The sequence below is a fragment of the Micromonospora sp. NPDC049044 genome (genome assembly GCF_040649215.1).
In the GTDB taxonomy this organism is placed as follows: Bacteria; Actinomycetota; Actinomycetes; order Mycobacteriales; family Micromonosporaceae; genus Micromonospora.
Genome location: NZ_JBEZFA010000006.1, coordinates 57,672 through 114,102, shown reverse-complemented (window position 1 = coordinate 114,102; position 56,431 = coordinate 57,672). Strand labels below are relative to the sequence as shown.

The window sequence follows — 56,431 nt, the reverse complement described above, 5'->3', positions numbered from 1 at the left end:
GAGGTGATCATGCAGGGCTTCCTGCGGCGGCGGGTTCCGTTGCTGCTGCGCCGGCTGGTCACCCTGTTGCCCGCTCTGGCCGTGCTCGCCATCGGCCTCGACCCCACCCGGGCGCTGGTGCTCTCCCAGGTCATCCTCAGTTTCGGCATCCCGTTCGCGCTGATCCCGGTGGTCGCCTTCACCCGGCGCCGCGACCTGATGGGCAACCTGGTCAACCACCCGCTCACCACCGTCGCCGCGTCCCTGGTAGCCGTCCTGGTGGTCGCGCTCAACGCGTTCCTGCTCTGGCAGGTCACCGCTGGCTGAGCCGGTTGAGCCGGCTTGCGCGTGTGTCGGTCAGCCAGGGGTGCCCGGCGGCAGCGGATGGGTCAGGTTCGGCGACCCTCGTCGCGGGTGGGGATCTCCTGGCGCTGTTCGAGGGCGTCGGCCGGATTGGCGTCGGCCGGCAGCGACGTCACCTCCTCGAGGGCGCCCGCCGGGAGGGCGCCCTGCTCGGCCAGGTCCGCCTCGGACGCTTCGGGGTCGACGTCACCCGACACCCGGTCCGGCGGCCCGTAGTCGACGGCGTTCTGCCGTTGCTCGTGGGCGTCCGCCTCCGGGGGAGGAAACGTGTCGCCCTGATCATCCCGATACGTGCTCATCGGAGCCTCCTGCCCGGCGGGTGTCGACATGCTGCCTACCCGCCAGCACCGCCGTCACGCCCTGAAGTTCTGGCGGCCAGTCCCAGCCCCAGCAGCGCACACACCGCGCCGACCAGGAAGAGCAGCGAGGCGGCCGGCTGGCCGAGCCACTCCCAGTACGGGTGCCAGGCCGGGTGTGACTCGCCGCGCTGGTGGCGCAGCAGCGACGGGACGGCCAGCAGCACCGGCAGCCACCACAGCACCACTGCCACGCCCAACAGGACGCTCACCGCGCTGCCGACTTGTCGTCCCGCGGTGCGGCGACTGGCCCAGCCGAAGACACACCACCCGGCCACCGCGCCCAACAGCGTGCCGAGTGCCCCGGCGGGGACCACCAGCGGCGGTGGCGCGCGTTGCAACTCGACCGCCAGATAGGTGGCGTCGACAGCGGTCTGCGCCGAGATCGAGGCGTTCAGGATGGTGTCGCCCCGTCGAGCGACAAGCGTGGTGTGGGTGATCGCGAGCGGGGTGGCGCAGGTCTTGTCCCCGCAGCTCATGCCCTCGGTCACCCGCGGGTCGTACACCCGCCAGCCGGCACCGGTCAGGCGGTCCCGGGCCACCGCGACGATCTGCTCGGCGGGCACCGGTGGCGCGCCGAGGGCGGCGGCGCCGGTGGCGCTCTCCTGGTATTCACCGCCGTCGCCGAGCACCAGGGTCTTCACGGTGCCCAGTCGCAGCGCGTGCCCGTAGACGACGAAGAGCGCGGGCGGCGTCTCGATCTCGCCGAGGTCGTGGCCGGGGAAGGCCATGGTCAGAATGCTGCTGGCCTCGGCCCGGTCGGGCTGCGCTCGGGAGGTCTCCCAGGCGGCCCGGCTCGCCAACGCGCCGGTGAAGAGACCGCAGACGATCGCGGCGAGCGGCACCCAGGCGACGGCCGTGCCCCTGCTCGGACGGCCCAGGCGGCGGAGCAGCCGCCGTCCGAACGGGCGGGCCGCCGAGGTGCTGGTTCCGGGCATGATCACCCTTCCCGATCGACAACGAGGCGCAGCGACAGTACATCGACCAGAGGGGTGGACGCGTCGCGGCGACTACCACCGTCGGTGGGCCGGATCGGCCAGGATGGGCAGGTGGCCGGGGCGCGGCCGCGACGAGGAGGATGGGCGATGCGGGTACGCGGGCGGTTGACCTGGGGGCGGCGCGCCGGCGCGGGTGCGGCGCTGGCGGCGCTGCTCGCCGGCTCGATGGCGCCGGCCGTCGCGCTGACGCCGGCAGGGGCGGCGGCTGCGACGGCGGCGGCCGGGACGCCGGTGTGCCAGGTGCGCGACGACCGGCTGCGCGAGATCTCCGGCATGGTCGCCACCGACGACGGGTACGTGGTCATCAACGACGGTGCCGACGACGAGGCCCGCCGTCGGATCTTCTTCCTCGACAAGCGCTGCGCGGTGGTCCGGGCGGTGGCCTTCCCGTCCCGCCCCCGCGACACCGAGGATCTGGCCATCGGTCGCGACGGCACCGTCTGGGTCGCCGACATCGGCGACAACGACCACTCCCGGCCGACCATCGCCGTCTGGCGGCTCGCCCCCGGCGCGGACGAGCCGGTGCTGTACCGGATGACCTACCCGGACCGCCCGCACGACGCGGAGGCGTTGCTGCTCGACGCGTCCGATCGGCCGCTTGTCATCACCAAGGGCGGCAGCGGCACCGTCTTCGTCTACGCCCCAACCGCCGCGCTGCGGCCGGGGGCGACGACGCCGCTGGCCTCGGTCGGCCAGGTGACAGTGCCGACGACAAGCACCAGCAACCCGTTCTCATTCCTCGGCCGCGGCGTGATCACCGGGGCGGCGAGCGCCCCGGACGGGCGTCGGGTCGTGCTGCGCAGCTACGCCGACGCCTTCGAGTACGACGTGCCCGACGGCGATGTGGTCCGCGCGCTGACCACCGGCACCGCGCGGATCACCCCGCTGCCGGACGAGCCCCAGGGTGAGTCGGTCACCTACAGTCGCGACGGGCGGTCGCTGCTCACCGTCTCCGAATCCGCCGACCAGCCGGCGGGCACCTGGCCGACCATCCTGCGCTACCCGGTCACCGACGCACCGACCACCGCCGGGCGCCCGACGGGCGCCGCCGCCTCGGCGTTGCCCACCCTCGTCGGTCCGATCGCCGAGGAAACCACCGGACTGGACGGCCGGACCTGGCTGCTGGTGGCCGGCGCCGGCACCCTGGTGGCGCTGCTCGGCCTGGCCGGCGTGCTGCGCTGGCGGCACACGGCACGTCGCTGAACGGACGCGGCAGGTGCGGCAGGATGGTGGGATGTCCGTGCTGTCCACGTTGCGTCACCCGATCATCGCGGCCCCGATGGCGGGTGCTCCGTCCACGCCGGCGCTCGTGGCAGCCGTCTCCGCCGCCGGTGGACTGGGCTTCCTGGCCGCCGGGATGATCGACGCCGAGCGGTTGGCCGCCGACGTCGCGGAGGTTCGCAGCCGCACCGACCGGCCGTTCGGCGTCAACGTCTTCCTGCCCGACCCCGGCGACGTCGACGCCGCCGCCGTTCGGGCGTACGCCGAGCGGCTCGCCCCGCAGGCCGCCGAGCGCGGGGTGAGCCTGGGCGAGCCGGTCGGCGGCGACGACGCGTACCCGGAGAAGATGGCAGCGCTGCTCGCGGACCCGGTCCCGGTGGTGTCCTTCGTGTTCGGGCTGCCGGACCGGGCGGCGGTGCGCGCCCTGCGTGAGCGGGGCACCGAGGTGTGGGCCACCGTCACCCGCCCGGACGCGGCGACGGCCGCCGCCGACCTGGGGTGGACGCGGTGGTGGTGCAGGGCACCGAGGCCGGGGGGCATCGCGGTGGGCTGCCGGACGACGACGACTACGCGCTGTTGCCCCTGCTGCGGCTGGCCGCCTCCCGCTGCGACAGGCCCCTGGTGGCCGCCGGGGGCATCGTCGACGGTCCCGCGCTGGCCGCCGTGCTGGCTGCCGGTGCCGCCGCCGGGCAGCTCGGCACGGCCTTCCTGCGCTGCCCGGAGGCGGGCAGTTCGCCGATGCACCGGGCGGCGGTGGCCGGGGACGCGCCGACCGCGCTGACCCGGGCGTACACCGGGAGGCGGGCCCGGGGCGTGGCAAACGACTTCCTGCGCCAGCACGACGCGTCGGCGCCTACCGGTTATCCCCAGGTGCTGCACCTGACCCGTCCGCTGCTGGCCGCCGCCCGGCGCGACGGTGACGCGTCGGTCGCGAACCTGTGGGCGGGGCAGGCGCACCCCCTCGCGCGGGAGCTGCCGGCAGCCGAGGTGGTCACCGAGGTCAGTGCCGGTGCCCGAGCCGCCCTGGCGGCGGCGGCCGTCGAGTGGTCGGCACGCTGGGACTGACCGGTGGCCTCGACGGGACGGCCGACCGGGAAACCCGTAGAGTCTCGCCGTGATCGAGATCGGTGCGCAGGTCGACGTGTCCCACCCGCCCGACCGGGTCTGGCTCGCACTCACCGATCGGCAGCTGCTCGGACGGTGGTTCGCCGAGGCCGACATGGTCGAGGGCGTAGCGGACCGACTGCTGCTGCACACTGCCGAACTGCCCGGCTTCGAGGCGGACGTCGAGGTCGAGGTGACCGAGCGGCAGGAGGCGGCACTGCTCGTGCTGGCCTGCGATGAGGCCGGCCGGCTCAGTGAACTCACCTGCGCGGTCACGGCCACCAGCCAGGGCTGCCGGCTGGAGGTGCGGGAGGTCACGACGCACGGCGCGTGGTCCGCCGACCAGCACGATCCCCGTGAGCAGCAGCTGCGGCAGGCACTCACCGTACGACTGCCGGCCATTCTCGACTGGCTCGCGTTCCAGCAGGTAGACCTGCACCGCGGCGACGCGGCGATGACCACCGAGCTGCCGCTTGTCGCGCTGGGCGCGTCCGGCCGCCGCCGCCGTCGGCGTCGCACCCTCGCCGCCCTGATCGCCGGGGCCGCGCTGCTGGCGGGGACGGCGGCCTGGATAACCATGCCGCCCGAGTCGACGCCCACCGCCGCACCTGCGTCGACAGACGCGCCCTCGCCGTCCGGCACGGCCGGGCGGGCCGCCGCGACCCCGACGGCGACCCCGCCGGCGCGACCCTCGCGGAGCGCCACCGCGTCGGCGACCTCCCGGCCGAGCCGGACCCCGTCGGCGAAGCCGTCGAGTCCGCTCGCGTCCACTCCGCTACCACCCCCGCCGCCGGCGCCGATGGTGGCCCGCTACCAGACCGGGACCAGCCGACTGTTCGGCTACACGGGCGTGGTCGTTGTCGACAACCCCAGCGGCGTACCGGTTGCGGACTGGGCCGTGGTGGTCACTCTCGGCGACGGCACCACGGTCGACGATGTCGAGGGCGCGAACTGGCGACAGGACGGGCGGTCGATCACCTTCACCGGGGCCGCGGTGGAGCCCGGTGGGTCCCGGACGATCAGCTTCGATGTCCGCGACAGCCGGCCGAAGGCCCGGGAACCGGCGAGCTGCACGATCGGCGGGCAACCCTGCGCGGGCCTCTGACTAGGCTGCCGCCATGGCACTGCTGCACAGGGCGACCCTGCGCCCCACGAAGCTCGACCTGCTGGCGACCTGGCTTCCCGACCGACAGTGGTACGTCGGCTCCGCCGACGTCGAGTTGGTGAGCCGGGGGGCCTACCGCTTCGACGATCCAGCCGGCGAGGTCGGCATCGAGACACTGCTGGTCAGCACCCCCGACGGGCCGGTCCATCAGGTCCCGCTCACCTATCGGGCCGCGCCCCTGGACGGAGCGGACGCCTGGTTGGTGGGCACCACCGAGCATTCGGTGCTCGGCCGACGCTGGGTGTACGACGGCTGCGTCGACCACGTGTACGCCGCGGCGCTCGCCCACGCGGTGCGCACCGGCTCCGGTCAGGCGGAGCAGTACTTCGAGGAGGACGGTAGGCGCGTGGTGCGCGAGCCGATCATGACGATCACCGTCGGCGGTGTCCTGGACGCCGACGCGGGCCCGGTCGGCGCCGTACGCCGGGTGGTCGACGGGGACAGCACGCTGGTCGTCACCGACACCGTCGAACTTGTCGTGGTCCGCCGCCCCGAGGCCGCCGAGGCGGGCGGGGCTGTCCTGAGTGGCAGTTGGCCCGGCCAGCCGGCGAGCGTGCCGCTGGCGTACGTCCGGGCGCGCTGAGCGAGCGGTGGGCGGCCCGATGAGTCGGACCGCCCACCGCGTTCACCACCGCGCCGGAGGCGGGGGCGGTGTCACCGGCGGCCGGTCGTCGCAGGTGATGGTGTTGGGCAGCAGCCACGGTGCGAGCCACCCGCCGTCGTTGCCGCCCAGGTCGGTCACTGTGAACTCCGAACCGGCCGGCGTGAAGTGGAACGAACCGCAGTTGTTGACACCCACCGCGCCCACGTGGCGGGCGTCCACGTTCGCGAACGAGGCGGATCCGGCCGAGCGGGCGCTGACCACCGAGGTGCCGGTGCCGTCGACCCGGATGTCCCGGAACCGTACGTTGGAGATCGAGTAGAGGTCCTTCACCGGCCAGTCGCTGACCAGCATCATCGCGTTGTACGTGCTGTCGAGGTACGCGTCGCCGGTCACCTCGATGGCCGCGTCGATGCTGCGGTCCAGGGCGAAGAACCAGATGGCGCCCAGCCCGATGTTCCAGTTCAACTCGTACGTCCCGGCGCGGGCGGTGCTGTTGTTGGTGATCCGCAGGTGCCCGCTGAAGGGTTCCGCGCCGAAGCGGGCCCCGACGTGGATGCCGCTGCCCTCACGGACCGGGTCGGCGACGAGGTTGTGCGAGACGGTGGTGTCCGTGCCGCCGTAGATGGCGATGCCGTTGGCGAGCGTCGGTGACTGCACGGTGTTGTGGTCGAACGTGTTGCGGGCGTTGGCCGTCTTCTCCGACCACATCGCCAGCCCGTCGTCACCGGTGTTGCGGACGAAGTTGTGCGCCACCAGTGAGTCGGTCACGCCGGTGTGGAAGTTGAGCGCGTCGGCGATCTGGTCGACGACGATGGTGTTGGTGACCCGGACGTTGCGCATCGGCCCGTCGAACCACAGGCCGGCCTTGGTGTGGCGCAGGTAGAGTCCGTCGATAGTGGAGTCGCTCATGGCTCCACCGATCGCGTTCACCTGGTCGGTGTCGATGCGCTCCCGGACGTCTCCCTCGATCGTGAAACCGGAGAGGTGGACGTTGCGGCTGCCCCCGTCGGCGGCGTCGCGACCGTAGAACCCGACGCCGGTGTGCACCGAGCCGTCCGGCGCGGGCGTGGGTAGGGCGACCTCTCGGCCCTTGATGATGGTGTGCCAGCTGCCGGCGCCCTCGATAGTCACGTCGTCGACGACGATGTGCCGGTTGACCTGGTAGGTGCCCGGCGGGAGGTAGACCTTGAGGTGGGCCCGCCGGGCGAAGGTGATGGCCCGGTCCAGCGCGTCGGCGGAGTCCCGTCGGCCGGTGGGGTCGGCGCCGAAGGCGAGCACGTTCGCCGCGAGCAGCCGGACGCGCGGCGGCGCGACACGTTCGGAGTCGAGCAGGTCGATGACGGTCCAGGCGGCGGCGCTGCCGGCTGGCGCGGTCAGCCGGATCCGGTCACCGGCGCGGTAGGTGCGCCCGAGCAGCAGTCGCTGCTCGTCGTAGAAGTGGGTGGGCCGAAACGGCGTGGTGATGCTCGGGTACGGCGTGGTGGCCGCCGGCACGCACTGGCACTCGGTGATCCACCAGTCCGGGTGCAGCAGCCCGGCCGTGGGGTCGTTGGTGAACGGGTACTGGTTGTAGAGCCACGAGTACTGCGAGGTGAGCGTCATGGTGCGCACGTGCTTGCCATTGACGTCCACGCGCAGCGGCGCGGTGATCCCACCGCCCTGCGGTGCGTCCGGGATGCTGTACCGCACGGTGATCCCGTTCGCCGCGTTGGGGAGGACGAACTCCACGTACTCACCGGGGGTGAGCCGGACCGCCCGGCGGCCGGAGGCTTCGGCGGGCAGTGTGTAGGCCGACCGGTCGGGGCCGATGATCTCGCCGGTGGTGCGCGCGTTCTCCGCCTCCTGTTCGACGAAGTCGACGTCGGCGCCGCGCCCGGCGACAAGGGCCGGATCGAGGGCGGCACGGGTGACCACCGGCTGAGTGCCGGCGGGCGCGGCTGGCCCGGCGACGGCCCCGGTGGGCCCGACGACAAGCACGGCCAGGCCGGCCGCGAACGCCACGGCGGTGCCGGCCGGTCGGCCGGGGCGTCCCCGGGCGGGCAGGAGTCTGCGAATCATCGGTGACCCTCCTGGGTGGGTGGTGGTGGAGGTCCGCCCGGCGTTTCCCCCGACGCCCGACATTGATCGTCATGATGCAGCACCGAACAGCGCTCTGCAAGAGAACAATCGAACAGCGAAAATTGGCGACTATAAGATCGCAAGAAATGGACGGTTGACGAGTTGGGGTGTCGCGCCTCGCCTGCGCCCCTACCGCTCGCGGCCCGCGTACCCTGGGCGCGTGGATCAAGAAGACCGGATCGCCCTGTTCCTCGACTACGAGAACCTCGCGTTGGGGGCGCGCGACCACCGTGGTGGCGCGGACTTCGACTTCCGGCCGATCGCTGACGCGCTCGCCGAGCGGGGTCGGGTGGTGGTCCGCCGCGCGTACGCCGACTGGTCCTACTTCGACGAGGACCGCCGCATGCTCACCCGGTCCCACGTCGAGCTGATCGAGATCCCGCAGCGGATGGGCGCGTCCCGGAAGAACGCCGCGGACATCAAGATGGCAGTCGACGCCATCGAGTTGGCCTTCGAGCGCGACTACATCTCCACCTTCGTGATCTGCAGCGGCGACAGCGACTTCACCCCCCTCGTGCACAAGCTTCGCGAGTTGAACAAGCGGGTCATCGGCGTCGGAGTCGAGGGGTCCACCTCGGCGCTGCTGCCGCCGGCCTGCGACGAGTTCCTCTACTACGACCGGTTGGAAGGCGTGGACATCCCGCCCACCCGCGGCCGGCGCGGTCGTCCGACCCGGCAGGCCGGCACCGACCAGCGCCCGTCCGAGCCGGAGCTTGAGCGGGAGCCGGAGCCGGAGGTGGGCCGTCGACCGGCCGGCGAGGAGCCCGAACGGGACGTGGACGCGCTCGCCGTGCTCGTCGCCCAGACGGTGGCCGGGTTGCAGGGCAGCGCCAACGGTGAGGTCACCGCGTCCCGGCTCAAGCGCACCCTGCTGCGCAAGGACCCGACGTTCAGTGAGTCCGACTACGGTTTCCGCACCTTTGGCGAACTGCTGCGGCACCTCGCCGAGCACACGGTGATCGAGTTGGCCGAGGGGCCGGCGAAGGGCGATCCCGAGGTCTCGCTACCCGAGCACGGCGACCGGGAGGTGGCGTTCGGCCTGCTCCGTGGCGTGGTCGCCGAACTCGGCAGCAGCGGTAACCCGGTGGCGCTGTCCGGGTTGAAGAACCAGCTGCGGCGAGCCCGGCCCGACTTCAGCGAGAAGAAGCTCGGCTACCGCAGCTTTCTGCAATTCTGCAAGGCCGCGGCCACCGGCGGCGCTGTCGACCTAAGGTGGAGCCCCGAAGCCGACGACTACCTGCTCACCACCCAGGGCTGAGCGTCCCGCCCCGGCGCCCGGCATCGCACCGACCGCTGCCGAGCTCGGCGTCCCGTTCGGCCCGGCCGTGCGGGTGGTGTTCCCGCCGCCGTTCACGCCCGGTGACATTCAGATCACGGCCGAGGGTGGCTCGCACCTCGGCCCGGCCAGGCAGGACGCGTTGGCGAACACCCTGGCCGGGGTGCACGGCGACACATGAGTGACCCCTGATTGGTCGCTCAGGACGGGGAGGACCTGCCGTTGCGGGTCCTCATCGTCAACGCATAGGCCGAAATGCGCCGGAATTACGGCTATCGCCCCGGTATCCGCCCACCTGCGCCGTACCCCCGGCGCAGAATTTGCTATACGGTCGGCGAATGAAGGTCGAGGAGCATTGGTGGAACGGAGACACGACCCCGCGCGGGCGCCGGGACGTGTATATCCGTACTGACGGGCAGGGTTGGGAGGTCCGCGCCCAGATCGGTGGGGCGTCGGGTCGTGAGCGGGTGCAGCAGTGCCCAAGCCGGGCCTCGGCGGCCATCCTCGCCGATGCGTGGCGCGGCACCCACCCATCCTGGCGCGAGCTGAAGCAGCGCTGATCCGGCACCGGGCCGGGCCGGCAACGCTCCTGGGCTTCCGCCCGGTGCGCTCCCCGGCCGGCCCGGCGCTCGGCTCGCCTCGCGCCCGGCGCTCGGCTCGCCTCGTCAACGACGCGCGGCCCGCGACTCACCGCTTCTGGAGCATTACCGAAGCGACGTCCGCCATCAGCGCCGATACGCAATCAAACTGTGGGCAGTTCAGGCCGTGGTCGGTGGGCCGCCCGGAACACTGGATCTCCTTGATCAGTTGACGTGCGGCGCTGACCACCTCCGTGACCGGTGATCGAGTGGGCATGCGGCCGGTGTTCCCGTTGTCGGGCGGGGTACCCGGAGGTCGGCCGGTCGTGCCCAATGGAGGTCGCTCATGTCGCAAGGTCCCGACGACGAGAATTCGAGGCTCGACGAGGAGGCCCGGGAGGCCGAGCGGCGGCTCGGCGACCTCACCACCTCATCGGACGACGCGCTTACCGACGACGACGCCCGGGCGCCGGACGATGCCCCCTCCGAGCGGGACACGGACAAGTAGATCCACTCGGCTTCGGTGAAATCGGTGTGTCCGGGCAGGTCTGACACCGCGACATCACGGAAACCGAGTCGATCATCGGCGTGTGGCGCGGCGTGGCGGTCCGTCGCCCGCGCTGGTCAGCCGGCCGGGACGGGCAGCACCACACCCTCGGCCGCCGACCGGTGCGCCAGCTCGATCAACTCGACGGTCGCGACCGAGTCGCGGGGGTCCACCGGCATCGGCGTGCCGTCGCGTAGCGCCGCCGCCACCTGCGCGTAGAAGCTCTGGTACGCGCCCGGCTCGGTCGGCACCGGCCGCAGGGCACCATCCACGCCGAGCATGCCGTACCGCTCCGGCGGGACCTCGCCCCAACCCGGCTGGCCCGGTCGGCCTCCGTCGTGCAGCGCCGCCTCCTGCACGTCGAGGCCGTACGTCGTGTAGCCGGCCCGGTCGCCGAGCACCCGCAGCCGGGGGCCGAGCTGAGCGGTCACCGCGCCCATCCACAGGTGCGAGCGCACCCCGTTGGCGTGGGTCAACGCCACGAAGGCGTCGTCGTCGACGGCCGCCCCCGCGCGCCGCCGGTCCACCTCCGCGTAGACCCGGTCGACCCGGCCGAACAGTTGCACCGCCTGGTCGACGAGGTGGGCGCCGAGGTCGAAGAGGGCGCCGCCGGCCTCCTCGGGGCCGGCAAGCTCCCGCCAGCCCGGCTTGATCGTCGGACGGAACCGCTCAAAGCGGGACTCGAAGCGCAGCACCCGCCCCAACTCGCCCTGCTCCACCAACCGGCGGGCGGTCAGGAAGTCGCCATCCCAACGCCGGTTCTGGAAGACCGTCAGGGGCACCCCTCGCTCGGTCGCCTCGTCGATCAGGGCGCGCCCCTCCGCCGCGGTCGGGGTGAGCGGCTTGTCGACCACTACCGGCAGCCCGGCGGCGAGTGCCGCTCGGGCCAGCGGCACGTGCTGCCGGTTCGGCGTCGCCACCACGACCAGGTCCAGCATCCCCGGCGTACGCCACAGCTCGTCGGCGTCGTCGACCAGGCGGGCGTCCGGGAAGTGCTGCCGGGCCTGCTCGCGCCGCTGCGGATCGCGGGTCACGATCGCGTCGAGCCGCAGCCCCGGGGTGGCGGCGATCAACGGTGCGTGGAACACCCGACCGGCCAGCCCGTACCCCAGCAGACCGACCCGCAACGCCTCCGCCATGCCGTACCCCCGTCTCGCCGGCCCGCGCCCCTCAGCGGCGGCGGTACCGTTTGCCGAATCTACGCCCCGACCTCGGCCCCGCCCTGGTCAGCCCGCCGGGTTGCGGCGCAGGTAGGTGAGCACCGCGAGCACCCGACGGTTGGTGTCGTCGCTCGGCGGTAGATCGAGCTTCAGCAGGATGTTGCCGACGTGCTTGCCGACCGCCGCCTCGCTGACGTGCAGTCGGCCGGCGATCGACACGTTCGACCGGCCCTCGGCCAGCAGCGCGAGCACCTCGCGTTCCCGGGCGGAGAGCGCGCCGAGCGGATCGCGCGGGCGGTGCAGCAGCTGCCGCACCACGTCCGGGTCGATGGCGGTGCCGCCGGCGGCGACCCGGCGCAGCGTGTCGACGAACTCGGTGACCTCGGCCACCCGGTCCTTGAGCAGGTAGCCCACCCGCTGACCGTCGCCGCTGTCCAGCAGCGCCGCCGCGTACCCGGTCTGCACGTACTGGCTGAGCACCACCACCGGCAGGTGCTGTCGTCCGGCGCGTAACGCGACGGCCGCCCGGAGCCCGTCGTCGTGGCGGCCCGGCGGCATCCGGATGTCGGTGAGCACCAGGTCCGGTTCGTGCGCGCGGGCCGCGTCCAGCAGCTCGGGCGCGGAGCCGACGGCGGCGCAGACAGTGAACTCGAAGCGGGTCAGCAGCGCGACAAGGCCCTCCCGCAGCAGCACCTCGTCCTCCGCGAGGACCACTCGGGTCATCGACGACACGGCAGTTCCACCCGAACCACTGTAGGCCCGCCGGGCGGGCTGGACAGCAGCAGCCGGCCGTCCACGGCGGCCACCCGGTCGGCGAGACCGGTCAGGCCGGTGCCCCGGGCAGGGTCGGCACCGCCACGACCGTCGTCGGTCACCTCGACGACGAGGTCCCCACCGGCCCGGCCGAGGCGAACCTCGGCGTGCGTCGCCCCGGCGTGCCGGGCCACGTTGCCCAGTGCCTCGGACACCACGAAGTAGGCGGTGGTCTCGACGATCTCCGGCAACTCGCCGTCGAGGTCGGCGTGCACTGTGACACCGATGGTGGCAGCGTCCGCCAGTTCCCTGACGGCACCGGCCAGGCCGAGGTCGGTGAGGCTCTGCGGACGGATGCCGTGCACCAACTGACGCAACATCGCCATCAGGCCCCGGGCCTGGTCGTGCGCCACCGCGAGGGGTCGGGCGGCCGGGGAGTCCTCGGGTACGTCCAACCGCGCCAGACCCAACTGAAGGCTGAGGCTTGTCAGTCGTGGTTGTGCGCCGTCGTGCAGGTCCCGTTCGATCCGGCGCCGTTCCGCCTCGTACGCGCCGACCAGCCGGGTGCGTGACCGGGCGACCTCGCGCAGCGCCGCCGTGTCGACCGGCGAGGCCAGTGCCCACCGGGCCACGACGGCCTGGGCGGCGGCGAGCAGACCAGCCGCGTAGAAGAAGACCGGCAGCAGCAGCACCGCCACGATCGCGTACGGGATGGCCTCGCCGGTGCTCTCGATCGGCCGCCAGACGACAACCGGTTCGGCGGCGTCGGCCAGCCAGGGGCTGGTGATCATCCCGAGATCGAGCAGCACCAGCAGCAGGAAGACCCAGTACGCGACAGGCACGAACCCGCCCAGCCAGAACAGGTACGCGACCTCGCGCCAGGTCGCGGCGCTGCGGTAGCGGGCGAGCAGCCCCGGCCACTGTGACGCGGGCAGCGGGCGGTTGTCGACGAGCCCGAGCCGCCACCGCTCGACGACGGCCACCGGGTAGCTCACCATCGGCGCCAACGCCAGCAGGGTGAGGCTGCCGACCGCCAGGAACAGCAGGAGCGCGACGCTCGGCGGCCGGCCCTGCTGCAGTCCGTTCGCGGCGGCCAGCAGCGGTGCGCCGATGACGAGCAGCCCGACGGCAAGCAGGCCCGCGAGCGGCACGGTGCTGATCAGGTACGCCAGCGCCCGCCACGGCCACGCGGAGATCAGCCAGTCGCGGCGACGCAGCGCCGCGACCAGCCGGGAGGGAAGTTCCGAGGTCATGCCGCTGACGCTAATCGCGCACGAGCGGGCCTCCCAGCCGTCCAGATCCACTTTCCCGGGTAGGCCCAGCACTACCCGGCGCGGTCCTCGCCGATGTCCGCGACCGTCGACAGCGGCCACACGGGCCCGGCCGGCGGGCGACGTACGGCGTACGACCCGGTTGTTAGGATGACCGGACCATGGCGAGTGAACGCAGGGCGACCACGGACCCGGCCCGCAGCCTGGCTATCCTCTGGCGCACCCGGGAACCGGCCAGCCGCAGCGCCGGCCCGGGGCTCAGCGTCGACCGGATCGTCCGGGCCGCTATCGACATCGCCGACACGGAGGGCCTCGACGCGCTGACCATGCGTCGGGTCGGTGAGGCGTTGGGTGTCGGCACCATGTCCGTCTACACCTACGTGCCGGGCAAGGCCGAACTCGTCGCCGTCATGATCGATAGCGCGTACGGCGAGATGCCACACCCCGCCGTCGAGGGGGACTGGCGGGCCCGGCTGGAGCGGGTCGCCCGCGACAATCTCGCGCTCTACCAGCGGCACCCCTGGATGCTCCGGGCCGAGACGACCCGGCCCGTGCTCGGCCCCCACCTGGTGGCCAAGTACGACCGCGAGCTGAGCGCGGTCGCCGACATCGGGCTCACCGACGTCGAGATGGACGCGGTGCTCACCCTCGTCCTCGGGCACGTGAAGAGTTCCGCCCGGGCCGCCTCCGAGGTGGTCGACCTGGAGCGGGAGACCGGCATGACCGACGGCCAGTGGTGGCAGTCGCACGCGCCCTGGCTGGAGACGTTCCTGACGGCCGGGGCCTACCCGACCGCCGCGCGGGTCGGCACCGCGGCCGGCCAGCAGCACGGCGCCGCCTACGGCCCGGAGTACGCCTTCGAGTTCGGCCTGCAACGCGTCCTCGACGGGATCTCGGTGGTGGTCGCCGAACGAGCCACCGCCGGCTAACGCGCCCCGGCCCCGGCGGGACCGGGCAGCCCGCCCGCCGCGTGCCGGGCCAGCCGGGCGAGTGCCCGGGCCGACGGGCTGCCCGGCTCGGCGTGGTAGACGACGAGCGACTGGGTGGTGCCGGCGATCGTGAGCTTCTCGTAGCGCAACTCCAGCTCACCCACCCGGGGATGACGGAACACCCGGACCCCGCCACCGGCGCGGGCGACCACGTCGTGCCGTGCCCACAGCCGCCGGAACCGTTCACTGCCGGCGGACAACTCCTCGACAAGGTCGGTGAGGCGCGGGTCGTCGACGTCGGCGCCCACCTGCGCGCGTAGCCCGGCCACCGCGTTCGCCGCGACCGCCTCCGAAGCCGGGTAGAGCGCCGGCACGTCCGGATCCAGGAAGACAGCGCGCAGCAGGTTCACGCCGACCGCGTAGATCGGCGCCAGTGCGGTCGCCACCGGGTTGGCGAAGAGGACGTCCAGGTGCCGGCCGTGCACGAGGGCGGGTGTCTGCGTCCACGAGCCGACCAACTGACGGATGCCCACCGGTACGCGTTCCGGCCGTCGCGTCGGGCGGCGGGTCGACGCCTGCCCGCCCAACCGGTGCAGGTGCGTCGTGGCCGTCGCGTCCAGCCGCAACGCTCGGGCCAGCGCGTCGAGAACCTGCGTCGACGGGTGCCGGTCGCGCCCCTGCTCCAGCCGCAGGTAGTAGTCGGCGCTGATGCCGGCCAACAGCGCCAACTCCTCGCGCCGCAGGCCCGGCACCCGCCGACGACCGTGCGCGGGCAGCCCGACGTCGCCCGGCCGGATCAGCTCGCGCCGGGCACGCAGGTACTCACCGAGCGGACCGGCCGTGCGCACCAACCCATCGTAGGAGTGGCCACCGGCCGCCCGTCCTGGTCCTGCCACTACCAGGAAAAGCAGGAACCCGGCTAACCCCGGCCGCCCGGGTGAGAGTTTGGGGCGTAAGCGACACCGACAGATGGGACAGAGATGAGCGAGCGAGTCACCACCCCGTTCGGTTTCGCCTCGACGGCCGACGAGGTCCTCGCCGGCGTCGACCTGAGCGGCAGGCGGGCCCTGATCACCGGCGGTGCCGCCGGCATCGGCGTCGAAACCGCCCGCTCGTTGGCCGCCGCCGGCGCCGAGGTCGTGCTCGCGGTACGTCGGGTCAGCGCCGGTGAGCAGGCCGCCGCCGACATCGCGGCCGGCCTCGGCGCGAACCGGGTAAGCGTCCGCGAGCTGGACCTGGCCAACCAGGATTCGGTACGCCGGTTCGTCGCCGGTTGGGACCAGCCGCTGCACATCCTGGTCAACAACGCCGGCATCATGGCGCTGCCCGAGTTGGAGCGCACCGTCGAGGGTTGGGAGATGCAGTTCGCCACGAACTTCATGGGGCACTACGCGTTGACCGTCGGCCTGCACGACGCGCTCGCCGCCGCCGGTGGTGCCCGGGTGGTGTCGGTCAGTTCCAGTGGCAACCTCTTCTCCCCGGTGATCTTCGACGACCTGCACTTCGCGTTCCGGCCGTACGACCCGCTGCTGGCCTACGGCCAGTCCAAGAGCGCCGAGGCCCTGCTCGCCGTCGAGGTGACCCGCCGCTGGTCCGGCGAGGGCATCTACGCCAACGCGCTCAACCCGGGGGCGATCGCCACCGGGCTGCAGAAGCACACCGGCGGGCTGCGTACGCCCAAGGAGCGGCAGAAGACCCCGCAGCAGGGCGCCGCGACCTCGGTACTGCTCGCCGCGTCCCCGCTGTTGGCCGGCGTCGGCGGTCGCTACTTCGAGGACTGCGCCGAGGCTCCGGTCGTCACCGAGCGGCCCGCCGACTACAGCGGGGTGGCGGCGTACGCGATCGATCCGGGCAACGCGCAGCGGCTCTGGGACGTGGCGGCGGACCTGGTCGGGGCCGGCGCCCCGACGTCGGAGCGCACCCGCTGACGGCGTGCGCCGACCGATGGCGTGCGCGCCGCGGCCGGGCCTGGCGGAACCGACCCGAACCCGGCCACCCGGGTGATACGACTGGGACGGCAGGTGACGTCGGGGAAGGGGGGCGATGGCGAACGGGCTCCCCGGGCGGCTGCTCCAGCAGCGGGAGAACCCGCGCCGGACGTCGTTCCTGGAGCTCTTCTTCGACCTGGCCTTCATCTTCGCGCTGACCCGGCTGTCCCGGACGTTGCTGGGCGACCACAGCGTCAACGGTGCCTTCCAGGTGCTGGTCATGCTGGCGGCACTGTGGTGGGTGTGGTTCGTGACCGCCTGGTCGGCGGACTGGTTCGACCCGCGTGCCCCGTTGATCGTCGTACTCCTGCTCTGGGTGATGGTCGGCGGCCTGCTGATGGCCTCCGCCGTGCCCACCGCATTCGACTCGCACGCCGGGTTGCTGCTGATCGTCGTGATCGACGCGATGCCCGCACTGTGGCGTCAGTCCCGCCCGGCAGGCGGGAGCGATGCGCCCGATCCGCTACGGCACGGGTGAGCGCCCGATGCCGGAGCGGGCACCCAGGAACGGCGACCATCCGCGACGCGACGACGTTGTGGAGTTGCGGGTGCACGGCGTGTCGGGGGCCCGACCCTCGGCGGTGCTGCACGAGGCCGGGGCCCGGCAGGTCGCGGGCGACGACAGCGGAGGCTTCCACCGCCGCGCCGGGACCGACGGCACCGACGCGGAAGGGCTGACCCTGGAGGCGTACCGCTGGGGTGACCTGCCCTCGGGCACCGTGGCCCGGACCCTCTCCATGGTCTTCCTGCTGCCGTTCATGCTCAGCAACCTGGCGGTGTGGATGCGGCCGGCCGGTCGCGCCTCGGCCGGGGTCACCATCCTGTGCCGGCTGCTCGCGCTCAACCTCACAGTGGTCTACGTGGTGTCCATCGCCGGGGTCAGCCTCGACCTGCTCGCCTGGCGGTGTCTCGGCGCGGCCCACTGCCGGGCGCCCTTCGACACACTGGCCGGCTTCGACGACCGGCACGTCGGGCTGCGGCTGGCCGTGCTGGCGCTGCTGCCGATCGCCGCTGTCGCGCTCCTGCGGCTGCTCGGGTCCCGCCGGTCCCGCCCGCCGGGCAACCCGCTGTGGGCGGTCGAACCGCTCGTGGAGCGGTTACGGGCGATCCACGTCGCCGCCGCGCTCGCGGTACTCGATCTCGTGTTGCTCACGGCCCGCCGCGCCGGTGGCGCGACGCCCGTGACGACGCTGCTGCTGACGCTCAGCGCGGCGGTCCTGCTGGCGGGCGTCGCCCTGCTCGCCGTGCCGGGGCTGATCGACGGCGCGGCGACCGCGCGGATGGCCACCTGGACCGCCCGCGCGGTGGGCCTGGTGGCGGCCGGTCTGACGGTGGTCACCCTGGTCGTCGTGGCGAGCGACGTGCAGGGCTGGCCGTCGTCGACAGCGCTCCCCGGCTACGCCGCGATCACCGGCGCGGCGCTGCTCGGCCAGATGGTGCTGTTGGTGCTGCTCTGCGGGCTGGTGCTGTGGCACCGTGGTCGGGCGGACGGTCGGTCCGCGCTGCGGCAAGGCCTGGGCGCGACTGTCATAGCGGCCATCGCTGTCGGTCTGTCCGGTGCTCTCGCGAGCGGCCTCGTCTATCAGACCGGGGTGCTGCTCGGCGGCTATCGCGGTGACGGGGAGCCACCGCTGCCGTACCGCTGGACGATCTTGGCGGTGTTCCTGCACGTGGTCGCGGCGGCGCTGGCGTGCGGCGCGTTGACCGCCGGGTCACGGCGGCGCCGAGGCCGTGCTGCGGCGGACATCACCGCCCGCGACTTTCCCGCGCCGCCACCGGCGGCGGCCGGGCGGCTGCGGGAGGTCACGAAGGCGGTGGCCCGGGCCCGGTTCACGGAGTGGCTGGGCCGGCTGGCCACCGTGTACGCCACGCTCGCGGTGATCGGACTGACCACGAGTCTGCTCGGGCAGTTCGGGCGCGAACCGGACGAGGTGGCCTGGCAGGTGTTCGGGCTGCCGGCCGGGTTCGTGGGGATGGCACTCACCGGAGGCACCTCCGTCGTCGCCGTCCTGGTCGTCGTCCTGCTGTCGGGTGGTGTGTTCGCCTACCGGACGGCGTGGTTCCGTCGGCACGTCGGGATCCTGTGGGACCTGGGCACCTTCTGGCCCCGGGCCGCCCACCCGTTCGCACCCCCGAGCTACGCCGACCGCGCCGTGCCGGAGCTGGCCGACCGGATCACCCAACTGGCCGAGCGGCACACGGGGGTGGTGCTGTGCGGGCACAGCCACGGCTCGGCGTTGCTGGCCCTCGCGGTGCTGCGGCTGCCGCCGCGAACCCGTCGACGGGTCGCGCTGATCACCTACGGCTCTCCGCTGGACCGCCTCTACGCCCGGCTCTTTCCGGCGTACCTGAACGACGACGTGCTCCGCGAGGTGGGGGAGCGGGTCGGTTGGCGGTGGCTCAACCTCTGGCGCGACACGGACCCGGTCGGCGGTTGGATCTTCGCCGCCCACCGGCCCGGCGATCCGCCGCCGAACGCCGCCGACCCGGCCGGGCGGGTCGACCGCAGGCTGCGCGACCCACTGGACCTGCTGCCGTCACCGGGGGAGCGTCGGCCGCCACCGCTGCGCGGTCACCATCCGGACGAGTCCGAGCCCGAGTTCCGGGCAGCCCTGCGGGAACTCGCCGCCCGGCTGCGCCTCCCGGGAGACGGATGAGCCGCCGGCGACCTCCGTCACTGGCCCTCGGACAGTCGATCGGACTCCGCGACCACCAGGCGGATCTTGCGCAGGGTGGCGTCGGGGGCGTGCACGGCGGTACGCCACCGGTCGAGGGTGCGGGTCAGCACCCGGACGACGAACTGCAACTGGTTGACCTGCTCGCGTAGCAGCGACAACTCCGAGCGGGCGCTCACCGCCTGACTCTCCAACTCGGTGATCCGCATCTGCAGGGGTTGCACGAGCGTCAGGGCGGCCTCGGTGAGCGTGTCGGCGGCGTCGGCCTTGAACTTGCCCCGCTGCGTCACGACGGTGGCGATGGCGGCCAGGCCGGTCGTCCCGCCGAGCACACCGAGCAGGCTGAGCAGCACCTGCACCCAGTGCGGCGCCTCGGGTGAGGCTGCCAGATTCACGTGACACCTCCCGCCACCGGACGGTGTGTCGTGCACTGGTGGCCGTACGCCAGGCAGCGCAGATCGGAGATGATCATGGCGGCCCGCCAGAACGACCCCAGCGGCACCGCGCTGATCAACGACGCCGCGACGACGCCCTGCTTGCCGGCCACCGCCACCAGCGCCATCGCGTACATGCCGGTGATGGTGCCGAGCACCAGCACGGCCGCGAACTCGATGCCGAGACCGGTGGAGAGTCGACCGGGCCACAGGATGCCCAGCAGCCCGCCCACGCCGACGGCGATCAGGGAGACCTCCCAGCCGAGTTGGATGGGTTCCGGCATGGCCAGTTGGACCGACGGTGGTCGGACATCGAGCGTGAGCAGCAGGATTCCACAGATGGGCGTCGTGATCAGCGCGGCCACCTCGAACGGTTGGTGCTTGGCGCGGTTCCGCAGATGCCCCACAGCGACTCCTTGGTCGTTGATCGTGCTCACCGGTCCGCCACCGGGGCCGGTGCCGTGGGGTGGATCGCGATCAGGGCGGTCCGGGTGGCGAAGGCCAGGGCGACGGCAGGGGAAACGATCGATGGGCGACTCGCCGCCGTTGGCTGCCGTATGTGCCTGTTTATCACCGCCCGCCGGTTCGCGTCCACCTGGGCGAAGTCGCCTTTCCGCAGGTCAGGGGCTTAATCGGCGACGTGCCGCCGCCGGGGTGCGCAGCAGCTGCGGCTACGCGTCCCCGGCGGCGAAAGTGTCGGAATTCTTACCCGGGCCGGCCGGCGGTCAGCGGAGGTCGGTCACCGTCGCAGCAGGGCGCGCAGCGCACCGACCACCACCGCGGGCGCCTCCTCCGCCATGAAGTGCCCGCAGGTGACCGTCTGGTGTTCGAGGTCGGGTGCCCAGGCCCGCCACACCCCGGCCGCGTCGTAGCCGAGCGCCGCGCCCCAGTCCTGCTGGAGCACTGTCACCGGCATCCGCAGCCGGTTGCCCGCCGCCCGGTCGGCGCTGTCGTGGTCGACGTCGATGCCGGCGGACGCCCGGTAGTCGGCGACGATCGAGGCGACCGCGTTGCGGGACGCGCCCAGGTAGCCGGCGCGTACGTCGGCCGGCAACGCCGCCGGGTCGCGGGTCCAGACGTCCAGGAAGTGGCCGAAGAACGCGTCCGGGCTGGCGCCGATCAGCTCCTCGGGCAGGCCGGGCGGCTGCGCCATCAGATACAGGTGGAAGGCGACCGCGGCGTTGACACCGTGCAGCACGTCCCACATGTCGAGGGTGGGCAGCACGTCGAGCAGGGCGAGCCGGCTGATCGCCGCCGGGTGGTCGAGGCCGGCGCGGAACGCGACGAGGGCACCCCGGTCGTGCCCGGCCAGGGCGAAGCGCTCATGGCCGAGCGTACCGGCCAGGGCCACCACGTCGGCGGCCATTGTCCGCTTGGCGTAGCCGGTGCCGTCGGCGTCCACAGGTTTGTCACTGTCGCCGTAGCCGCGCAGGTCGGGGCAGATGACAGTGTGGTCGGCGGCCAGGTCGGCCGCGACGTGCCGCCACATGAGGTGGGTCTGCGGGAAGCCGTGCAACAGCACGACAGGTGGTCCGGAGCCACCCACGGCGGCGGCGAGCGTCACACCGTCGGCGACGGTGACGCGCTGGTAGTCGAATCCGTTGATCCTCGGCTCCACGGGGAACCTTCCTGGTGAGCAGGGCCGGCACGGGCGGTGACCCGTCGCCGTCGTACGGTGTCGAGCCTGCTCCGCGGTGATCAGCGGACGGTCAGCGCCGAATCAGTGCGGACCAGCACCGCCGCCTAGATTGGTGCCATGACCAGGCAACCGACGCCTCCGGCGGAGGTGACGTTCGGCGTACTCGGGCCGGTGACCGCCGCCACCGGGGGCGCGCCCGTCCCGCTGCGGGGGCACCGGCAACGCCTGGTGCTGGCCCGGTTGTTGATCGCCCACGGCCGGGTGGTGCCGGTGGACCGCCTCGTCGACGACCTGTGGGAGACCCCGTCCGAGGGCGCGGTGGGCGCGATCCGGACCTTCGTCGCCGACCTGCGCCGGGCGCTGGAGCCCGACCGGCCGCCCCGGCAACCACCACGGATCCTGGTTACCGAACCCTCCGGGTACGCGCTGCGGACCGCCCCGGACGCGGTGGACGCCGCACGCTTCGAGGCGGCCGTCGGCGAGGCCGCCCGCCTGCTCGCGGCGGGACGCCCCGCGCCGGCCCTGGCCGCGCTCGACGCGGCACTGGCGCTCTGGCGCGGTCCCGCGTACGCCGACTGCGCGGACCAGACCTGGGCGGTCGCGGAGATCAACCGCCTCGACGAGCTGCGGATGCTCGCCGTCGAGCGGCGGGCCGAGGCGCTGTTGGCGCTGGGTCGGCCGGACGAGGCGGCGGCCGACCTGCCCGCCCAGCTAGCCCGCCATCCGCTGCGCGAGGCCGCCTGGCGGCTGCTCGCGACGGCTCGGTACCGCGCCGGCCGGCAGGGCGACGCGCTGGCCGCGCTGCGCGACGCCCGGGAGGTCCTGGTGGCCGAGTTGGGGGTGGATCCGGGGCCCGAGCTGCGGCAGTTGGAAGCCGACATCCTGGCCCAGGCGGCACACCTCAGCCACACCCCCGCCGTGGTCGGACCCGAGCGCGGTGGCGGGTCGGGGGCGGTGCCGCAGCGGCCGTTCGTCGGCCGCGATGCCGAGCTGGGCCGGCTCCAGCGCGCCGCCGACGCGGCTGTCCTGCGCCGCCGACCCACCCTGGCGCTGCTCAGCGGCGAGCCGGGTGCCGGGAAGAGCGCCCTGGCCGAGGCGTTGGCCCGACGGCTCGACGCCTCGGGCTGGACCACGGCGTGGGGACGCAGCCCGGAGTACGAGGGGGCACCGCCGGCCTGGCCGTGGACGCAGGTGACCGAGGCACTGACCGGGCCGGACGAGGGCGCCGGACCGGACCGGGTCGGCGTGCCCGGTGGCCCGGTCGACCCGGCCGGGACGCGGTTCCGTCGGCAACGTGCCGTGGCGTCACTGGTCTCGGCGGTCGCCGCCCGCAGGCCGCTGCTGCTGGTCCTCGACGACCTGCACCGCGCCGACGGCGACACCCTGGACCTGTTGACCGCACTGCTCGTCGGCCCCCAGCCGGCCACCGGGCCGGTGCTGGTCGTCGGCACCTACCGGGCCACCGAGATCAGCCCGGAGTTGACCGCCGCCCTGGCCCGCGTCGCCGGGCTGGAACCGGTGCGCGAATATCTCGCTGGTCTGTCCGGGTCGGCGACCGGTGAGTTGGCCCGCGCCGTCGTCGGGGCGGACCTGGACCCGGCCACCGCCCAGTTGATCCAGCACCGCAGCGGTGGCAACCCGTTCTTCGTCCGCGAGCTGGCCCAGTTGTACGCGGACGAGGGCGAGGCGGCCCTGGCCACGGTGCCAGCCGGGGTGCGCGACGTGATCCGGCACCGGTTGGCCCAGTTGCCCGCGTCGGCCCGTACCGTGCTGCGGCAGGCCGCCGTGCTCGGCCGGGACCTCGACCCGGAGGTGCTCAGCGCGCTCGCCGGTGACCCGACGGCGGCGCTGGACGCCGTGGACCTGTCCCTGCACGCCGGGTTCCTCAGCGAGCGGGAGACCGACGGGCGGCTGCGTTTCACCCACATCCTGGTCCGCGACACGCTCTACGCCGACCTGTCGGCGCCGCGCCGCGCCGCCTGGCACGCGGCCGTAGCCGAGGTGCTGCGGCAGCGGGAACCCGTCGAGCCGGCCGCCCTGGCGTACCACCTGCTCCGCGCCGGTGGGCCGGTCGCTGCCGGTCGCGCGGCGGCGTACGCCCGCACCGCCGCCGACCGTGCCGAACGCGACGGTAACCCGCACGAGGCAGCCCGCCTGTGGGGGCAGACGATCGAGGCGTACGACCGCGCCGGTGGTGTCGCGCACCGCGAGCGGTTGACAGCGCTGCTGGGCCTGGGGCGTGCGCTGGCCGTGACCGGCCGGCTGGCCGAGGCGCGGCGGCGGCGGGCCGAGACGATCGCCGCCGCCGAGTCCGTCGGCGACCCCCTGCTGATCGAGGAGGTGCTGGCGGGCTTCGACGTGCCTGCCATCTGGACGCGGAACGACGATGACCTGCTCTCCGGGCACATCGTCAGCGCCGCCGAACACGCACTCACCGCTCTCGGCTCGACCGCCTCGGCGCGGCGCAGCCGGCTGCTGAGCACCCTCGCGTTGGAGCTGCGCGGCTGCACCACCGCCCGTGGCCGCCGTGCGGCGCACGAGGCCGAGACGATCGCCCGGACCGTCGGCGACCCGGGGTTGTTGGCCTTCGCGCTCAACGCCCGCTTCATGCACGCCTTCGACCGGGTCGGCCAGGCCGGTGAGCGGGCCCAGCTCGGTGCCGAACTCGTCGATCTGGCCGCCCGGCACCACCTTGTGACGTTCGAGGTGCTGGGCCACCTCATCCTGGTCCAGACCGGCTGCGCGCTTGCCGACCGGGCCGGCGCCGACGCGCACGCCCGCGCCGCCGACCGCCTCGCCGAACGGTACGAACTGCCGCTGGTCGGTGCGTTCACCGGGTGGTACGCCGCGCTGCGGCTGGCGCTGGACGGGCAGTCGGCCGGGGCGGCGGACGCGTACCGGCATGCCGCCGACCAACTGCCCGCCGACAGCATGCCGGGCCTGACCCGCGGGCTGCTCCCGCTCGCCCTGCTCGGCCTGCGACTGGCCGCCGCGGTGAGCGACACCCCGCCGGCGGGTGACGCCCGGCTGGTCCCCGGGCGGCGGGCGATTCCCGGGCCGGACGACGAGGACTGGGCGCGGCTGGACTGGGGTCCGCACGAGCCCTGGGTCCAGCCCCTGCTGCTCGCCGCCGCCGCCGACCACGATGCCGCCCGAGCGGCGCTGCGGGCCCTGCCCGACGGGCCGCACGACCTGCTGCGGGAGGTGCGGCTGTGCCTCACCGCCCGGGCGGCGCTGGCCATCGGCGACCGGCCCACCATGCAACGCGTCGCCGCCGCGCTCCGGCCGGCCGCCGGCGAACTGGCCGCCGGCAGTGGCGTGGTCACCGTCGGCCCGGTGGCCGGGCACCTCGCCGAGCTGGCCGCCGCGCTGGGCCGCGACGAGGAAGCCGCAGCCCACCGAGGTACCGCCCGAATGCTCGCCGCCCGCGCAGCCCGGCGTTGATCCCGTACCACGCACGCTTTCTCCCGGTGCCGATCGTCGTGCCACCCGACCCGGCCCCCGCGCTCGGGCATCCGAGGACTTGCCGGAACCGGCCGACCCGGCAACCGGGTTGCGGTCAGATGTAACCACCGGGCGCGTGCACAGTCGCGCCACCGATCAAGGGGGTACGCGTGGAGGTGCTCGTCCTGATCGTGGTGCTGGGCGGCACCGTCCTGATCGGCACCACCCTCGGTGGTCGGTACCGGGTCGCCCCGCCGGTGCTGCTCATCGCGTTCGGGGTGCTGCTCGGGCTCACGCCGCCGCTGTCCGCGGTGACCCTGGAACCGGACCTGGTGCTGCTGATCTTCCTGCCGGCGATCCTGTACCGGGAGAGCCTCACCATCAGCCTGCGCGAGATCCGGGCCAACCTGCCGGTGATCGGGATGCTCGCCGTGGTGCTCGTGGTGCTCACCATGGTGACTGTGTCGTTCACCGCGCAGGCGTTCGGGGTGAACCCCGCCGCCGCCTGGGTGCTCGGCGCGGTCCTCGCGCCGACCGACGCCGCCGCGGTCACCGGGCTCGCCAAACGGCTGCCCCGCAAGCTGCTGACCACGCTGCACGCGGAAAGCTTGATCAACGACGGGACGGCCCTGGTGGTCTTCGCGGTGGCCGTGGGTCTGCTCACCGGCGGCGCGGAGCCGGGCGTGCTGGGCGTCAGCGAGGAGTTCGTCGGTGCCAGCGTCGGGGGCGTACTCGCCGGTCTGCTGGTGGGGGCCGCGGTGGTGCTGATCCGCAAGCGGCTCGACGATCCGCTGCGCGAGGGCGCGCTCAGTGTGCTGACACCGTTCGGGGCGTTCCTGCTCGCCGACTCGGTGCACGCCAGCGGCGTACTGGCGGTGGTGGTCGCCGGGCTGGTGCTGGCCTACGCCGGCCCCCGGGTGATCCGCGCCCGGTCCCGGGTGCTGGCGTACGCGTTCTGGGACCTGACCACGTTCCTGATCAACGGCGGGCTGTTCGTCCTGCTCGGCACGCAGATCCCCAGGGCGGTGCGGGGCATCACCAGCACCTCGCCGCAACGGGCGCTGGTGATCGTGCTGGTGGTCACCCTGGTGGTCGTGTTCACCCGGCTGCTCTTCATCTTCCTCACCGCGCAGTCGGCGCGGCTGCGACGTCGCCGGATGGTCGACGACGGTCGGGGTCCGTCCGGCTGGCGGGTGGGGGCGGTGGGCGGCTGGGCCGGTTTCCGGGGCGCGGTGTCGCTGGCTGCCGCGCTGGCCGTCCCGACGATGACGGTCACCGGTCGACCAGTTGTCGAACGCGATCTGATCATCTTCGTCACCGCGTTGGTGATCGTGCTGATCATGCTCGTCCAGGGCACCACCCTGCCGCTCGTGGTGCGCTGGGCGGGGCTGGTCGGCGACCCCGGACGCGTCGACGAGACCAGGCACGCCCAGCGACGCGCCACCGAGGTGGGGCTCTCGGTCCTACCGCAGGTCGCCGCCGAGGTCGGTGCCCAGGAGGAGTCGGTGCGCCGGTTGCAGGCCGAGTACCAGCGGCACCTGGCGGACGTCGACGAGACCGGGAGGAGCACCGCCGAGGAACGTCGTGTGGAACGTCGACTGCGCCTCGGGGTCCTCGCCCACAAGCGGCGGGAGGTCACCCGGTTGCGGGACAACCGGGAGATCGACGACCTGGTGCTGCAGGAGCTTCAGGCCGCGCTGGACAACGAGGAGATCCGGTTGCTGGGGCGCGAGCCCAACGACTGATCGCCTCGGGTGTGTCTGGTCCCATCACCGTCGGTCACCTCCCCCCGGGGGATCAGCCGGCGTGCACGTGTGGCCGGCGACGCGGGTCGGGCTCCTGGCGGCGCAGGATCTCCCGGGTGACCGAGGCGATCGCACCCTGCCCGAAGGCCAGGTAGCGCAGGAAGTTGCGGGCCGGGCCGCCCTCGCTCCACTCGAAGTAGATGTGCGGTCGCCGCCCCGACCGGTCGCGGATCTCCAGCAGCAGGGCGGCGAGCGCGTTCGGCACCGCGGCGCTGGTCAGGCTGAGCACCGGGCAGCTGCCGTCCGCGATGCTGCCGCGCACCAGCAACTCGGTCTCGAAGTCCGACGGGTCGGTGACGTGCACCTCGACGAAGATCACGTCACTGTCGTCGGGGAAGTCGTTGTCCGCCATGGTCTGCGCCAGCTTGGCGCGGTACTCGGCCTCGTCCCGGTGGTCGGGTTCGTGCGCGATGAGGCGGATCCGCCGCCCGGCGCGCTCGTCGATCATCCGGGTCGCGACCGGGTCCAGCTCGACCCTGTTGACCCGTAGCTCGTAGGCCCGGGACAGCCGGGAGAGCAGCGAGACCACGATGATCCCGCTGATGAAGCAGGCCGCGATCTTGACGCCGTCGGGACGTTCCACCACGTTCGCCGCTGTGGTGTAGACGAAGATCACCGCGAGGCCGCCGAACGCGATGGTGCGACCGCGTTGGCGCCGCCGGACCGCCGCGAGCGTCACCGCCGTTGCCGCCGAGGTGATCAACACCAGCACGCCCGTGGCGTACGCGCCGCCCTGCGCGTCCACGCTGGCGTCGAAGACGACAGTGATCAGGAACGCCACAGTGGTGAAGACCAGCACCAGCGGCCGGACGGCCCGTGCCCAGGTCGGTGCCATGCCGTAGCGCGGCAGGTACCGGGGGACGAGGTTGAGCAGACCGGCCATCGCCGACGCCCCCGCGAACCACAGGATCGCGATGGTGGACAGGTCGTAGACGGTGCCGAACACCTCCCCGAGGTGCTCGTGTGCCAGGTAGGCGAGCGCGCGGCCGTTTGCCGGCCGGCCCGGCCGGAAGTCCTCCGCCGGGATCAGGATGGTGGTCGTCACGCTGCTGGTGATCAGGAAGACACTCATGATCACCGCGGCGGTGGTGAGCAGCCGGCGCGCGCCGCGGATCCGGCCCAGCGGTCGTGCCTCCGAGTCCTGCGGGTCGCCCCGTACGCTTGGCATCACTGCCACCCCGGTCTCGAAGCCGGACAGGCCCAACGCCAGCTTCGGAAAGACCAGCAGCGACAGCCCGACCACCATCCACGGGTCGCCGTGGCCGGTGGTCAGCGCGGTGGTCCAGTCTCCGACCGCGCTCGGGTGCGTCACCACCCGCCACAGCGCGTCGACGACCACCACCGCGTTCAGCGCCAGGTAGACCGCAACCAGAACGACGGCAATCCCGATGGCCTCGGTGAATCCCTTGAGGAACACCGCGCCCAGCAACGCCACGAGCAGCAGGGTGAGCGCCACCTCGTGGCCCTTGAGCGCGCTGGGCCAGAACGGGTTCTCGTCGATGTGCGCTGTCGCGTCAGCAGCCGACAGGGTGATGGTGATGATGAAGTCGGTGGCCGCGAAGCCGAGCAGCACCAGCACCAGCAACTTGCCCGGCCAGTAGCTGAGCAGACGTACCAGCATCGCGATGGAGCCCTCACCGTGCGGGCTCTCCACCGCCACCCGCCGGTAGACCGGCAGCGCGCCCAGCAGCGTCACCAGCACCAGCACCAGTGTCGCCACCGGCGACAGCGCCCCGGCGGCCAGCGCCGCGATGCCCGGCTGGTAGCCCAGGGTGGAGAAGTAGTCGACGCCGGTCAGGCACATCACCTTCCACCACGGGTGGTGCCGGTGCTCCGGTGGACGCCCGTGCGGCCCCGGATGCTGCACGGGCTCGCCCGCCCCGGCACGCAGCAGCCACCCCCGCAGCCGGCCCGCGCGATCGTCGACCCCCACCGGCGCGTCCCCCGTCAGTCCCGCCTGGTCACCGTGAGTATCCGCCCACGGCGGCGGGTCCGTCCGCCGGTGCGGGGAACCCGCCCCGTGCGGCGCGGGTTTCGCGTCCGGAACAGAGGGGAAGCAGCGCCCCCGGGTTGGCGGGAGGGTGCCGCACCGGGCGTCACCGGGGGAGGGGACAGGGCATGGTCGGTGGCCGTCGCTTCCGCCCTGGTGGTGGCTTCGGTCGCCAACTCGACGAGTACGAGAGCAGGGTGGGCGTCCCACCGTCCGCGGAGCCACCCGCTGCGCCCGCCGGCGGCCTGGTGGAGAGCGCCGTGTACATCCGGGGGCACCGGTTCGCCTCACCGTCCGGCCTGGCCGAGACGTACCGCTGCCTGCAGGAGCAGGACGGCGCGATGGCCTGGATCGGGTTGTACCGGCCCGACATCGAGCAGATCACCTCGCTGGCGCGGGAGTTCCGGCTGCACGACCTGGCGGTCGAGGACGCGATAAACGCCCACCAGCGACCCAAGCTGGAACGCTACGGGGAGACCCTGTTCGTGGTGCTGCGCGCCGCCCGCTACGACGACCAGCGGGAGGAGGTCGAGTTCTCCGAGCTGCACCTGTTCATCGGGCCGGGTTTCGTGATCACCGTCCGGCACGGCGAGGCACCGGATCTGGCCGCCGTGCGCAGACGCATGGAGGTCGAGGCGCAGGTGCTCGCCCGGGGCCCCGAGGCGGTCCTGTACGCGATCCTCGACCAGGTCGTCGACGGGTACGCCCCGGTGGTGGCCGGGCTGGAGAACGACATCGACGAGATCGAGACCCAGGTGTTCGGCGGCGACCCGAACGCCAGCCGGCGCATCTACGGCCTCAGCCGTGAGGTCATCCAGTTCCAGCGGGCCGCCCGTCCCCTGCTCGCCGTGCTCGACGCGCTTGCCGACGGTGCCAGCAACACCAGCCGGGACGAGGAGTTGCGCCGCTACCTGCGGGACGTGACAGACCACCTGACCCAGGTGGTGGAGCGGGTGGACGGGTTCCGGCACCTGTTGCAGAACATCCTCACCGTCAACGCCACCCTCGTCTCCCAGCAGCAGAACGAGGAGATGCGCAGCCTCACCGCGGCCAGCTACGCGCAGAACGAGGAACTGAAGAAGGTCTCGTCCTGGGCGGCGATCCTGTTCGCTCCGACGCTCATCGGCACCGTGTACGGGATGAACTTCGTCCACATGCCGGAGTTGAACTGGCGCTTCGGCTACCTGTTCGCGTTGCTGCTGATGCTGCTGGTCTGCGGCACCCTCTACGTGATCTTCAAGCGGCGCGGTTGGCTCTGAGCCACCCGGCCGGGATCACTCGATGCCGCGCAGGATGTGCCGCTCGTCCTCGACGTCGTCGTCGCCGGCGGCGATCCGTCCGAGCAGGACGGCCGCGGCCCAGATCGTCAGTGGCGTCGCCGCCCCGGTCATGCCGCCGCCGGTCCGGTCGTCGCGGGCCTGGCTCCGCTCCGCACGTGCTGGTCTGCGCTGAGCCTGCATGGGCCCCGCCTCTCCTCGTCGAAGCCGTCGCGGGCGGCGCGGCGTGAGCCCGCGCCACCGGCCGGGCGAACCGCGCTCAGCCGGACGACATCTACGTCGAACCATCCCACGTCGGACCCCATTACCACCGCTTCTTTTCGGTTTCCCGACTGTCGCCCGCCAAACCGGACATTTCCTCCTGTGGTCAGGGCAGCGGGCGGGTGATGCCCCGGGCGTGGTCGGTGATGGCCGCCCCGACCACTGTCGCGGCCAGCGGCAACACCTCCAGGCAGCGCCGCACCGCGGCGGCCATCAGCGCGTTCGGCACCCGCATGGAGAGCGTGCAGTGCGGCACCCAGCGGCCCGGCTGGTAATGCTCGGTCAACCGGACGCCGGCGGCGGTGAGCCGGTCGTAGACCGCGCGGTGGTGGGCCAGCAACTCCGGGGTGGGCGTCGGACCGAGCCAGAGCACCCGACCGACGAACTGGCCGCTGTGCTGGAAGTCGAGCCGCAGGGGAGCGGCCACCACCGTCGTGTGCAGGGCGGCGGCCACCTGTTCCGGATCGAGGCGGGGCGCCACCGCCAGCGACACGTGCGGACGGTGGCGCTGCTCCAGCAGCGAACGCATGCTCTGCACGCCCTCGGCCTCCAGCGCGTCCCACAACACCCGGATCCGGCGGGTGGCGTCCGGGTCCAGATACAACTCCACCGCCGCGACCATTCGATCACCGTAGCGGCCGAGGTTTGAGCGCCCGCCCTCGGCGGTACCTCACCGGAAACCGACCAGGAGGCGCACCGGTGGACGTGAGTGAGCTGCTTACCGAGACGTACGACCGGCTGCCCGACCTCGTCCGCGCGGCGGTACGGGGCCTCAGCCCGGAGCAACTGCGCCACCAGCCCGCACCGGGCCACAACTCGATCGGCTGGCTGGTCTGGCACCTCACCCGGGTGCAGGACCATCACGTCGCCGAGGTGCTCGACGCCGAGCAGATCTGGGTGAGTGGCGACTGGGCGGGCCGGTTCGGGCTCACCGCCGACCCCGACAACACGGGCTACGGGCACTCGCCCGAGCAGGTCGCGGCGGTCCGGCCGGAGAGCGCGCAGGCGTCTGTCGACTACTACGGGGCGGTCGCGTCGCGTACCGGAAAGTTCCTGACCGGCCTGCGTCCGGCGGACCTGGACCGGGTCGTAGACGAAGGGTGGGACCCGCCGGTCACCCTCGGCGTGCGGCTGGTGAGTGTCGCCGAGGACGACCTGCAACACGTGGGTCAGGCCGCCTACCTGCGTGGCCTGCTCGAAACCGACTGACCGCGCCCGGCCGGCTCACGGCACGATGACGGCCCGGCCCTCCAGCGTTCCGTCGCGCATCTGCTGGTACGCGTCGAGAGCGTCGCCGAGGGCGAAGCGGGTGGTCTTCGGGCGGACCAGAGCACGGGCGCCGAGGTCGAGCACCTCGATCAGCTCCCCGCGACTACCCCAGTAGGTGGTCGCGATGCTCAGCTCGTAGGGCACGGAGAAGAACGACACCCCCACGGTGCCCCCGCCGATACCCACGATCGTCAGGTCGCCCACCGTGCGGGCCGACGCGACCCCCAACGCGAGGGTGGCGTCGTTACCCACGAAGTCCAGCACCACGTCGGCGCCCCGACCGCCGGTGGCCTGGCGGATCTCCTCGGCGGCGTTCGGACCGGACCGGACCGTGCGATCGGCACCGCACTCCTCGGCCAGTTCCAGCGCCTCGGCGCGGTTGTCCACGGCGAGCACGCGGGCGGCGGTGGTGGCCTTGAGGATCTGCACGCCCACGTGCCCCAGCCCGCCGACCCCGATCACCACGGCCGTGCTGCCGGGCGGCAGCTTGGGCCAGGAGCGGCGGATCGCGTGGTACGGGGTGAGCCCGGCATCGGTAAGCGGCGCGGCGTCGACCGGATCCAGACCCTCAGGTAGGGGTACGACGTGTCGCGCGTCCGGGACCAGCTCGAAATCGGCCATTCCCCCGTCCAACCCGAGGCCGCCGCCTCCGCTCGGCACCGGCGCGCCGGCCGGGTTCTCGCAGTACGTGTCGACACCGACCCGGCAACGGTCGCAGGTACCGCAACCCCACGCGCCGTAGACGGCCACCGGTTGCCCGACGGACAGCCCGGTCACCCCGTCGCCGAGGGCATGTACCCAGCCGGCGTTCTCGTGGCCGAGGGTGAACGGCGGGTTCCAGGGCATGCTGCCGGGCTCGAACTCGTCCATCAGGTGCAGGTCGGAGTGGCAGGCGCCGGCACCGCCGATCCGGACCACCACCTGACCCGGACCGGGCGTCGGGTCGGGAACCTCGACCAACTCCGGCGTCGACTTCCAGTCCCGCAATCGCAGCGCGCGCATCCGATGCTCCCTCCCTTGACGGCACCGCTGGCTGCCCACCCGGCCGACGCCCAAACGGCCGGCGTCGGTCCACCCCGACACTCACCCGTTGCGGGTGAACCGGCCTCACCCGGACGCGGGTAATCCTGCGAAGAAGCGTGGGGAGGGGACCTGATGGGCGCGACGGCAGCGCAGTACCTGCAACAGTTGGACGCCGGTCGGCGCCCCAACCTGCCGGAGACCACCGCAGGCACGCTGCGGCTGGACATCGGCGGCGACGGCTGCACCGAGCACTGGTATCTGACCGTCTGCGACCAGCACGTCCGGGTGACCCGCTCGGCTGACGACGCCGATCTGGTGGTCCGCGCCGATCGTCTGGTGTTCGACCGGATGGTCAACGGTGAGCTGCATCCCGGCTCCGCCATGTTGCGCAACGAGCTGACCATGCGGGGCGACATGCACCTGCTGATGGTGCTGCGGCGAATCTTCGCCGGACCGGCCAACGCCCGCCACCCTCGGGAGCTGGGTCGAGCCGCCCTGGCGCACCGGAGTGCGCCGGCCGCCCGGGAGGGGCGGTCGTGAAGCAGGAACTGCTGCACGTGATCGCCGGAAACATGTTCGCGATCAGCGACGCCCAGGGCGACATCGAGGCCGACGCGCAGGCGCCTGTCGGTCTCTTCGGGTACGACACCCGGTTCCTGTCCCGCTGGGTGCTCACCATCGACGGCGAACGGATCAACGCGCTGTCCCGCGACGACATGACGTACTTCGAGACCCGGTTCGTCCTGGTCCCCGGCGTGGCGAGCCACTACGTCGACGCCGACGTGTCGATCATCCGGCACCGCTCGGTGCACGACTGCATGCACGAGAAGATCACTGTGCTCAACCACTCGGCGGCACCCGCCGAGTTCACCGTACGGGTGGAGATGGGCAGCGACTTCACCGACATCGCCGAGATCGGGCACCTGCGGCGGCGACTCGTCGAGGTCACCCCGGACTCGGCCAACCGCCAGCTCGTGCTGCGCTACCAGCGGCAGCGCTTCGTCCGCCAGACCACAGTGCAGAGCACCGAGCCGGTGGAGGTGGACGAGGAGGGCATGACGTTCCGGATCCGGGTCGCCCCGGAGGGCAAGTGGGAAACCGACCTGCACATCGGGTTGACCATGGGCGGCGAAGGCGGCCAGGACGTACGCGCCTCCCTGGAGTCGCACCAGCGGGCCGTGCGGGTGGGGATGCGCGAGGACCTGGCCAACTGGATGGACGCGGCCCCGTCGTTGACCGCCGAACGCGACGGACTGGAGGAGATGTACCGGGGCGCCCTGGCCGACCTGGCGGCACTGCGGTACAAGCCGTGGTCGTCCCCGGACCGGGTGCCGATCGCAGGTCTGCCCTGGACGATGTGGCTGTGCGGACGACACAGCATCATCACCTGCCTGCAGACGATGGCGTTCACCCCCGAGCTGGCCCCCGCCACGCTGCGGATGCTGGCGTTCATGCAGGGCGCCCAGCTCGACGACGACCTGGACGAGGAGCCGGGCAAGATCCTGGCCCACCTGCGCTACGGCGAGTCCGGGGCCTTCGGCGACCGGGCGAACGCGTTGTACTACGGCTCGGCGGACACCACCCCGCTCTTCGTGGTCCTGCTCGACGAGTACGAGCGCTGGACCGGTGACGCGGACCTGGTGCGCGAGCTGCGGCACCCGGCCCGGATGGCGTTGGACTGGATCGACGAGTACGGCGACCTGACCGGCGACGGTTACCTGCGTTACCAGCGCCGCAACGAGCACAGCGGCGCGATCAACCAGTCCTGGAAGGACACGCCGGACGCGATCACCAGCGCGCGTGGCCAGGAGCCGGCCTTTCCCCGGGCCACCTGCGAACTACAGGGCTACGCGTACGACGCGAAGCGGCGCGGTGCCCGGCTGGCCCGGGAGGTCTGGGACGACCCCGCGTACGCCAACCGGCTGGAGCGGGAGGCGGCAGCGCTCAAGGAGCGCTTCAACCGGGACTTCTGGCTGCCCCACCAGGACTACTACGCGTTGGCACTCGACCCGTACGGCGAACCGGTCGACGCGCTGGCCTCCAACATCGGGCATCTGCTGTGGAGCGGGATCGTCACCGACGACCGCGCCGGAGCGGTCGCCGAGCACCTCATCGGGTCGCGGCTGTTCGGCGGTTGGGGAGTGCGGACCTTCGCCACCGGCCAGCGCCCGTACAACCCGATGGGCTCACACCTGGGCGCGGTGTGGCCGGCGGACAACGCCCTGATCGCCGCCGGGCTGCGCCGCTACGGCTTCGACGCGCAGGCGGCCACGATCGCGGCCGGCATCTTCGACCTGGCGCACACCCTCGGTGGGGCCGTGCCGGAGATGATCGCCGGCCACGACCGCCGGCTGACGAAGTATCCGGTCCAGTTGCCGGCGGCCGCTCGCCCGCAGGCGTGGTCGTCGGGGGCGCTGCTGATGCTGCTGGGCACCATGCTGGGGCTGCGACCCATCGGCGACAACCTGCTCGTCAACCCGGCAGTGCCGGAGGGGTTCGGCCGGCTGGAACTGCTCGACATTCCCGGCCGGTGGGGTCGCTCCGACGCCTACGCCAGGGACCGGACCACGGCGCACCGACCCGGGCCCCGGCTGGGTTGAGCGGCTGAGGAACGGCGGTCAGCCCATCGTCTTCGCGCCGTCGATCGACTCCCGCAGAATGTCGGCGTGCCCGGCGTGCTGGGACGTCTCGGCGATCAGGTGCAGCAGCACCCGACGGACCGTCCAACTCGCGCCCGGCTCGAACCAGGGCGCCTGCGGCAGCGGGTGCGCCGAGTCCAGGTCGAGGGTGGCGATCAGCGCGTCGGTCTCGTCGGCGACCTCCTGGAACCGCTCGACCAGGCCGGCGAGGGTCTCGCCCGGCGTCATCCGGAACTGACCGACCCAGTTGATCTCCTCGCGCTGCATCGCCTCCGCCCCGCCCACCGCGAAGAGCATCCACCGGTGCTCGACGCCGGCCACGTGCTTGATCAGGCCGCCGAGGCTCAGCTCGCTGACCGTGGGGCGGGTGGCCGCCTGCTCGTCGGTGAGCCCGTCCACGGTCTGCAGGAGGAAGCCCCGGTGCCGGCGGAGCGTCTGCAGTAGGTCGGCCCGCTCGCCGGTGAGCTGCTCCGTGCTGGTCATGCCGCCACCCTCCGTCGATGTCCACTCGGTGCCACCCTAGGACGACGCACCGACAGTTCCGGGTGTCGGACCCGACGTGCGACGAACGAGTCGCCAGCGGTTGCCGATCCGCGTCCGGGGCGGTCCACTGAATGACATGGGTGTGATTAAGGTGGGCACGTCGTCCTGGGCCGACCAGTCGTTGCTGCGCTCCGGGTGGTACCCACGCTCGGCCAACACGCCGGCCCGACGGCTCGGCTTCTACGCCACCCGGTTCCCGCTGGTCGAGGTGGACACGTCCTACTACGCGATTCCCGTGCCGGAGACCACGACGGGCTGGGTCGACGCCACACCTGACGACTTCACCTTCAACGTCAAGGCGTTCAGCCTGTTCACCGGTCATCCGACGCCGGTCGCCGTGCTACCTCGGGACCTGCGCCCGGCCGGCGGCCCGAGCCGGATCCGCCGCCGTGACCTGCCGCCGGAGGCGTACGACGAGTTGTGGGCCCGGTTCCGGGCGGCCCTCGACCCGATCGCGGCGGCCGGCAAGCTGGGTGTGGTGCTGTTGCAGTTTCCCCCGTGGCTGGTGCGCAGCCCCGCGGCCGAACGCCGGATCGTCGAGCTGGCGCAGCGCTGCCGGCCGTGGCGGGTCGCGGTGGAGCTGCGGCACCGCTCCTGGTTCGACGGTCCGGCCGCGCCGGAGACACTTGACCTGCTGCGCGCGCACGAGCTGTCCATGGTCTGCGTCGACATGCCACAGGGGCACCCGTCGTCGGTGCCCCCGATCCTGACCATGACGACGGAGCCGGCGATCGTCCGGTTCCACGGTCACAGCGACGCCTGGGGCGAGGGCGACAAGCAGGACAAGTTCCGGTACGCGTACGCCGAGGACGAGCTCCGGCACTGGGCCGGGCTGCTGGCCGAGCTGGCCGCCGGGGCCGACGACCTGCACGTGCTGTTCAACAACTGCTGCGCCGGGCAGGCCCAGCGTGACGCCACCCGGCTGGCCCAACTGCTCGCCGAGACGATGGTCGCCGAGCACGCCGTCCCCGCGACCGGCTGATCGCCGTACCCGCCGGCCGACCGGTCGCGGGTGGTCTCAGGACCGTCGTCCCCGGCTGCGCAGCGCGTCCTGGGTCGACTCGCCGATGTCCGCGTCGTCGGGGAAGCTGCGGCCGCTGGGCGCCGGGTCGGGTGGCGCACCCGGTCCGGCCATCGTCGTCCGGGTCGGCTCCACCGAGCCGAAGCCGTGTCGTCCCGCCGGGTCCGCACTGCCTGGCCGGGCGCCCGCGCGCCGTTCGCCGCGCCGCCCCTCGGGCACCGCGGTCGGCTCGCTGCCCTCGTCCATCGGTGAGTCGCCGTCGGTGCCCCAGGGAGCGTCGGCGTCGAAGCCGTCGCCGGTGCCCCACGGCCTGGTCGCCTCCGGCTCCAGCCGGTCGTCGTCGCCGTCGCGTCCCTTGTGCGCCGTCATGGCCACCCCGCTCGTCGGTCCGCCGTTGCCGGCGGACATCTGCCGTCCCCGGGCCGGGAAGGCCGACCCGGGCGCGTCGCCCGACAGGTCGCCGGCACGCCACTGCGTCCCCGGACCGTCGTCACGTCGGTGCGCGCGCAGGGCCGGCCCGCGCCCCGCCGTCGAGAGGGCGGCGGGACGCTGGCCGGCCCGGCTTTTCAGCGTCCCGCCATCGCCATCGGTCGCTTGCCGTTGCTCATGCCGGCCAGCTTGATCATGCCCTTCGAGGCACCCTTCATGCTGCTGCCCCGACCGAGGATCCCCTTGAAGACCTGGCCGGGTTTCTGCTGCTCACCCATGTAGGCGGTGACCACCACGAGGGTTCCGGTCAACGCCGGAATGGCCCACTGGAGCAGCTTCATCTGCCGCTGCGAGGAGGCCACGCTGGCCGGGGTCTGGTGGTTCGGCTCGGTGGTCCCGCTCACCGGCGAGGCACCCGCCTTCTGCAGCCGCATGCCGACCAACCGGCTGTAGCCGGTCACGGCGAGCGCGCCGATCGTCAACGCCGTCTTGATGGCGCTGGTCCGGCCCACCCCGGACTGGGCCGCCACGCGTGGGCTCTCCGTTACCAACTCGCCGACCGCACCGGCCAGGTGCGCGCCGATGGCGGCCGCGTTGACCGGGGTCCATCTGGACCATCCCGCCGACGCGACCGAGAGTCGCTGGGTCGAGTCGCTGACCTTCGCGGCTGCGCCGTTGACGCCGAAGGCACCCATGAGGGAGCCGCCGAACCAGGCCGCGAGGCCCAGATCGTGCATCGAGCGCAGTGCGGTATGCCGTTCGGACATGTGATCCCCTTCCGCCGTGTTGGGCGCTGCGGCTTACCCGCCGCCCGGGCGGCTAACCCCGTCGCCCGGCGGCTGATCCGGCGCCGCACCGGTTCGACCGGGACGTTCGGGTCTCGACGAGGCCCAGCGTCGCCGGCAGGAGTCGTCCGCGCGGTGGCGGGTAGATCCCGAGCGACGCTGACGGAGAGGGGAACGGGATGTCGCAGCCGGACGAGAGTCGGGAGAAGACCCCGAAAACCGACGCGGTGCTCATGCACCCGGACAACGACCCACACCGGAGCACCGCGGAGGTCGCGCCGCGCAGGGAGCACGCCGAGATCCAGGTGGAGCGCGACGGCGAGCTGGTCCCGCTGGAGCAGGACGAGTGACCCGCCCGGACGCTCCGGTGCGGCTCAGCGGGGCGGCAGGTCGCCGGCGAACCCGGCGATCCGCCGCGCCAGCGGGGCGCTCGCGCGCACCCAGGTGAAGTGGTCCAGAGCGGCACCGGCCTGCGCCGTCGAGTAACGCTCACGGGTGAGCGGGGCGGCGGCGAGTTTCGCGCAGAAATCGTCCATCGCATCATGCGGGGTGTACTGGTCGTCGTCCACACTGACCGCCAGCACCGGTGTGCGCACCGCGCGTACCGCCGCCTCGGCGTCGGTGCCGTTGAGCCGGGGAAAACGGCCGGTCCGCGCGGTGTACGCCCAGTCACGGACCACGCCGCGCGCCTGTCGGCCGCCGAAGCCCCAACCCGGCCAGACCCCGAGCAGGGCCGCGGTGGCGGCGATCCCCTGGGTGTACGGCAGCACGCCGAGGCCGCGCAGACCCGGATAGCTTCGCCAGTACGGGATGCAGACCGCGATCAGTGCCAACGCGTCCACCTCGTCCGCGCTGTGCAGGGCGAGGTGCAGCAGTGCGGCCTGACCGCCCAGCGAGTGCCCGGCAAGCACCCGGGTGCGCCCGTCCAGTCGTGGTTTGAGCGCGGCCAGCACGGCGCCGACGTCGTCGGCCAACTCGGCGTAGCCGTAGCGGTCGGTCCGGCTCGGCGCAGGTGTGCTCGCCCCGTTTCCGCGCAGGTCGACAACGACAACGGCAAGCCCGGCGGCGCGTAGCTCGGCCGCGAAGGGGCGGTAGTAGCGGGCCCGTACCCCCATCGCGGGCCAGATCACGACCACCGGTGCGCCGGTCGTGCCGGCCGGCTCGGGGTAGATCTGCACACCCAACCGGGCGCCGTCGACATCGACGAACTCCTGCGCGTACCCCGGGTCTGCGTCCATCCGCCCAGCCTACGACCTCACCGTTACCGACGGGTAGCCGATGGTGGGTCGACGCCACGGAGGGCCCCGCCGTGGCGGGGCCCTCCGGTTGGCGACGCGGTCAGGAGACGGAGATCGTCCCGTTGCCGGCGCGGACGCAGGCCACCGACCGGGCGCTGGTGGTGGCCGCGCCGCTCAGGCACTGGCCGAGCACCTGGTGCCCGGTGGCGTTCGGGTGCCACGACTCCTGGCAGGTCTGGAAGTAGCTCACGCAGGTGTTGGCGATCCGCTGAATGGCGATCTTGTCCTTGCCCGCGAGGCTGGTGACGAACGTGCCGGTCGCGCCGTCCTGGAGCCGGATCGGGGTCGCCAGCGCACCCGTCGGGCTGCTCGTCTGCTCACAGAGCCGGGCGCCGTTGAAGGCCTGCTGCACGTTCAGGTACACCAGGTCGTCGGCGGGGAACTCGCCGGCCAGGGTGTCCCTGGTGGACTTCACGATCGTGCCCAGGCTCTGCGAGAACCGGTGGCCCGGCGCCAGGCTGGCGCGGTGGATCGGGCAGCCCGCCGCGTACCGCTCGGCACCCAGGTCGCGGAACTTGTCCCGGGTGTCGTCCCGGCTGTCCTCCTCGTGGAACTGCGGGTTCAGGTCCAGCGGCAGCGGGTTGGTGTAGTCCTGGAACACCACCCGGTGCTGCCCGTCCGCGTCGATCTGGTCGAGCGTGCTCAGCACCTGGCGGACGGCGGCGGTGGTCTCCGCGGTCGCGGCGCTCACCTGCGCGGCGGTGGCCAGGTCGGCGTCACTGCACGGCTTCTGCTCGACCGGGCCGTTCAGGTACGCCCAGAACTCCCACCAGCCGGTCCACGCGTCGGCGATGAACCGGTTGGCGCACTTCTCGGCGACGCTGCCGAAGGTGAACGAGCTGTTGTTCGACCCCAGGCCGATCAGCACCAGGTCGATGTCCTGGGTCTGCGCGACGGCGCGGAGCTGGTCGAGCTGCGCGGCGACGGTACGGCCGTTGGTGCGCGCCTGGGAGGCGTTGGCGATGTCGTGCGGCTGGCCGCCGGAGCAGGCCAGGTTGAACCGGTTCTGGATGCCCGGCAGGTTGGCCTGGTTGAGCGAGGCGTTGGCCGACCGGTGGCAGAAGAACGCGTTGTTGTTCGCCGCGGTCCAGCCGGGGAAGCCCTGGGCGACGCCGTTGACGTCGACCACCGGGGTGTACGCCCCGGCGCCCTCACCGCTGATGAAGCTGTCCCCGAGGGCCACCGCGGCGGTGGGTAGCGCGGCGGACACGGGTGCGGGCAGCGCGACGGCTGTCGACAGCGCGGCCAGGGCGATCGTGAGTCCCGCGGCGAGCGCGGTACGCCGGAACCTGGGCATGGGGCCCCCATCCATCGAAAGATGAAAGATTCTCTGAGAGCGCGATCAGATCACTCCTGCACGACGGGCGTCAATGGCCCGTAACAGAATCTTTCGATGAACGACATCGGCCCGTAGGCAGGCCGCGCTACCCGGTCGCGAGTGGACCCACACGCCGGGTGTCGAACCCCGACCCGCGCGGCCGGGCCGGGTGTCAGCGACCGGTCGGGTGGTCGCGGCGGTTCCGCACAACCACGCCCACCGCGTTCAGACCGACACCCCAGATCAGCAGTACGCACAGCCACTGCACCCACCGCAGCGCGCTCATCTCACCCGAGAGCAGATTGCGTACGCTGCCGAACGGGGTGAGCCACGGCTGCGCGGAACGGAGGGCGTCCACGGCACCCAGCAGCGCGAACAGCCCCAACGGCAGGACGATAGTGGCCAGGAACGCGATCACCGTGGAGCGCAGCGACAGCCCCAGCCCGGTGCCCACCAGGCCGGCGACGAGCTGCACGAGCACGCTGCCCACCGCGACCGTCCCGGCGAACCGCCACGGCTGGTCGGCGACGTCGGCCGGGGTGAGCGCCAGCGTCGCGGCGCAGATCAGCACACCGACAACGCCGACGACGGCCGCCGGCAGCCCCACCGCCAGCACGGCGGGCAGGACCGGGCCGCGGAGCGACCCCCGGCGCAGGTCGCGGACCAGCAGGATGCCGAAGAGCGGCGTCGCGACCGACATCAGGCTCTGCACGGTGCCGGAGAGTTCGGCGAACGTCCGGTCGGCGGGCGCCGCCGCCGCGACCACCGCGACGGCGGCCAGCAACCCGGCCACCAGGGTGCCCACCAGCAGCCACCGTCGGGTCCGGGTGCCGAGGGAGCGCCGCAGGGCGTCGTGAATCGTCGCGTCCATCCCGACCGCCTCCCGATCTCCTCGACCCGGACGGCGCGCACCCCGCGCGCCAACAGGTCGAGATCATGAGCGAGCGTATCGGCGACGCTGTCTCTGCGTGGTCCCGTGATCACCCGCAGACTGTTCGTTGGCTCACGTCCGGGCGGCCCCGCGCGGCGGGTCGCGTAGGTCGTCCGGGACTTGTCCTAGCCTCGGGCTAGGCTCGCTGCGGCGCGCCACGCCGGCTGAAGTCGCCGGTGACCGGCAGCACACAGCCGAGACCGGGGAGTACGACCAGTTGACCGCAGAGCCTGACACCCTGTATGGGGCCGATGACCTCACCCACCTTGAGGGGCTGGACGCCGTCCGCAAGCGGCCCGGCATGTACATCGGCTCCACCGACAGCCGTGGCGTGGGTCACCTCGTCAACGAGATCCTCGATAACTCCACCGACGAGGGCGTCGCCGGCCACGCCAGCGCCGTCGAGGTGATTCTGCACGCCGACGGGTCGGTGCAGGTCGACGACGACGGCCGGGGCATCCCCACCGACGTGCACGCCAAATCCGGCATCTCCGGCGTCGAGCTGGTGCTCACCCGGCTGCACGCCGGCGGCAAGTTCGGCGGCTCCGGCTACAAGACCTCCGGCGGCCTGCACGGCGTCGGCGCGTCCGCGGTCAACGCCCTGTCGCGCCGGTTCGACGTGACCGTCCGCCGGGCCGGCAAGATCCACGCGATGTCGTTCCGGCACGGCGTACCGGGAATCTTCGACGGCGACGGGCCGGACGCGCCCTTCACCGCCGGCCCCGGGCTCCAGGTCATCGGCGCGATGAAACGTGGCCAGCGCACCGGCACCTCGATCCGCTGGTGGCACGACGCCCGCTACTTCGAGACCGGCGCGGCGCTCGACGTCGACGCGGTCCGGATGAAGCTGCGCAACACCGCGTTCCTGGTGCCCGGTGTGACGTACCTGCTGCGCGACCTGACCGGCGAGACGCCCGCCGAGGAGCGGTTCCACTACCCCAACGGGCTCAGCGACATGGTGGAGTTCCTCGCCCCGGCCGGTGACCGGCCGGTCTCCGGCACCCTGCTCGTCAACGGCGAGGGCACCTACCGGGAGAACGCCGCCGACGCCAACGGCGTCATGCAGTCGAACGTGCAGCGGCGCGCCGAGGTCGAGGTGGCGTTCCGGTGGGGCACCGGCTACGAACGCACCGTCGAGTGCTTCACCAACACCATCCGCAACGCGCACGGCGGCACCCACCGCAAGGGCTTCGAGCGGGCCCTGGTCCGCGCCCTCGCCGACGCGGTCCGCAACACCCGCGGCCTGCTCAAGGCCAAGGAGGAGCCGCCCACCCTGGACGACGTCCTGGAGGGGATGACGGCGGTGGTGCACGTGCGCATCCCGGAGCCGCAGTTCACCTCGCAGACCAAGGACGAGCTGTCCACCACCGGCATCACCAAGGTCATCCAGAGTCTTGTCGACGCGCACGTCAAGGCCTGGCTGGAGGACAAGCGCACCAAGGCCGAGGCGCGCACCGTCCTGCAGAAGATCGTCGACGCCGCCCGGGTCCGGCTCACCCAGAAGCAACAGAAGGACGCCGCCCGACGCAAGACCGCCCTGGAGGGCGCGTCCATGCCGCCGAAGCTGGTCGACTGCCGGGCCACCGGCGTCGACCGCAGCGAGCTGTTCATCGTGGAGGGTGACAGCGCCCTCGGCTGCTTCACCGGGGATACCAGGGTCGCGTTGGCCTCCGGGGAGAGTCGATCCTTCGCCGAACTGGCCGCCGACTGGCAGCGAGGGGTCAGCCACTTCGGATACACAACCAACAGGGCCGGCCGCGTCGTGGTCGCTCCGCTCGTGGAACCGCGACTCACCAAGTCCGATGCGCCGCTGGTGCGAGTGACGCTCGACAGCGGCGAATCCGTGCGGTGCACTCCCGATCACCAGTTTCGGCTGCGCGACGGCTCCTACCGCCGAGCCGATGCCCTCGCACCGGGCGATTCGCTGATGCCCCTCTACCGGCGGCTGTCCAGTAAGGCAGAGGGCCACGATCTCCAGGGCTATGAGCAGGTCTGGATGAACGACCGGGACGAGTGGGTCTACACCCACTACCTCGCTGACGGCTGGAATCTGCGGCATGGCAGGGACAGTGCGGCCAATGGCAACGTCCGCCATCACATCGACATCAACAAGCGCAACAACGACCCTCGCAACCTGCGATGGATGACGTGGCCGGATCACTCCGCGCTCCATGCCGCGATGATGGGTGAGCACGTTCACGCCGGCTGGCGGGAGTGGTTTGAGAACGGCGGCCGGGAATTCAGGTCGGCCATGCTGACGGCTCAGTGGCGCGATCCTGATTTTCGTGTGGCCTGCCTTGCCCGCCTGTTCGCACTTAACGAGTCACCAACATTCCGGGCCAAGATTGAGAAGCGTTTCCGGGAGTGGTACGACGCGCTCGGTGCCGAGGAGAAGCTTTCCTACGCCGAGCGGATGCGTGAGCGGCAGGCGGCATACTGGTCGCAGCCTGAGCATCGCGCCGCGGCAGCCGAACGCGTCCGTCAGTACTTCACCGATCCGTCCCGTCGCCAACAGTGGCGTGACCGTTCCGTGCAGCAGTGGCAGGACCACGAATTGCGCGCCTGGCGCTCGCGGAAGACCGTCGAACAGTTCGCGGACCCGGGGGAGCGAGCCCGTCAGCGCAACGCGGTGGTGGCCTGGTACCGGGGCAACCCGGAATTCGGCGAGGCCCACTCCCGCCGAATGCGGCAGCGGATGACGGATCCGAGCACCGGCCATCTGGCGAAGGTTCAGGCGGGTCGGTCCCGCTACGTCGACAGCGTGCCCCGTGCCGAGCGAGTCGAACGCCAGCAGGAAGGCCGCCGTCTGGCAGCGTTGCGTCGTCTGGCGCCGTTGCTGGCGCACCGCGACGAGGAATTGGCAACCGCATACGACGCCGAGCGGATGCGGACAGCTCGTACCGGGCTCCGCTTCAACCGGCTTCTGGCCCTTTACGACGGGGATTACCGGCGACTTCGAGAAGCAGCCTCGTTCGTCAATCACCGCGTCGTCGCAGTGGAGGCGCTGGACGAGAGGGCCGACGTCTACGACCTGACGGTGGACGACTATCACAATTTCGCCCTCGATGCAGGCGTGTTCGTCCACAACAGCGCACGGGTGGCGCGAACTGCCGAATACCAGGCGCTGCTGCCGATCCGGGGCAAGATCCTCAACGTGCAGAAGGCCAACCTCCAGCAGGTGCTGGACAATGCCGAGTGCGCCGCCATCGTCCAGGTCCTCGGGGCCGGCTCGGGGCGCACCTTCGACCTCTCCGCGCTCCGCTACGGCCGAGTGCTGATCATGGCCGACGCCGACGTGGACGGCGCCCACATCCGGACGCTGCTGATCACCCTCTTCGCCCGCTACATGCGACCGCTGATCGAGGCCGGCCGGCTCTACGCCGCGATGCCACCCCTGCACAAGATCACCACCAGGGGGCGCAACCCGCAGACCGTCTACACCTACACCCAGGCCGAGATGGAGACGACGGTCCGCAAGCTGGAGAAGGCCGGCAAGCAGATCGTCACGCCCATCCCACGCTTCAAGGGCCTCGGTGAGATGGACGCCGACGAGTTGTGGGACACCACGATGAACCCGGCCACCCGGGCCGTCCGCCGGATCACCCTCGACGACGTCGACGCCGCCGAACGCATCCTCGAGTTGCTGATGGGCGAGAAGGTCGAGCCGCGCCGCAACTGGTTGATCGACTCGGCCGGCCGGGTCGACCGAGATGCGATCGACGCATGAGCTCACGTTTCATTCGAGTGGAGAGCTGAGTCATGGCACGCCGCAAGGAAAACAAGGTCGACCTCTCCTCGTTCGACCAGGCCGGCGCGCGGGTCTTCGACAACCCGCTGGTCACCGAGGTGTCCGACTCCTATCTGGAGTACGCGTTCTCGGTCATCCACTCCCGCGCCCTGCCCGACGCCCGCGACGGTCTCAAGCCCGTACACCGGCGCATCCTCTGGTCGATGTACGAGCAGGGCTACCGCCCGGACCGCGGGCACGTGAAGTCCGCCCGAATCGTCGGCGACTGCTTCGTTGCCGGCACGCTGGTCTCCACGCCTGACGGCCTGCGGCCGATCGAGGAGATCGAGGTCGGAGATTTCGTGCTGGACGGCCAGGGCGCGTCGGTTCCGGTCACCACCGTCTATCGGAACCCGACCTCTGACCTCGTTCGCGTCACCTGGAGCAATGGGCACACGATGCTCGTCACCCCGGGCCAGCGCTTCCGGGTGGTCGCGGATGACCTCTCGGTGCAGTGGGTCGAGGCTCGTGACCTTGCGGGATACCTGGCACTGGCCTACGGCAGCCGCCGTAATGAGGTGTCGCCGCGCGATGGCGACGTCTACGACTACGTGCGCGGGCTGCTGGTAGCCGAGGGCTTCCCGGTTGATCGGAACCGCGCGGCGGACGGCCGGGTCCGAATCCACATGTGCGACATCGAACCGCTTGACGTCGCTCATGGCTGGGCCATCGCCAGTGGAGTGAACGTCTCCCGCGGGAAGCGTGAGGCTGTCAATCCCCGCCATCGTGACCAGCACATTCTGACTTTCAGCCGGAACCAGGGATTGTTGGAGGTCACCGAGCCGCTCAGCCGCGACAAGCACGTGCCACGCGACATCCTGGGCAACCGTTCAGGGTGGGCGCCGTTTCTCGCTGGGTTCTTCGACGGCGACGGCTACGTCCGCAAGCGGTTCCGAGAGATGGTCTTTGTCAGTACCAGCGAGCTGCTGGTACGGCAGATATACGCCATGCTGGCCGACCTGGGGCTACACGGGCACTACTGGACCAGCGGTCGTCACTCTGACGGAAATCCGCTTCACGGGCTTTCCGTATCCGGGCGAGACGCTGCGGTCCTCGCTCGGATGCTGCTGCCGTGGGTGCGGATCGGCTACAAGCACGATGGCCTGCAACGGGTTGCCGATATCGACTACCAGTACAGCGGCAAACAGGGCAATGACCGGTTGCCGTACGGCCCTGTGGTAGCGGAGTTCACGGCAGCGCATCAGGGTGGCGGATGGTTCCGCGATCAGGCCGGACAGGCGTTTCGCGCTTCGTTGTCCGCGAGCGGTGGACCGAGGGTGCGGTATGGCAAGGACCGTAACGGGGTTCTGCTCGCCGACCGATCATTCAAACTGGAGCGTGCGGTACGAGACGGCTGGATCGACAAGCTCCAGCGCATCGGCTCACCGCTCGCTGCCCGGCTGGAGGCGCTGATCGGTAATGCGTTCCTGCGGGTCACCTCGGTCGAGGCGGTGTCGCCGGATGTCACGTACGACATCCAGGTGGGCAGCGACGAGCACGCCTTCGTTGCCGAAGGCCATGTCGTTCACAACTGCATGGGCAAGTACCATCCACACGGCGACACGGCGATCTACGACGCCATGGTCCGCCTCGCGCAGGACTTCTCCCTCAACGTGCCCCTCATCGACGGGCACGGAAACTTCGGCTCTCCGGACGACGGCCCGGCTGCCAGCCGTTACACGGAAGCCCGGATGTCCCGTGAGGCGATGCTGCTCGTCGGTGAGCTGGGCGAGGACACCGTCGACGTCGAGCCCAACTACGACGGCTCGCTGACCCAGCCGACAGTGTTGCCGGCGGCCTTCCCCAACCTGCTTGTCAACGGCGCGTCCGGGATCGCGGTCGGAATGGCCACCAACATGATCCCGCACAACCTCGCGGAGGTCGTCTCCGCCGCCCGCTGGCTGATCAACCACCCGGACGCCACCCTGGACAAGCTCATGGAGTTCGTCCCCGGCCCCGACCTGCCCAGCGGTGGGGTGCTGCTCGGCCTGGACGAGGTGCGCCGGGCGTACGAGACCGGGCGCGGCGTGGTGCGGATGCGCGGCAAGGTGGAGATCGGCCCGATCGAGGGCAGCCGGGGCCGCCAGGCGATCACCGTGGTCGAGTTGCCCTACGGCGTCGGCGCGGAGAAGGTCATCGCCGCGATCACCAACGAGGTCACCAAGACCAAGCGGCTGACCGGCATCGCCGACGTCAAGGACCTCACCGACCGGGAGAGCGGCACCCGACTCGTCGTCGAGTGCAAGGTCGGGGTCAACCCGCAGGCGTTGCTCGCCGACCTCTACCGGCTGACCCCACTGGAGCAGTCGTTCGGCGTCAACAACCTGGTCCTGGTCGACGGGCAGCCGCGCACGTTGGGGCTCAAGGCACTGCTGGAGGTGTTCCTGGCCCACCGGTACGAGGTGGTCACCCGACGCACCTCGTACCGCCGGCGTAAGCGCCAGGAGCGGCTGCACCTGGTCGACGGTCTGCTGATCGCCCTGCTGGACATCGACGAGGTGGTCCGGCTGATCCGGGGCAGCGACGACGCGCAGGCCGCGAAGGACGGGCTGATGAGCCGGTTCGGCCTGTCCGACATCCAGGCCACCTACATCCTGGACACTCCGTTGCGGCGGCTTACCAAGTTCGACCGGATCGAGCTGGAGACCGAGCAGGAGCGGCTGCGGGCCGAGATCGCCGAGTTGAGCGCGATCCTCGACGACGAGCGGGTGCTCAAGAAGCTGGTCTCCGACGAGCTGGCCGCCGTGGTCAAGCAGTTCGGCACCGAGCGGCGTACGACCCTTGTCGACGGGGACCTCAAGGAGGTGTTGGCCGCGTCCGCGCCGGCCGGCCCGCTTGAGGTCGCCGACGACCCGTGCCAGGTGATCCTCTCCGCGACCGGGTTGGTCGCGCGGACCGCGGCCGAGTCGGAGGAGAGCGCCGAGGGGCGTCGGCGCAACGGCCGGGTCAAGCACGACACGGTACGCGCCATCGTGCACTCCACGGCCCGTGGTCGGGTGCTGTTGCTGACCAGCGCCGGCCGGGCCTTCAAGGTCGATGTTCTACCGCTGCCGGTGCTGCCGGAGCAGGCCGGCACGGTGTCGCTGCGCGGCGGCATGTCCGCGGCCGAGCTGGTGCCGTTGGCGGCGGGGGAGACCGTCGTCGGCCTGGCCCCGTTGGGCGGGCAGGCGGACGGCTCGCCAGGGCTGGCGCTGGGCACCCGGCAGGGCGTGGTGAAGATCTGCGCGCCGGAGTGGCCGGTACGCTCCGACGAGTTCGAGGTGATCGGCCTGCGGGACGGTGACGAGGTGGTCGGGGCGACCTGGCTGACCGACGGCGACGAGACGCTGACCTTCGTCACCTCGGAGGCGTCGCTGCTGCGCTTCCCGGCCGCGCTGGTCCGTCCGCAGGGCCTCAAGGGTGGCGGCATGGCCGGCATCAGCCTGCCGGCCGGGGCGCGGGTGGCGTTCTTCGGCGCGGTCCGCACTGACGACCCGGGGCATGGCGAGCCGATGGTGGTGACCTCCACCGGGGCGACGGTTAAGGTGACGCCGTTCAAGGCGTACCCGGCGAAGGGCCGGGCGACCGGCGGCGTGCGTGCGCACCGCTTCCTCAAGGGTGAGACGGACGTGGTTGTGGCCTGGGTGGGGCCGCGCCCGGTCGGCGCGACCGGCACCGGTGATCCGGTGGAGTTGCCAGCGGCGGACCCCCGCCGGGACGGCTCCGGCTTCGCGGTGATGCTCGGCCCGACGGTGGTAGGCCACCTGATCGAGCGCGACTGACCCACCCCGACCGCCCGCCGCTCGGCCTCAGCATCCGTGGATGTCGGCGCGCGAGCCGCCGAAGATCGTGCTCGATCCTGGAAGTAGTGGCGTCACCCCACGGCGATGCCACTCGATCCCGGATCGAGCACGATCATGCGAAGGGGTCTGCGCGCTAGAATGACGGCTCTGTTGTCGACGATGGCCCGGGTGCGCCGCCAAGCACCTCTCACATGACCTCTCTTCTGTCCGGCGGAGTCGCCGGCGCGGCGTGAGCGCCGCCATCCGGGTGCGGCCGTCGCGCGAGCTGCGCGCCGCCCGCCGACCCCGACAGCATCGCTGCTGGGGGCACCTGATCGCCGCCCCGCTCTGGCCGCTGCACGGTGCGAATCTGGGCACCCTCCTGCGTACCTGCGACGCGGTCGGTGCCTGCCTGGCCGTGCCACCGTTTCGGTGGGTGGACGAGGCTCTGGCCCGCGGCAACACCCTGCGTCGGCCGGGCTGCGTGCACCGGGTCGGCAGCCCGCTGCGGTGGCTGGCAGCCGAACGGGCCGCCGGTGCCCGCATCCTCGGTGTGGAGTTGGCCGACGAGGCCGTCCGACTCGGTGACCTGCCTGCGGCTCGGGGGCGCACCGTCGTGCTGCTGGGGCACGAATCGAGCGGCATCCCGCCCGAGGCCCTGGACCAGCTGGACGCGGCCGTGGAGATTCCCATGATCGGGCATGGTCAGAGCCTCAACGTGGCCGTCGCCGGTTCGCTGGTCCTCTACAAACTCGCCGGCATGCTCTAGGCGCGACGGAGGGGATCAGGCGACGTTGTGCGGGCGGAACTGGACGCTCACCCGGGGGCCGACCGGGCGGGCGGTCTTCGGGATGGCGTGTTCCCAGGTGCGTTGGCAGGAGCCGCCCATGACGATCAGGTCGCCGTGGCCCACCGGGAAACGCAGGCTGTCGCCGCCGCCGCGCGGGCGCAGCAGCAGCGGTCGGGGTGCGCCGAAGGAGACGATCGCGACGACGGTGTCGGTGTGTGCCGAGCGGCCGATGGTGTCGCCGTGCCAGGCCACGCTGTCGTTGCCGGAGCGGTAGAGGCACATGCCGGCGGTGACGAACGGTTCGCCCAGGTCGGGTGCGTAGTGCCGGGTCAGGGCGGCGCGTGCCTCGGTGAGCACCGGGTGTGGCAGTTGCCGGTCGGCGTCGTACCAGCAGAGCAGGCGGGGCACGTCGACCTCGCTGTCGTACATGGTGCGCCGCTCGGCCCGCCAGGGCACCTCGGTGAGCAGGGTGTCGAGGACGGTGTCGGAGCCGTGCACCCAGCCGGGGAGGTGGTCGACCCAGGCGCCCCGGCTGAGCTGGTGGCGGCGGATCTGGCCGGGCAGTGATCCCAGGGTCGGCCCGGCGTCGGCCAGGTCGAGCATCGACGGCTGATAGGCGGCCCGCGTCATGCACCCACCCTAGCAGCGCTTTCGTACACCCGTGCCAACGGCTGGGTCAGTTTGGCCGGACGGCCTCCAGGACCGCGTCCACGACCCGGGCCCGGCCCTGGCCGTCGACGGTCGACCAGGCCCGCGCGGCGAGTGTGGCGCGTCGCTGCGGTGAGCTGAGCAGCCCGAGCAGGGTCCGCGCCGCCGCCGCGCGGGTTGCTCGTCCGGTGACGCCGGCGGCGGTCAGCTCCGGCAGTTCGCCGAGCCCGGCGGCGAGGCCGTGGCGGACCACCCGGGCGTACGACTCGCGTTGGTTGTCGACAACGCAGACCAGCGCGGCGGGTGCGCCGAGGCAGCAGAGTTCCCAGGTGGACGTGCCGGCGGCGCTGACGACCAGGTCGGCTTCGGTGATCAGGGCGGGCAGCGCGCCGGTGGGTGGCACCGGCCGGATGAGCTGCCCGCGGCCGGGGGCGATGTCCTCGATCTCGGCCTCGATCTCGGGTCGGCCGACGATGACAGTGAGGTCCATCGGATGGCCGGTGGCGACAAGCACCCGGGTCAGTACCGGTGCCGCGCCTACCGCGTCGGTGCCGCCGAAGAAGGCCAGTACCCGGGGTCGGCTGACAGTCGTGGCGGGCGGAGGCGCCGGCGGTCGGGCGGTGATCACGGAGTCGCGTAGCAGGGCGTACCCGCTGCCGGCGAGCAGCCGGCCCGGCAGCCCGGTCAGCTGCGCGCCGAAGTTCTGGTCGAGGTACAGGTCGGCGACCTGGCCCCGGGTGTCCCCGTCGATCACGGCGAGGGTGAACACGCCGGCGGTGCGTAGCGCCCCGGCTCCGGCCGGGTCCAGCTCGTAGGAGTCGAGGACCAGCACGTCCAGGTGGTGCCGGCGGGCCGCGTCGACCAGCTCGTCCGGCGTGTCCGGGCCCGGGTGCAGGGGGATGCCCCGGGCGGCCAGTTCCGCGGTGGCCCAGGGGAGCCGTTCGACGGTGCCGAACACGGCGACGTGGACTCCGCGGGTGAGCAACTCCTCGGCGAGGGCCAGGCAGCGGACGAGGTGGCCGACTCCCCGCCGTGGGCTGGCGTCGCACCGCAACCCGACCCGCGGCGTGCTCAGCACTCCTCCAGCTGCTTCTGTCGGACGTCGGCGTTGAGGGTGCGCAGGTGGGGTTGCCCGTGCAGCCACCCGGCGAGCGTGGCAAGTGGCACGCTCACGTCCCCGAAGTGGTCGACGATCGCGCTGACCAGCGTCCAGTCCCGCTCGGTGTCGAGGGTCAGTCGCAGCGCCGACCGGTCCGGGGTGAGCGTCACCCCGAGCACCCGGAACAGCTCCGGATGCGTGTACGCGTACGAGGTCACGTGCACCCGGTGATGGTCGGTGGCGAGCCGGTCCAGGGTGCGCAGCGTCTTCGCCGCGATGATCTCGGCGTCCAGCCCGCGGGGCAGTGTGCGGGCGATCGACGTGCTCGCGTAGTCGAGCCCGGGGACCGCCCGGTAGACCGCCGCGACCAGGGCGATGATCTCCGGGTCGAGCAGCGGGCAGTCGGCGGTGAACCGCATCACCGCGTCCCCCGGGTGCGCGGCGAGGGCACCCACGAATCGGCCCAGCACGTCGTCGACCGGCCCGCGGTGGCAGGCGACGCCCAGCCGCGCGCACTCGGCGACCACCGCGTCGTCGACCGGGTCCGTGCTTGTCGCGACCACCAGGTCGGCCAGGACGCCGCTGTCGTGGGCGGCGCGCACCACCCGGCCCAGCACGGAACGCCCGGCGAGCGGGCGGAGCACCTTGCCGGGCAGCCGGGACGAACCCATCCGGGCCTGCACGATGCCGACGATCCGGGGTGCCGTGCCGTTCGTCGGGGCCAGCCCGCCTGCCGGTACGCCGGTCACTGCTGCTCTCCCTTCGGGGCGAGCACGGCGGTGGCTCGACGTTTGGCGGCGCGGGCGCCCCGCTTGGCCAGTCGGGCCGGGGTGATGGCGAGCCGGCCCACCCGGTAGCTGATCGAGCCGCTGAGCAGGCCGATCGTCGTCTCGGCCCGACGCAGGGCCCGTTCCCGGGAGGTGAGCAGCTCCTCGGTCCACGCGGTGAGCGCCGCCAGCCGGGCGAGTTCCTCGCGTTGGCGCAGCCACGCCTCGTGCAGCTGTTGGTAGCTGCGCGCGCCGACCGGCGGGTCGGTGGGTGCGACGGCGTGCAGCTCGGTGGCGAGGTTGAGCCGGCCGTCGGGGTCCAGTCCGTGCAGCGCCGCGTCGATTGCCGCCTCGGCCTCCACCGCCTCGCCAACTGTCGCGCGGTCCAGGTCGTGGCCGGCAAGGCCGCCGAGCACCACGGTCAGGCCGGCCACGTCGAGGGTGGACGACCAGGGGTGGGCGTACCCGCCGGTGAGCAGGCCCGCCGCGAAGCGCCACAGCCCGCGGGCCAGCACCACGTCGGCGGGTAGCGCCTCGGTGGCCCGCCAGCTCGGGTCGAGCACCGCGTACCGCTCGTCGTCGACGACCACGTTGTCGGTGCCGGCCAGCGCCGCCGCGCCGGCGATCCGCGAGTCGGCGTCGGTCTGGTCGGCGAGCCAGCCCGCGTAGCCGTGCAGCAGCGCGCGCAGGGCGGTCAGGTCGCGGCGCACTGCCGCGTCGAGCAGCAGGGTCCGCAACAGCCGGCCGGCCGGCACCGGCCCGGACAACGCGTCAGCGTCCCGGTAGGCGGCCTCGCGGCTGGCGAACGGCGCGGCGGCCGGCGGCTGCGTGCCGGTGGTCTGGACGCGTCCCCACCGCAGTCCCGACGGCCCGTGCAGCACCTCCAGCACGCCGATCCCGGTCTGCGCCAGCACCACCGGCAGATCCGCGCCGTCGGCCGGCGTGCTGGGATCAGCCGGGTCGGCGGGCCGGTGAGCGAGCACCAGCCAACCCGGCGCGAGGTCCGCGGCGCGGCCGGCGTGCAGCGCGTCCACCGCCAGCCGGGACGGGTCCTGGAGCACCGTGTCGCCGGTGCAGCCGCCGGCGCACGCGCCGTGCAGCAGCGCGTCGAAGAGGCCCGAGCCGGTGTCCCGGTCGAGGTGGTCGGCGTCGAGCAGCGCCGTCGGGGTGCCGGCGTCGGGGTACGCAGCCCAGCACGTACCCGGTCGCAGTCCCGCCGCGGTGAGCCGCTCGTGGAGCTGGTCCCGGTTGGCCGGGTGGGTCCGGTCGAGGACCCCGCCGATCGTCCACGCGGAATCCTCCCGGTCGGCGTACCAGGGGGTGGTGGCGACCAGCCGGTGCAGGCCGAGCGGGTTGTCCACGCGTAGCACCAGCGCGCCGCCCGGTCGCACCGCGGCGACCAGTCGGGCCAGCACGCCGTCCCAACCGAGGCGGGTGCCCTCCACCGACTCCACCGGGTCCAGGCCGGCGGGGGCGATCACCACGTCGTACGTCTCGTCGTCGGGCAACCCGGCCGGACCACCCACCACCAGGTGGGCGGCCCGCTGGGCGAGCGCGACCGCGTCCGGGTGGCTGCGCAGCAGGCAGGTCACCTCGGCGTGGCCGAGCTGGTCGAGCAGGGCCGGGTCGTGGGGCCCGGCCACCAGCACCCGGGCGCCGGGCGGCACGAGTCGGGCGGCCAGCGCGGCCAGGGGCCCGCCGTCGGCCAGGCGCTGCTGCGGCAGGTCCGACCAGGCCAGCATCTCGCCGCCGGGCAGCGTGATCCGGCCGGCGGGTGCCGTCTCAGTCGTCACTGTGGTCCTCTTCCTCCTGGAGGTTCGCCCAACCGAGCAGCTCCCGCAGCTCCGCCGGCGTGCAGCGGTGGTCGGTGCCCAACTCGGCGCGGGCGATCTCGACAGCGGTGGGCAGGTCGACCTCGGCGCCGTGCAACTGCGGCCACTGCCGCCGGATGCGGGCCGTCCCGCCGAACGTCGGGTCCTCATTGGACAGGATCATCGGGTCGCCGTAGACCGCCGGTTCGCAGCCGGCCGCGATGCCGTAGAAGATCGCACTGGTCAGCCGGTTGGATGCTACCCGGCGGTGTCGACGCAGCTCGGTGAGCTGCTTGTCGAGGAAATCCGGGTCGGTGTCCTTCCACCAGTGCCCCCGGTAGCCGTGGCAGATCACCCGGAAGCCGGCGCGCTCGTAGAGCCGGCGGACGCTGCGCATCCGGTACTCGTGCCAGTACAGGCAGACGGTGACCGGGCCGGGCTCGGTGTCCCGGATCAGGGCGATCAACTTCCGGTGGTCGCCCTTGACGTGCTGGCCCTCCCAGCCGTGGAACGGGTACCAGATGGTGCCCACCCGCTCGTCGGCCGGTGGCTCGTCGGGGCGCATGGCCAGCAGGTATATGAACGGGGCGCCGATGACCACCACGTTGCGCCGCCCCACCGACCAGGCCCGCCGGCGGGTCTGTTCGGACCAGAGCAGGCTCGGGGCGCGCTCGGCGTACGGGTGACCCGGGGCCAGGCCGTCGCCGATGTTCCAGCCGTGCTGCACGTACCCGTTGATCCGCGGTGGGTGCCGGTCACCGAGACCGGCGTAGCGGGCCAGCACGTGCGCGTGGCCGTAGAAGTGGTTGGCGTGGTGCATCAGGTTCCCATCAGGCGGCGGTACGCACCGAGCCGACCCGCAGGGCCGCGGTCAGCGCGTCGATGACGCGATCCTGCTCGGCGTCGCTGAGCCCCGGGTAGAGCGGCAGTGACAGCTGCTGGGAGTAGAACGACTCGGCCACCGGGCAGGACCCGCGCCGGTAGCCGAGGTCGGCGAAGGCCGGGTGCCAGTGCACCGGGATGTAGTTGACCTGGACGCCGATGCCGGCGGCGCGCATCCGGTCGTACACCTCGCGGCGTCGCCCGTCGAGGACCCGGATCGGGTAGAGGTGCCAGGCCGGGTCGGCCCACGACCTGCGGTGCGGTCGGAGTACCCCGTCCAGGTCGGCGAGTGCCTCGTCGTAGCGGGCGACCAGGGCGGCGCGGCGGGCCTTGAACTCGTCGAGCCGGCGCAGCTGGCTGCGGCCCAGGGCGCAGAGCACGTCCGGCAGCCGGTAGTTCAGCCCGAACTCGTGCACCTCCTGGTGCCAGCCGCCCTCGTCATTCAGGCGCAGCTCGTCGCGTTCGCGGACCATCCCGACGCCGCGGAAGCGCCGGGCCCGCTTGAGCAGCCGCGGGTCGAGCGCGGCGACGGCGCCACCCTCGGCGGTGGTCAGGTTCTTGGTGGGGAAGAACGAGAACGTGGTCAGGTCGGCGAGTGAGCCGACCGGCCGACCGTGGTACGTCCCGCCGATCGAGTGCGCCGCGTCGGCGAGGAGCAACGCGTCGCTGCCCGCTACCGACTCGCGCAGCGCGTCGTAGTCGGCGGGGTGGCCGGCGTAGTCGACGGCGGCGACGACCCTGGTCCGTGCGGTGACCGCGGCGGCGGCGGCAGCCGGGTCGAGGCAGAACGTCTCGTCGTCGACGTCGGCGAACACGATCTTCGCGCCGAGGGCGACGGCGCTGCTGGCGGTCGCCACGAAGGTCATCGGCGGGACGACCACCTCGTCGCCGGGGCCCACCCCGGCCGCCGCGTACGCCACGTGCAGCGCGGCGGTGCCGTTGGAGACGGCGGCGACGCCGACCCCACCGGTCCAGACCGCGAGGTCGGCCTCGAAGGCGTCGACCTGTGGGCCCGTGGTGAGCCAGTCGCCGCGCAGCACACCGGCCACGGCGGCGACGTCGTCCTCGGTGATCGAGTGCCGGCCGTACGGGAGCATTCCCGTCATGCGGTGCGGCCGAGCATGTCGCGCAGCTGCTCGACGGTGAGCCACTCGTCGTTGGTGTCCGACTGGTAGGCGAAGCCGTCCGGCACCGGATCGCAGTCGACCGGCGGCTGGTAGCCCCAGGTGGCGATCGTCGGCTGGACGATGAACCGGCCGTCGGCGCGCAGCGTCCGGCGGCTGTCGTCGGGCGCGATCATTTCCTCGTGCAGCTTCTCGCCCGGACGGATCCCGATCTCGTGGGTGGTGGCGTCCGGGGCCACGGCCTCGACCAGGTCGAGGATGCGCATGCTCGGGATGCGGGGCACGAACAACTCGCCGCCCTGCATCTGGTCGAACGAGTCCATGACGAACCGCACGGCCTGGTCGAGCGTGATCCAGAAGCGGGTCATCCGCTTGTCGGTGATCGGCAGGCTCTTGCCCTCCGCGGCCAGCCGGCGAAACAGCGGGACGACCGAGCCGCGGCTGCCCACCACGTTGCCGTACCGCACCACGGCGAACCGGGTCGGGTGCTGGGCGGCGTAGTGGTTGGCCGAGACGAACAGCTTGTCGCCGACCAGCTTCGTGGCGCCGTACAGGTTGATCGGGCTGGACG

49 protein-coding genes and 5 pseudogenes (2 of these 54 only partly in view) are annotated in these 56,431 nt (G+C 72.3%); 27 read left to right on the top strand and 27 right to left on the bottom strand.

Annotated elements, in window-relative coordinates; translation table 11 throughout:
• A protein-coding gene (locus AB0B85_RS06790; protein WP_357404339.1) for an Nramp family divalent metal transporter crosses the window boundary here: on the top strand, positions 1 to 306 show its final stretch. 963 nt of this gene lie to the left of the window's left edge; 306 of the gene's 1,269 nt are visible here — the last part of the coding sequence; the start codon falls outside the window, past its left edge; the stop codon is at positions 304 to 306.
• A gap of 62 nt (positions 307 to 368) precedes the next feature.
• On the opposite strand, the gene AB0B85_RS06785 is transcribed toward AB0B85_RS06790, so the two are convergent.
• A complete protein-coding gene (locus AB0B85_RS06785) occupies positions 369 to 641 on the bottom strand; it encodes a hypothetical protein (RefSeq protein WP_357404337.1) in 273 nt (90 codons plus the stop codon).
• 35 nt (positions 642 to 676) lie between these two features.
• A complete protein-coding gene (locus tag AB0B85_RS06780) occupies positions 677 to 1,636 on the bottom strand; it encodes a hypothetical protein (RefSeq protein ID WP_357404335.1) in 960 nt (319 codons plus the stop codon).
• 147 nt (positions 1,637 to 1,783) lie between these two features.
• On the opposite strand from AB0B85_RS06780, the gene AB0B85_RS06775 reads away from it, so the two are divergent.
• The 4 genes and pseudogenes from AB0B85_RS06775 to AB0B85_RS06760 all read left to right on the top strand — a co-directional run bounded on the left by AB0B85_RS06775 (position 1,784) and on the right by AB0B85_RS06760 (position 5,769).
• Positions 1,784 to 2,899 carry a hypothetical protein gene (locus tag AB0B85_RS06775; RefSeq protein WP_357404333.1) on the top strand — a complete coding sequence of 372 codons (1,116 nt, stop codon included), beginning with the start codon at positions 1,784 to 1,786 and terminating at the stop codon, positions 2,897 to 2,899.
• A 31-nt stretch (positions 2,900 to 2,930) separates the two neighbouring features.
• Positions 2,931 to 3,982, top strand: a pseudogene (locus AB0B85_RS06770) (nitronate monooxygenase).
• A 49-nt stretch (positions 3,983 to 4,031) separates the two neighbouring features.
• A complete protein-coding gene (locus AB0B85_RS06765) occupies positions 4,032 to 5,126 on the top strand; it encodes an SRPBCC domain-containing protein (protein ID WP_357404331.1) in 1,095 nt (364 codons plus the stop codon).
• A gap of 13 nt (positions 5,127 to 5,139) precedes the next feature.
• Complete coding sequence (locus AB0B85_RS06760) at positions 5,140 to 5,769, top strand: hypothetical protein (protein WP_357404329.1); 630 nt, start codon at positions 5,140 to 5,142, stop codon at positions 5,767 to 5,769.
• A 42-nt stretch (positions 5,770 to 5,811) separates the two neighbouring features.
• Here the strand turns inward: AB0B85_RS06760 and AB0B85_RS06755 are convergent, their stop codons facing one another.
• Positions 5,812 to 7,848 carry a glycosyl hydrolase family 28-related protein gene (locus AB0B85_RS06755; protein ID WP_357404327.1) on the bottom strand — a complete coding sequence of 679 codons (2,037 nt, stop codon included), beginning with the start codon at positions 7,846 to 7,848 and terminating at the stop codon, positions 5,812 to 5,814.
• A gap of 220 nt (positions 7,849 to 8,068) precedes the next feature.
• Between AB0B85_RS06755 and AB0B85_RS06750 the strand changes: the two genes are divergently transcribed.
• From AB0B85_RS06750 to AB0B85_RS06735, 4 genes are all read left to right on the top strand, one after another.
• The gene (locus tag AB0B85_RS06750) at positions 8,069 to 9,166 is read left to right on the top strand and encodes a PIN domain-containing protein (RefSeq protein WP_357404325.1); all 1,098 of its coding nucleotides are present in this window, start codon (positions 8,069 to 8,071) and stop codon (positions 9,164 to 9,166) included.
• A 67-nt stretch (positions 9,167 to 9,233) separates the two neighbouring features.
• A complete protein-coding gene (locus AB0B85_RS06745) occupies positions 9,234 to 9,365 on the top strand; it encodes a hypothetical protein (RefSeq protein ID WP_357404323.1) in 132 nt (43 codons plus the stop codon).
• 157 nt (positions 9,366 to 9,522) lie between these two features.
• Positions 9,523 to 9,744, top strand: coding sequence for a hypothetical protein (locus AB0B85_RS06740; RefSeq protein WP_030335934.1), 222 nt, complete (start codon positions 9,523 to 9,525; stop codon positions 9,742 to 9,744).
• 364 nt (positions 9,745 to 10,108) lie between these two features.
• Positions 10,109 to 10,270, top strand: a complete 162-nt coding sequence (locus AB0B85_RS06735; protein ID WP_357404321.1) for a hypothetical protein — start codon at positions 10,109 to 10,111, stop codon at positions 10,268 to 10,270.
• A 116-nt stretch (positions 10,271 to 10,386) separates the two neighbouring features.
• Here the strand turns inward: AB0B85_RS06735 and AB0B85_RS06730 are convergent, their stop codons facing one another.
• The 3 genes from AB0B85_RS06730 to AB0B85_RS06720 all read right to left on the bottom strand — a co-directional run bounded on the left by AB0B85_RS06730 (position 10,387) and on the right by AB0B85_RS06720 (position 13,475).
• Positions 10,387 to 11,448 (bottom strand): Gfo/Idh/MocA family oxidoreductase, encoded by a 1,062-nt coding sequence (locus tag AB0B85_RS06730; protein ID WP_357404319.1) that lies wholly within the window; start codon positions 11,446 to 11,448, stop codon positions 10,387 to 10,389.
• Between the two features lie 87 nt (positions 11,449 to 11,535).
• Positions 11,536 to 12,201 carry a response regulator transcription factor gene (locus AB0B85_RS06725; protein WP_357404317.1) on the bottom strand — a complete coding sequence of 222 codons (666 nt, stop codon included), beginning with the start codon at positions 12,199 to 12,201 and terminating at the stop codon, positions 11,536 to 11,538.
• Entirely contained in the window at positions 12,189 to 13,475 is a 1,287-nt protein-coding gene (locus AB0B85_RS06720; protein WP_357404315.1) for a histidine kinase, read from the bottom strand. The genes AB0B85_RS06725 and AB0B85_RS06720 overlap by 13 nt, the downstream gene beginning before the upstream one ends.
• A gap of 179 nt (positions 13,476 to 13,654) precedes the next feature.
• Here AB0B85_RS06720 and AB0B85_RS06715 point away from each other — a divergent pair, with 179 nt between their 5' ends.
• Positions 13,655 to 14,422 carry a TetR/AcrR family transcriptional regulator gene (locus tag AB0B85_RS06715; RefSeq protein WP_357404313.1) on the top strand — a complete coding sequence of 256 codons (768 nt, stop codon included), beginning with the start codon at positions 13,655 to 13,657 and terminating at the stop codon, positions 14,420 to 14,422.
• Here AB0B85_RS06715 and AB0B85_RS06710 read toward each other — a convergent pair.
• Positions 14,419 to 15,270 carry a helix-turn-helix transcriptional regulator gene (locus AB0B85_RS06710; protein WP_357404311.1) on the bottom strand — a complete coding sequence of 284 codons (852 nt, stop codon included), beginning with the start codon at positions 15,268 to 15,270 and terminating at the stop codon, positions 14,419 to 14,421. The two genes, AB0B85_RS06715 and AB0B85_RS06710, sit on opposite strands and share 4 nt — an antisense overlap.
• Positions 15,271 to 15,402: 132 nt before the next feature.
• Between AB0B85_RS06710 and AB0B85_RS06705 the strand changes: the two genes are divergently transcribed.
• The 3 genes from AB0B85_RS06705 (at position 15,403) to AB0B85_RS06695 (ending at position 19,067) form a co-directional block, all read left to right on the top strand.
• Entirely contained in the window at positions 15,403 to 16,350 is a 948-nt protein-coding gene (locus AB0B85_RS06705) for an SDR family NAD(P)-dependent oxidoreductase (protein ID WP_357404309.1), read from the top strand.
• Positions 16,351 to 16,465: 115 nt separating this feature from the next.
• The gene (locus AB0B85_RS06700; RefSeq protein ID WP_357404307.1) at positions 16,466 to 16,888 is read left to right on the top strand and encodes a low temperature requirement protein A; all 423 of its coding nucleotides are present in this window, start codon (positions 16,466 to 16,468) and stop codon (positions 16,886 to 16,888) included.
• Positions 16,860 to 19,067 (top strand): hypothetical protein, encoded by a 2,208-nt coding sequence (locus AB0B85_RS06695; protein ID WP_357404305.1) that lies wholly within the window; start codon positions 16,860 to 16,862, stop codon positions 19,065 to 19,067. The genes AB0B85_RS06700 and AB0B85_RS06695 overlap by 29 nt, the downstream gene beginning before the upstream one ends.
• A 17-nt stretch (positions 19,068 to 19,084) precedes the next feature.
• Here AB0B85_RS06695 and AB0B85_RS06690 read toward each other — a convergent pair whose 3' ends face one another.
• The 3 genes from AB0B85_RS06690 to AB0B85_RS06680 form a co-directional block, all read right to left on the bottom strand.
• Positions 19,085 to 19,480 (bottom strand): hypothetical protein, encoded by a 396-nt coding sequence (locus AB0B85_RS06690; RefSeq protein WP_357404304.1) that lies wholly within the window; start codon positions 19,478 to 19,480, stop codon positions 19,085 to 19,087.
• Entirely contained in the window at positions 19,477 to 19,926 is a 450-nt protein-coding gene (locus tag AB0B85_RS06685) for a hypothetical protein (RefSeq protein ID WP_357404302.1), read from the bottom strand. Before AB0B85_RS06685 ends, AB0B85_RS06690 begins: the two co-directional genes overlap by 4 nt.
• 332 nt (positions 19,927 to 20,258) lie before the next feature.
• Positions 20,259 to 21,137 carry an alpha/beta hydrolase gene (locus AB0B85_RS06680; RefSeq protein WP_357404300.1) on the bottom strand — a complete coding sequence of 293 codons (879 nt, stop codon included), beginning with the start codon at positions 21,135 to 21,137 and terminating at the stop codon, positions 20,259 to 20,261.
• 138 nt (positions 21,138 to 21,275) lie between these two features.
• Here AB0B85_RS06680 and AB0B85_RS06675 point away from each other — a divergent pair, with 138 nt between their 5' ends.
• Positions 21,276 to 24,602 carry a BTAD domain-containing putative transcriptional regulator gene (locus AB0B85_RS06675; RefSeq protein WP_357404298.1) on the top strand — a complete coding sequence of 1,109 codons (3,327 nt, stop codon included), beginning with the start codon at positions 21,276 to 21,278 and terminating at the stop codon, positions 24,600 to 24,602.
• A gap of 170 nt (positions 24,603 to 24,772) precedes the next feature.
• Positions 24,773 to 26,347: a Na+/H+ antiporter gene (locus tag AB0B85_RS06670; RefSeq protein WP_357404296.1), complete on the top strand. Its 1,575-nt coding sequence runs from the start codon at positions 24,773 to 24,775 to the stop codon at positions 26,345 to 26,347.
• Between the two features lie 52 nt (positions 26,348 to 26,399).
• Here AB0B85_RS06670 and AB0B85_RS06665 read toward each other — a convergent pair whose 3' ends face one another.
• A complete protein-coding gene (locus tag AB0B85_RS06665) occupies positions 26,400 to 28,340 on the bottom strand; it encodes an amino acid transporter (RefSeq protein ID WP_357404294.1) in 1,941 nt (646 codons plus the stop codon).
• Between the two features lie 185 nt (positions 28,341 to 28,525).
• Between AB0B85_RS06665 and corA the strand changes: the two genes are divergently transcribed.
• Positions 28,526 to 29,656 carry a magnesium/cobalt transporter CorA gene (gene corA / locus AB0B85_RS06660; protein ID WP_357404292.1) on the top strand — a complete coding sequence of 377 codons (1,131 nt, stop codon included), beginning with the start codon at positions 28,526 to 28,528 and terminating at the stop codon, positions 29,654 to 29,656.
• A gap of 15 nt (positions 29,657 to 29,671) precedes the next feature.
• Here corA and AB0B85_RS06655 read toward each other — a convergent pair whose 3' ends face one another.
• Both AB0B85_RS06655 and AB0B85_RS06650 read right to left on the bottom strand, forming a co-directional pair.
• Positions 29,672 to 29,857: a hypothetical protein gene (locus AB0B85_RS06655; protein ID WP_357245912.1), complete on the bottom strand. Its 186-nt coding sequence runs from the start codon at positions 29,855 to 29,857 to the stop codon at positions 29,672 to 29,674.
• 184 nt (positions 29,858 to 30,041) lie between these two features.
• Positions 30,042 to 30,557, bottom strand: a complete 516-nt coding sequence (locus AB0B85_RS06650; RefSeq protein ID WP_357404290.1) for a 2'-5' RNA ligase family protein — start codon at positions 30,555 to 30,557, stop codon at positions 30,042 to 30,044.
• Between the two features lie 77 nt (positions 30,558 to 30,634).
• Here AB0B85_RS06650 and AB0B85_RS06645 point away from each other — a divergent pair, with 77 nt between their 5' ends.
• A complete protein-coding gene (locus tag AB0B85_RS06645; protein WP_357404288.1) occupies positions 30,635 to 31,144 on the top strand; it encodes a DUF664 domain-containing protein in 510 nt (169 codons plus the stop codon).
• 15 nt (positions 31,145 to 31,159) lie between these two features.
• On the opposite strand, the gene AB0B85_RS06640 is transcribed toward AB0B85_RS06645, so the two are convergent.
• Complete coding sequence (locus AB0B85_RS06640) at positions 31,160 to 32,206, bottom strand: NAD(P)-dependent alcohol dehydrogenase (protein ID WP_357404286.1); 1,047 nt, start codon at positions 32,204 to 32,206, stop codon at positions 31,160 to 31,162.
• Between the two features lie 153 nt (positions 32,207 to 32,359).
• Between AB0B85_RS06640 and AB0B85_RS06635 the strand changes: the two genes are divergently transcribed.
• A complete protein-coding gene (locus AB0B85_RS06635; protein ID WP_357404284.1) occupies positions 32,360 to 32,767 on the top strand; it encodes an SCP2 sterol-binding domain-containing protein in 408 nt (135 codons plus the stop codon).
• A complete protein-coding gene (locus tag AB0B85_RS06630; protein ID WP_357404282.1) occupies positions 32,764 to 34,827 on the top strand; it encodes a glycogen debranching N-terminal domain-containing protein in 2,064 nt (687 codons plus the stop codon). The genes AB0B85_RS06635 and AB0B85_RS06630 overlap by 4 nt, the downstream gene beginning before the upstream one ends.
• An 18-nt stretch (positions 34,828 to 34,845) precedes the next feature.
• Here AB0B85_RS06630 and AB0B85_RS06625 read toward each other — a convergent pair whose 3' ends face one another.
• Complete coding sequence (locus AB0B85_RS06625; RefSeq protein WP_357404280.1) at positions 34,846 to 35,349, bottom strand: DinB family protein; 504 nt, start codon at positions 35,347 to 35,349, stop codon at positions 34,846 to 34,848.
• 136 nt (positions 35,350 to 35,485) lie between these two features.
• Here AB0B85_RS06625 and AB0B85_RS06620 point away from each other — a divergent pair, with 136 nt between their 5' ends.
• Complete coding sequence (locus tag AB0B85_RS06620) at positions 35,486 to 36,391, top strand: DUF72 domain-containing protein (RefSeq protein WP_357404278.1); 906 nt, start codon at positions 35,486 to 35,488, stop codon at positions 36,389 to 36,391.
• 36 nt (positions 36,392 to 36,427) lie between these two features.
• Here the strand turns inward: AB0B85_RS06620 and AB0B85_RS06615 are convergent, their stop codons facing one another.
• Positions 36,428 to 36,838, bottom strand: coding sequence for a hypothetical protein (locus AB0B85_RS06615; RefSeq protein ID WP_357404276.1), 411 nt, complete (start codon positions 36,836 to 36,838; stop codon positions 36,428 to 36,430).
• Between the two features lie 158 nt (positions 36,839 to 36,996).
• Positions 36,997 to 37,626, bottom strand: a complete 630-nt coding sequence (locus tag AB0B85_RS06610; RefSeq protein WP_357404274.1) for a hypothetical protein — start codon at positions 37,624 to 37,626, stop codon at positions 36,997 to 36,999.
• 197 nt (positions 37,627 to 37,823) lie between these two features.
• On the opposite strand from AB0B85_RS06610, the gene AB0B85_RS06605 reads away from it, so the two are divergent.
• Positions 37,824 to 37,994 carry a hypothetical protein gene (locus AB0B85_RS06605; RefSeq protein ID WP_357404272.1) on the top strand — a complete coding sequence of 57 codons (171 nt, stop codon included), beginning with the start codon at positions 37,824 to 37,826 and terminating at the stop codon, positions 37,992 to 37,994.
• A gap of 24 nt (positions 37,995 to 38,018) precedes the next feature.
• On the opposite strand, the gene AB0B85_RS06600 is transcribed toward AB0B85_RS06605, so the two are convergent.
• From AB0B85_RS06600 to AB0B85_RS06590, 3 genes are all read right to left on the bottom strand, one after another.
• Positions 38,019 to 38,882 carry an alpha/beta fold hydrolase gene (locus AB0B85_RS06600; RefSeq protein WP_357404270.1) on the bottom strand — a complete coding sequence of 288 codons (864 nt, stop codon included), beginning with the start codon at positions 38,880 to 38,882 and terminating at the stop codon, positions 38,019 to 38,021.
• A gap of 100 nt (positions 38,883 to 38,982) precedes the next feature.
• On the bottom strand, positions 38,983 to 40,239 hold the full coding sequence (locus tag AB0B85_RS06595) for a hypothetical protein (protein ID WP_357404268.1): 1,257 nt from the start codon (positions 40,237 to 40,239) through the stop codon (positions 38,983 to 38,985).
• A 193-nt stretch (positions 40,240 to 40,432) separates the two neighbouring features.
• Positions 40,433 to 41,131: a hypothetical protein gene (locus AB0B85_RS06590; RefSeq protein ID WP_357404266.1), complete on the bottom strand. Its 699-nt coding sequence runs from the start codon at positions 41,129 to 41,131 to the stop codon at positions 40,433 to 40,435.
• 180 nt (positions 41,132 to 41,311) lie between these two features.
• Between AB0B85_RS06590 and AB0B85_RS06585 the strand changes: the two are divergent.
• From AB0B85_RS06585 to AB0B85_RS06560, 6 genes and pseudogenes are all read left to right on the top strand, one after another.
• A pseudogene (locus tag AB0B85_RS06585) lies at positions 41,312 to 44,273 on the top strand (ATP-binding protein); the annotation flags it as partial.
• A gap of 6 nt (positions 44,274 to 44,279) precedes the next feature.
• Positions 44,280 to 44,918: pseudogene (locus AB0B85_RS06580) on the top strand (toprim domain-containing protein); the annotation flags it as partial.
• Between the two features lie 32 nt (positions 44,919 to 44,950).
• Positions 44,951 to 45,205 (top strand): annotated as a pseudogene (locus AB0B85_RS06575) (DNA gyrase subunit A); the annotation flags it as partial.
• Between the two features lie 171 nt (positions 45,206 to 45,376).
• A pseudogene (locus AB0B85_RS06570) lies at positions 45,377 to 46,012 on the top strand (LAGLIDADG family homing endonuclease); the annotation flags it as partial.
• A 27-nt stretch (positions 46,013 to 46,039) separates the two neighbouring features.
• Positions 46,040 to 48,739 (top strand): DNA topoisomerase (ATP-hydrolyzing), encoded by a 2,700-nt coding sequence (locus tag AB0B85_RS06565; protein WP_357404534.1) that lies wholly within the window; start codon positions 46,040 to 46,042, stop codon positions 48,737 to 48,739.
• 250 nt (positions 48,740 to 48,989) lie between these two features.
• Positions 48,990 to 49,508 (top strand): TrmH family RNA methyltransferase, encoded by a 519-nt coding sequence (locus AB0B85_RS06560; RefSeq protein WP_357404264.1) that lies wholly within the window; start codon positions 48,990 to 48,992, stop codon positions 49,506 to 49,508.
• Positions 49,509 to 49,523: 15 nt separating this feature from the next.
• Here AB0B85_RS06560 and AB0B85_RS06555 read toward each other — a convergent pair whose 3' ends face one another.
• The 7 genes in view from AB0B85_RS06555 to pseB are tightly spaced (at most 46 nt apart) and all read right to left on the bottom strand, a layout consistent with a single transcriptional unit that may run on beyond the window.
• Complete coding sequence (locus tag AB0B85_RS06555; RefSeq protein WP_357404262.1) at positions 49,524 to 50,159, bottom strand: alpha-ketoglutarate-dependent dioxygenase AlkB; 636 nt, start codon at positions 50,157 to 50,159, stop codon at positions 49,524 to 49,526.
• A gap of 46 nt (positions 50,160 to 50,205) precedes the next feature.
• Positions 50,206 to 51,252 carry a spore coat protein gene (locus AB0B85_RS06550; RefSeq protein ID WP_357404532.1) on the bottom strand — a complete coding sequence of 349 codons (1,047 nt, stop codon included), beginning with the start codon at positions 51,250 to 51,252 and terminating at the stop codon, positions 50,206 to 50,208.
• Positions 51,249 to 52,001, bottom strand: coding sequence for a glycosyltransferase family protein (locus AB0B85_RS06545; RefSeq protein ID WP_357404530.1), 753 nt, complete (start codon positions 51,999 to 52,001; stop codon positions 51,249 to 51,251). Before AB0B85_RS06545 ends, AB0B85_RS06550 begins: the two co-directional genes overlap by 4 nt.
• Before the next feature lie 20 nt (positions 52,002 to 52,021).
• Positions 52,022 to 53,836, bottom strand: a complete 1,815-nt coding sequence (locus tag AB0B85_RS06540) for a class I SAM-dependent methyltransferase (RefSeq protein ID WP_357404260.1) — start codon at positions 53,834 to 53,836, stop codon at positions 52,022 to 52,024.
• A complete protein-coding gene (locus AB0B85_RS06535) occupies positions 53,826 to 54,674 on the bottom strand; it encodes a hypothetical protein (RefSeq protein WP_357404258.1) in 849 nt (282 codons plus the stop codon). Before AB0B85_RS06535 ends, AB0B85_RS06540 begins: the two co-directional genes overlap by 11 nt.
• A 10-nt stretch (positions 54,675 to 54,684) precedes the next feature.
• Positions 54,685 to 55,833 (bottom strand): DegT/DnrJ/EryC1/StrS family aminotransferase, encoded by a 1,149-nt coding sequence (locus AB0B85_RS06530; RefSeq protein ID WP_357404528.1) that lies wholly within the window; start codon positions 55,831 to 55,833, stop codon positions 54,685 to 54,687.
• Between the two features lie 5 nt (positions 55,834 to 55,838).
• Positions 55,839 to 56,431: the 3' portion of a UDP-N-acetylglucosamine 4,6-dehydratase (inverting) gene (pseB, locus tag AB0B85_RS06525; protein ID WP_357404256.1), read on the bottom strand. The gene runs 391 nt beyond the window's last position; only the last 593 of its 984 coding nucleotides appear in the window; its start codon lies off the right edge, out of view; the stop codon is at positions 55,839 to 55,841.

Coding starts and splice junctions, on each gene's coding strand:
- AB0B85_RS06785 (WP_357404337.1), bottom strand. CDS start 641: ATGAGCACGTATCGGGATGATCAGGGCGACACGTTTCCTCCCCCGGAG.
- AB0B85_RS06780 (WP_357404335.1), bottom strand. CDS start 1,636: ATGCCCGGAACCAGCACCTCGGCGGCCCGCCCGTTCGGACGGCGGCTG.
- AB0B85_RS06775 (WP_357404333.1), top strand. CDS start 1,784: ATGCGGGTACGCGGGCGGTTGACCTGGGGGCGGCGCGCCGGCGCGGGT.
- AB0B85_RS06760 (WP_357404329.1), top strand. CDS start 5,140: ATGGCACTGCTGCACAGGGCGACCCTGCGCCCCACGAAGCTCGACCTG.
- AB0B85_RS06755 (WP_357404327.1), bottom strand. CDS start 7,848: ATGATTCGCAGACTCCTGCCCGCCCGGGGACGCCCCGGCCGACCGGCC.
- AB0B85_RS06740 (WP_030335934.1), top strand. CDS start 9,523: ATGAAGGTCGAGGAGCATTGGTGGAACGGAGACACGACCCCGCGCGGG.
- AB0B85_RS06735 (WP_357404321.1), top strand. CDS start 10,109: ATGTCGCAAGGTCCCGACGACGAGAATTCGAGGCTCGACGAGGAGGCC.
- AB0B85_RS06730 (WP_357404319.1), bottom strand. CDS start 11,448: ATGGCGGAGGCGTTGCGGGTCGGTCTGCTGGGGTACGGGCTGGCCGGT.
- AB0B85_RS06720 (WP_357404315.1), bottom strand. CDS start 13,475: ATGACCTCGGAACTTCCCTCCCGGCTGGTCGCGGCGCTGCGTCGCCGC.
- AB0B85_RS06715 (WP_357404313.1), top strand. CDS start 13,655: ATGGCGAGTGAACGCAGGGCGACCACGGACCCGGCCCGCAGCCTGGCT.
- AB0B85_RS06705 (WP_357404309.1), top strand. CDS start 15,403: ATGAGCGAGCGAGTCACCACCCCGTTCGGTTTCGCCTCGACGGCCGAC.
- AB0B85_RS06700 (WP_357404307.1), top strand. CDS start 16,466: ATGGCGAACGGGCTCCCCGGGCGGCTGCTCCAGCAGCGGGAGAACCCG.
- AB0B85_RS06695 (WP_357404305.1), top strand. CDS start 16,860: ATGCGCCCGATCCGCTACGGCACGGGTGAGCGCCCGATGCCGGAGCGG.
- AB0B85_RS06675 (WP_357404298.1), top strand. CDS start 21,276: ATGACCAGGCAACCGACGCCTCCGGCGGAGGTGACGTTCGGCGTACTC.
- corA (WP_357404292.1), top strand. CDS start 28,526: ATGGTCGGTGGCCGTCGCTTCCGCCCTGGTGGTGGCTTCGGTCGCCAA.
- AB0B85_RS06655 (WP_357245912.1), bottom strand. CDS start 29,857: ATGCAGGCTCAGCGCAGACCAGCACGTGCGGAGCGGAGCCAGGCCCGC.
- AB0B85_RS06650 (WP_357404290.1), bottom strand. CDS start 30,557: ATGGTCGCGGCGGTGGAGTTGTATCTGGACCCGGACGCCACCCGCCGG.
- AB0B85_RS06640 (WP_357404286.1), bottom strand. CDS start 32,206: ATGCGCGCGCTGCGATTGCGGGACTGGAAGTCGACGCCGGAGTTGGTC.
- AB0B85_RS06635 (WP_357404284.1), top strand. CDS start 32,360: ATGGGCGCGACGGCAGCGCAGTACCTGCAACAGTTGGACGCCGGTCGG.
- AB0B85_RS06625 (WP_357404280.1), bottom strand. CDS start 35,349: ATGACCAGCACGGAGCAGCTCACCGGCGAGCGGGCCGACCTACTGCAG.
- AB0B85_RS06620 (WP_357404278.1), top strand. CDS start 35,486: ATGGGTGTGATTAAGGTGGGCACGTCGTCCTGGGCCGACCAGTCGTTG.
- AB0B85_RS06615 (WP_357404276.1), bottom strand. CDS start 36,838: ATGTCCGCCGGCAACGGCGGACCGACGAGCGGGGTGGCCATGACGGCG.
- AB0B85_RS06610 (WP_357404274.1), bottom strand. CDS start 37,626: ATGTCCGAACGGCATACCGCACTGCGCTCGATGCACGATCTGGGCCTC.
- AB0B85_RS06605 (WP_357404272.1), top strand. CDS start 37,824: ATGTCGCAGCCGGACGAGAGTCGGGAGAAGACCCCGAAAACCGACGCG.
- AB0B85_RS06600 (WP_357404270.1), bottom strand. CDS start 38,882: ATGGACGCAGACCCGGGGTACGCGCAGGAGTTCGTCGATGTCGACGGC.
- AB0B85_RS06595 (WP_357404268.1), bottom strand. CDS start 40,239: ATGCCCAGGTTCCGGCGTACCGCGCTCGCCGCGGGACTCACGATCGCC.
- AB0B85_RS06590 (WP_357404266.1), bottom strand. CDS start 41,131: ATGGACGCGACGATTCACGACGCCCTGCGGCGCTCCCTCGGCACCCGG.
- AB0B85_RS06565 (WP_357404534.1), top strand. CDS start 46,040: ATGCTGCTGCCGTGGGTGCGGATCGGCTACAAGCACGATGGCCTGCAA.
- AB0B85_RS06555 (WP_357404262.1), bottom strand. CDS start 50,159: ATGACGCGGGCCGCCTATCAGCCGTCGATGCTCGACCTGGCCGACGCC.
- AB0B85_RS06535 (WP_357404258.1), bottom strand. CDS start 54,674: ATGCACCACGCCAACCACTTCTACGGCCACGCGCACGTGCTGGCCCGC.
- AB0B85_RS06530 (WP_357404528.1), bottom strand. CDS start 55,833: ATGCTCCCGTACGGCCGGCACTCGATCACCGAGGACGACGTCGCCGCC.